This window comes from Dokdonella sp., assembly GCF_041395345.1.
Lineage (GTDB): Bacteria > Pseudomonadota > Gammaproteobacteria > Xanthomonadales > Rhodanobacteraceae > Dokdonella.
Map to the genome: position 1 here is coordinate 1 of NZ_JAWLAR010000020.1, position 57671 is coordinate 57671.

A 57671-nucleotide genomic window follows, 5' to 3' on the forward strand; every position below is an offset into this window, starting at 1 on the left:
ACGGAGACCCCCGCACCGAAAGGCGTCCACTCGATGCGTGAAGACTCGAAGTCGGGCTGCGCCCTGAACGCCTCCATAGCGGCCTGCTTGCCCTTGGCAAAACCCTTGCCTGGCACGGGCATGATCACCTCATCCGCGAACTGTGCGAACAGGTCGTCGGCCGAACGGCCGGCTGCAGCCCTTTCGGCGAATTCGCGATCCTGTGCGAGCAATTTGTCGGCAAATGTTGCCGGGCTCATGGAATGCGCCCAGCTGTTCATGCACAGGCAGGAAATCGCGATGGCGATGATCGGTGCAATGGCAATGGATCCCCGGCGCATGTCGGACTCCGCAGTGAAGACGATGATGGATCCTGCGTGCTTGCCTGTCCGGCTTGAAGTGTCGCAAGTCACTCCTTCAATCATTTCCGATCATCCGCCGCACAGCACTCCTATTCAAATCCATTGGCGAAAATGGTGTCATCAAACGGGAGTTCGATTGCTCCGAGGTCGACCGGGCCGTAGACGTTCGGTACCGCCGGCTGATCGAAGCTTCGCGGGGAGCCGTTGAAGTCCGTGGCGGGTGCCTGGGCCGACGCACAAATGTCGATGGCAGGCGATGTCGGTGATGGCGCCATTCCCCCATTCAGGTTCGGATTGCCTACGCGCGGCGGGATGGGGGTGGAAGGCCAGCTCATTGCATCATCGACCAGCAGGCAGCCGCCATGAGTGACGCTGCCGGTGCTGGAACTCCGATCGACGAAATCGGGCTCATAGACAATCGACCCGGTCAGGTTCAACGGCGAGGCAAAATGCGCAAGCACATAGCTGCTGGCCTGAGCCTTCGTGTTGCCGGAAACGGTGGACCATGCGATCCGGTTCTCGCTTGGAAAGAATTCCTCCAGATTTTCGAGAAGGACCAATCCTCGGGTCACGTTGTTTCGGGTGATGAGGGATCCTTCGATATCGATGCCGTAGTCCGCCGAGCGCAGCAGGCCATGCAGCAGCACATCGGCTTCGTTGTCGACAATCGCGGTTCGGCTCACGTTGAGACTCGGACTGCCCGGGCTTGCGTAGACCGACTCGATGACACTGCCAGGGCTCGTCGAGCCGTCCGTGAATGGGGCGACGTTGCCGATCACGGCCGAACATGCTTCGAAACCCACGTCGGGGAAGGCGCAGCGCTCGTGGCCGTCCAGTGGACGCATCGCCAAGTCCACGTCTCCTGCGATGTAAACGGCCGCGCCGCGCGACGCCGCCTCATTGCCGACAAAGACGCTCGTCAGCAGATTGACCGCGGTGCGACCGCCCGGGCTACTCCTGACCTCGATCCCGCCGCCGGTAATCGAGGCCCTGTTGCCGGCCAGCCAGAACGGCGCGCTTGCGTCGCCCTGTATCGTCAGCGGCGAGTTCCCGATGGCAAAGATCCCGCCGCCACGCTGCGCCTGATTCTCGAACAGGCCGGTCACGCTGCCCGGAACAACGATCGAATCCAGAACGCAACTCTTGTGCAGATAGACGCCGCCACCGGTCTCCATCGCCGTGTTTTGCGCGACCACGCCGCCATCGATGTACACCGACGCATAGTCGTAGCAGTAGATGCCGCCACCGCTCAGCTGCGCACTGTTGTTGGCAATGCGTGAATCGGAGAGGATCTGCAGCGTTGGTCGGTTGTTGGAGTTCCAGCCGGCGATCAATACGCCGCCGCCGTTGCCGGATTCGTTGTTTTCTATGAAAGTCTCATCATCCAGAACCACGAACACCTTGCCGAGAATGAGGAGACCGCCACCGCCAAGCGCCGAGCTGCCGCCAGCCGGGGTGCCTCCGCGCACCGTAATGCGCCTGAGCGTAACCAGGTGGATCGGTGAGTCGGGCGCAGCCCCGATTGCAAGCGCCGTCCCATTGACCCCTCCGCTCGCGTCGATGATCGAACGCTGACCGGCGCTCGGGGTCGAGTCACTGCAACTGGCATAGCCCCCGCGAATCGAGATATTGGCGGCGCTGGCATCGAGTTCAAGCCCATCCGGCACGGAAAAAGTCTGAGCGCGCAGGCGAATCTCGTGCGGGCCGGGTACGCCGGTCAGGCCATCTACCACGAAAGCCAAGTCGCTGTAGTCGCAGCCCGTGCTGCCGACCGTAAGTGTCAACGCATGGGCCGACATGCTCGAACACGCTGCCAGGCATGCAACGAGAAGGAAAAGTCGGGCTGAGAGTCTCTTGTTTCGCTTAGGCATGGGGATCACCGGTCGTTGGCGCCGTGCAACAGGCAGGGCTGAATTGACATACGCAATAAACCGACCAGTCTTGCCAGGAATTCTTTTCTGCGGCGGCAGACAAAGCTGGCTACGTGAATCCGTCGAAAAATCCCTCCAACTCGAGAGACACGAATCAATCGGCCAGCAGGTCGAGTGCGGCATCATTCCGAATCGTTGGATAGCGTCGTGTCGCCAAGCGCGATTCGATGCCCTCCTGGATCGGTGGGCTCGTGGATATCGAGTACGCAGACCCGATTGACCGCGTGCGCACCCGTCAGTGAATGCACATTCACGGCAGACGAGTTCAATGTCGGCACCACACTGTTGCCGACGCGCGGGTGGCCGACACGCGCCAGGATCGTCGAATCTGGCGAGGTAGCTGCGTTGACGACAGGCCAGAGCGGCGCGTCGCGTGTGCCGCGCAACATCAAAGGTGCGCAGCCCTTCCCGTATACGCCAGCGTCTTCGCGCGACTCGTTGTTGTGAATGTTTGGTATAGACTGGATTGCGAATCGCAGAGGATTCCTTCTTGACTGAAATTACCGAACTGCTGAGGGCGCAGGAAGGAAGTCAGACACCTGATCTCGGCCCTGTCTTCCAGCAGCTTTATTCCGATCTGAAGCGCATCGCGCTGGCGCGTGTCGGCCAGCTTGCGTCGACTAATTCGCTGGGGGCGACCGAACTGGTCAACGAGGCATTCATCAAGCTCGCCGGCGCAGAAAAGTTGTCGCTGGAAAATCGCCGTCATTTTTTCACGTGCGCGGCACTGGCCATGCGCCAGATCCTTGTCGACCAGGCGCGACTGGCGCAGGCTGACAAGCGCAATGCCGGCTTGCAGCAAGTAACACTGGGAGACGGTGAGGTGCAGGCCTCTGCAGCAGGCCTGAGCGACCTCGATCTGGCTCTGGACGACCTTGAACGGATCGATCCGGAATTGCGTCGGCTGGTCGAACTGCGCTATTTCGCAGGATTGTCACTGCCAGCCATCGCGGAGTTGCGAAGCGTGTCTGCGCGAACAGTGTCCCGTGACTGGGAGCGCGCTCGCGCCTTCCTCAAGGTTCGTCTGAGCGCCGATGGACTGTGATCGGCTGCAGCGTTGGCGGGAGGCCGACCGGCTATTCACGATGTGGCTGGAGATCGAGCCCGGGGACCGCGCAGACTGGCTGACTCGCCAGAGCATGGAAACCACAATCCTTATTGCGCTCAAGCGACTGATTGCCAACCACGAGGACATCGACGAGCCGATGGGCGCGCTTGCCGGACTCGCGGCAACGGCGCCAGTTGGAGCAGCTGCTCGTGACGGATTGCGAGGCCGTCGCGTGGGCGGTTGGGAGCTGATCGAGGAGATAGGCCGCGGTGGCATGTCGGTGGTCTATCGCGCGCGTCGCATCGATGCAGACTTCGAACAGGTCGCCGCGGTAAAACTTCTGAGTCTCGCTGCTCTCGGCACACTGGGTCGGGAGCGATTCGAGCGCGAACGACGCGTGCTAGCCCGTTTGCACCATCCGCACATCGCCGCGCTCATCGATGGCGGTCTGGGGGAGGACGGTACCCCCTATCTGGTCATGCCACTGGTACCCGGCTGCGATCTTGCTACGCATTGTCGCGAACGAGGACTGGGTTGGGAACAGCGCGTGGCCCTGATCGTGGAGATTTGTGCGGCTGTTGCCCACGCGCATCGAAACCTCCTCGTGCATCGCGACCTGAAGCCCGGGAACATTCTCGTTTCAGATGAAGGCGTTCCGACTTTGCTGGATTTCGGCATTGCCAAGTTGCTGAACGTCGAGGAAGAGGCGACGCACACGGGCTTGCGCGCGATGACGCCCGGGTACGCTGCTCCGGAACAGCTGGACGGTGGACCCATAACCACCGCGACCGACGTCTATGCGCTCGGCGTGATTCTGCGCGGATTGTGTGCCGATCTCCCCGCGTTGCCGAATGACTTGCGCAACATCGTCGCCATGGCCACGCGTGTCGAAGCCGATCGCCGCTATCCCGACGCGCGCGCCCTCGCCGATGACCTCAGCCGCCTTTTGTCGGGCAATGTCGTGACAGCGACGCCGGACAGTCTTGGCTACCGAATGCGATCATTCCTGCGCCGCCGCCGCGGCGCGGTTGCGGCGGCATCCGCCATTCTGCTTGTGCTCGTTTCCGGACTCGCGGCCACTCAATGGCAGGCGCGTCGGGCCGAAGCGCAGGCTCGCGAGGCGCTTCGGCAGAGTGCACGTGCCGAAGCGGCCCGCGAATTCCTGTTCGACCTGTTTGAGGCTGGCAATCTCGATCGTACCGAAGGCGAAGACCCCCGCGTTTCGACATTGGTCGAACGCGGCGCCCGGAACCTGTCCCGGCTTGATCAAAGGCCCGAGCTGCATGCGGAAATGGCTACTCTCCTTGCGCGTATCGACATCGCCATTGGCCGCCACGAGCGCGCCCGGCGACTGCTGGAGGAGGCGATCGCGAGCGCCGAACGGACCACCGACGAAAAGCTGCACGCGCAAGTGGAGCTGGCACAGGCGAACCTGGCCAACGCCACGGGCGATTCGACCAGGGCGGGGATGCTCTATGAGCGCGCGCTGAAAACGCGTGAACAGGCCGGTGCATCCGACCCGTCGTTTCGCGTCGCAGTGCTTTCAGGTTGGGCCTACGCAATGAAGAATCTCGGCAAGCAAGATGTCGCGCGCCAGCGAATCGAGCACGAGTTGTCCAATGTGGAAATGAACTACTCTGCCAATCAGCGTGGCGAATTGCTGCTGGGCCAGGCATTGGTCACGAGGGACATCCAGCGTCGACTGGACCTTGCTCAGGCGGCGGCCCGAGAGTTCGCCGAGCAGCCGACCACGGCCGCCAATGAGCTGGCCCTTGAAGTCGAGCTTGGCAACGACTTGTTCGCGCTGGGAAATCACGAGCAAGGCATCGCGCATACGCGTCGTTCCGTCGAAATCGCCGATCAGCTGTATCCCGGGTCTACGCGCTACCGCGCGCGCACCTACAACAATCTCGGTTCGATGCTGCGTGTGGATGATCAGCTTGGCACAGCAGAGGCCGCCCTTGCGGTCGCCGAGTCGATCTATCGCGAACTTGGGGACGAACGAAGTGCAGCGTTTGCGGCGCTGCTTCACAATCGCGGATTGCTTTTGCACGATACGGGAAATTCAGCGCGCGGACTGCCTCTGGTTGAGCAAGCGCTGGCCCTGGCCCTGGAACAGTTCGGCGAGAACGATCGTCGCAGTGGCCTTGCCCGGCGCAGCGTGGCTCTGTTACGGGCTGCCGCCACAGCCGATCCGCAGGCAAATGTGGAGTGGAATCGGGCACGCGAACATGCCTGGGATGCGTTCCGGCCTGCAGAGCAGATAGATACCTTGTTGATCGGTGCGGAGATAGCTCTCGAACTGAATCAACCGCAGGCGAGGGCACGCCTGCTCGAGGCTGATGCGCTGATCAGGAGTGGCCAATCGGAGCTGTCCAACCATCAGCGAATTCGCAGGGATTTGCTTTGGGGAACCCTGCAGTCGATGGATGGCCAAGAGAAGCTGGCAAAGGCGTCATTCGATGCGGCCTCCCGCATTGCCCATTCGGAGTCGGGCAATGCCCGCTCACGTACGTGGCAAGTCGAAATGGCCACTGGCGAACACTTTCAGCGCATGGGCGAACCTTCGTCGGCGAAGACGCACTATCGGGCAGCACTTGATTCACTCCTGGAGCTTGGCGCCGACCCGGCGGCCACCAGCGTGGTCGAGTTGAGCAACCGCCTCGCAGCGCTGGATACGACCAGTGAGCCCTAGCAGATGGGTCAATTTCTGCCCGCAGGAGCTGATCCTGCACCACCCGTCCGGTGTGCAGCGCGAAAACGGAGTCTGGCAAGGTCGGGATCGGCGAATCGCGACAGGCGTATCGCCAGGCCGCCGATGGATTTCCCGACTGCCTTCCAGCTTCAAGGAAATCATGTTGCAAGCCTGACGTGCCGTCCGTCGCGAATACAGCGGGACGCATGGATCATGCAAGGGCGGTCATCCACCGGACGGCCACACACATCGTCTCCGTGGACAAGACTGGCTTCCGCGGTGCTCAGTTCCTCGATCGACCCAACCTTCGGAACGTAGGTCAATTCATCCGATCAGGCTATTCATCAATACCACTCATCCACCCTGATGCCGAAAACGCTGCTGGCGCAGCCAGCGAAGCAGGACATAAAGAACTACCAGCGACAAGAGCGCAATGATGATCGACACCCATTCGGCACTGCTCAGGGTGAACAGGATCGCGATCATGGCCAGCGAACCGAGCGCAGGAATCAGCGCGCCTCCCGGCAGCAGCATCGGTGTGCCGCCACTGCGCAAGTCACGCTTCTGCGCAAACCAGGTCGCCAGGCAGACGCCAAGATAGAGCAGGCAGATCGCTCCGCCCGAAATCAGCGCCAGGGCTTCGAAATTTCCGACCAGGGCCAAGCCGCAGGCGATCACGCCGTGGCTGATGATGGCCAGCAGGGGGACGCGGTAGTGCGCCGTCACTCGACCGTAGGCCGACGGCAGGTAGCCGTCGCGACCGAGTGCATAGAGTAAGCGCGAAGAAGCCAGCAGATTTCCCATCAGAAACCCGGTCATCGAGACACCGGCGGTGATCAGCAACACCACAAGGCCGGGTGTCCAGATCGCCCCTGCGGTATCGGCAATCGGTGCAGTACTCGAACCGACCGAGACACCCAGCACACCCTGGGTCACGATCTGGATGCCCATGTACAGAAGGACAACCACCAGAATTGCGGCGATGGTCGCGCGCGGCACGCTGCGCGCGGGATCACGCAGTTCGCCCGAAGGGATCAGTGCGGTTTCCATGCCCGAGTAGGCAAACATGACCAGCACCATCGCCGCGCCAAGAGTGGTCCAGGATGGAATCGTGATCCAGCTCACCTGGGTCCAGTCGACGAACAGCAGGCCCAGGGTCGCGAGGAGGAACAGGGGTGTCAGCTTGAGCGTCGCAAGCACGGTAATCGCACGCGCGCCGAGCTTGACGCCGAACGCATTGAGCAGGACCAGCAGGGAGAACACCACGACCAGGAACAGACTGCGCCAGCCCGTCTCGTCGAACTGTGGCCAGGCGCGCGCAACCTGCGATACCAGCGCCGACGCCACGCCACCACTGGAGGAGACATTGCAGATCCACATCAGGGCGCCCGCGATGAATCCTGAAAACGGGCCGAATGTTGCGGTCACATAGGTATAGGGTCCGCCGGTGGTGGATACGCGGCTGCCGATTGCGGCAAAGCACAGGGCGACCGGAACGATCACGACGGCGCCGGCAAGAAAGGCGATCGGTGCCGAGCTGCCCATGCGCGTGGCGAGGATGGCCGGCAGCATGAAGATGCCTGCGCCGACGATGATGTTGATGATGGCGGCGCCGAGTGCGATTCCGCCAACCGCACGGATCAGCGCGGACTCGCCTTCCAGGCTTGCGTGATCGCGTGAGTGCGAAGCGTCTGAGGTCATGCGGGCCGGCTCTCGAAGGGGTTTCGGCAAGCGTGCCACAGATTCGCGTGGGCGGGATCGCATCGCCGCCGACGGAGCCCTGCCGAGACTGGTTTTTTCCGTGCCGAATCTCGCGCCGGCAATGCCAACGGGTTGGCAGTTTGCATGCGACCTGCTCAACGGTGGCCGCACAGTCGACTGTCTAGGCTGGTTGCGTGACCTGCGGGTCGCACCCCTGACAAAAGGAGAAAGACATGGTCAAGAAGATACCCGGTGTAGTTGTCGTGGCAGCGCTGTTTGGCAGCCACTTCCCCGTTTTTGCAACCGAAGCGACGTCCGACGGATTTCCTCCGGCACAGAATGTGAGCTACTACCACGCTCCAGGGCCCGACCTGGCGTCCGACGGAAGCGCCGCACCTTCAGGAGGCACCCAGTACCTGTTTCTCGCGGGCTCTGCATTCACGCCGCGGACCAGCAGTCAGACGGTCAGCTATCCGGGCGGCGGTTGCAGCTTCTCGGACAACGCGCTGACCACAAGTCTCGAACTGCCCGAAGGGGCCACGGTCCAGGGCGTGCGCCTCTACTACTACAACAACGGCTTGCCCAGCAGCGTCGGCTTGTTCCTGACTGCCTATACCGGCGCTGGCGGCACGAGTGACCTGCTCACCGGCAGTTCGTCGGAAGACACCGGCTATGCAAGCGAGTACTTCGCGGCGTCGACTCCCCTGTCCATCGACTATGCCGGGCAGTCGTATGTACTGACGGCAACGATGAATTCCGGCCAGCGCCTTTGCGGCATGCGCGTGTTCTATTCACCGTAAGGAGACGACCATGACCATCAACAAGGGAGTTACTCCACTGCGACGTATCGCTGCGCTGTCCGCCGCCTGGCTGGGATTGCTGATTGCCTCGTTTGCCCTTCCGGCTGTCGCCGCACCCGGCGATCACCCGGTCGATCCGCACTCAGCGCAGTCGGCCCAGGCCGACCAGCCCGCAGGCACCCTGTTCGGCTATCTGTGGATTGCCGGATCAACCTTTCATCCACTCGACAACGCGACCACCTACAGCTATCCGGGCAACGGTTGCATCTCCAAGACCGGCGGCACTGACAACCGGTTCGCACACAAGGTGGTGTTGCCCGAAGGCACCCTCGTGCGCTACCTGCGTCTCTACTACTTCGACGATTCGACCGGTACGGTAACCGCGTACTTCACCAGCTACGACGGGGCAGGCAATTTCGTCGAACATGCCAGCGTCGGCTCCAGCAACGGGGCAGGTGGCTACGGTACCAGCCTGTCACCGCTGTTCAGCTACGAAGTCGACCCGTTTGGCGCAGCCATCAACGTTGTCGCTAATCTCGGTGATCAGAACACCAGCACGCTCCGATTCTGCGGCGTTCGAATCGCCTATGATGCGCCGATCACGGATCGGATCTTTGCCGACGACTTCGACCCGATACCGCTGTAGCAGGAATCTTCAGGAGAACGAGATCGGGAAGTCGCCTGCTATGCGATTACAACTGCGGGCGCGGGCTCGATCTTTCCTGAACCTGAACCGAGTGGAAGCCCTGCATGACTTTCGAGGCTTGTCTGTTCGAGCGATCGGCCCTATTATTGAACTCGCAAGTATTGAATTAGACGGGTTCAGGCATGAGTGCTTACAGTTCGCGCCTCCGGATCGACCGGTCCGGCGGGCGCGTATTTTCGTCAACACGGTCATGGCAGACCGGCTTGCTGATCGCTGCCCTGGCATTTTCCAGCGGATGTGCGGTCGGACCGGACTTTCGCGCGCCGGTGCTGCCCGACAACGCGGGCTACCGGACCGACGACCTGCCGGAGTCGACAGTATCCGCCGAGGCACCCACCGGCGCGGCGCAACGTCTGGTCGAAGGCGCTCAGGTTCCGGCTCGATGGTGGGAGAGTTTTGCCAGCGCGGAGCTGAATCGCCGCGTCGAGCAGGCCTTCGCCAACAGCCCGGATATCGCCTCGGCCCAGGCGGCACTGCGCCAGGCCGTGGCGCAATCCGACGTCGCCAGGGGCGGTCTGTTTCCTTCGGTCGATGCGGCAGCAGGTGCCAACCGGCAGGAGAGTCCGTTCTCGACCGGGCCGGTCTCCGGTTCCGCCTCGCCTTACACGATCTACAACGCGTCGATTGATGTCGGCTACACGCTTGACCTGTTTGGCGGCGTGCGCCGCTCGGTCGAGGCGCAAGACGCGATCGCCGACCTTCAGCGCTACCAGTTGCAGGGCACTTATCTGAGTCTTGCTGCCAACGTCGTGACCACGAGCATTCGTGAAGCTTCGCTGCGCGGGCAAATCCTCGCCAACGAGGAGATCACCCGCGTCTATCAAGAACAGTACGAATTGACCGATCGCCAGTACGAGACCGGCGTGAAGTCCCAGGGTGATGTGCTGTTCGCTCGCAGCCAGGTGGCAGCGGCGCGTGCGCAGTTGCCGACCCTGAGCAAGCTGCTGGCGCAGACCCAGACCCAATTGGCCGTCTATCTCGGACAGTTTCCCTCCGAGGCCGAATTTGAAGCCCTGACCCTGGATGATCTGCAACTGCCGCTCGAGGTGCCGGTCAGCCTGCCGTCGGCCGTGGTGCGTGCACGACCTGACGTACTTGCAGCCGAAGCCAGCCTGCACCAGGCCACGGCAGCAGTCGGTATCGCCACCGCCAACCTGTTCCCGAATATCGTGCTGTCCGCATCGCTCGGGTCGCAGGCACTGGAACGCGGCGACCTGTTTGGTGGCAGCAGCGAAGCCTGGAGCCTTGGTCTGAACCTGCTCCAGCCGATCTTTCGCGGCGGCAGCCTGCGTGCGCAGAAGCGCGCGGCCGAAGCAGGACTGGACCAGGCGTCCGCCGACTATCGAAGCACCGTGCTGACCGCATTCCAGAACGTCGCCGACAGCCTGCGCGCGCTGGAGCTCGATGCCGAGAGCCTTGCCTCGCGCGCAGCTGCGCTCGAGGCCACTGCGGATAGCCTGGCCATCGCCCGTCGCCAATACGAAGACGGGTCGGTCGGCTACCTGCAAGTGCTGATCGAATCGCGGCTGTTCGAACAGGCACGCGTTCTCTTCATCGAGGCGCGTGCCAATCGCCTTGCCGACACGGCCGCGATGTATGCCGCACTCGGCGGCGCTTACAGCGAAGAACAAGTCGGCCAGTTCCCGATCGACACACCCGCGTCACCCTGAGGCATCGTTCATTGCCAGACATGCAACATCGAACAAAACCATTCCCGGCGTATCGGTTCGCTGCCTCCCAGGCAGCTTCCGATGCCCATTCATCGAACAATGAGGACTGCGCATGAAGACGCGCAACGAACGCAAGCCCAGCACGACCAAGCGCATGATCATCATGGTTGGAATCGTCGGCCTTCTGCTTGCCGCGCTGATCGGCTGGAACATTCTTGGCAAGATCATGGGCCAGAAAGCCGCAGCCAATATGCCGGTGCCGCCGCAGACGGTGACCTCCATGAAGGTGACGACCCAGTCCTGGCAGCCCGAGCAGAGCAGTGTCGGATCGCTGCGTGCCGTCCAGGGGGCGGACCTTGCCTTCGATGTCGGCGGCGTGGTGACCGCGGTGAAGGCAAGATCAGGCCAGCAGGTCGAGAAGGGCCAGACGCTGATCGAACTCAATGCCGATGACATCGTCGCCGAGCGACGCCAGCTCGAAGCCAACGCCGCCTTGCTCAAACTCAATCTGGACCGGGCCCGCAAGCAGCTTTCCTACAAGGGCATCAGCCAGGCCGAAGTCGACACCGCGGAAGCCAACTACAAGGCAGCCGTTGCCGGTGTCAGTCAGCAGCAGGCCTTGATCGACAAGCGCCAGTTGAGGGCGCCGTTCAGCGGCCGCATCGGCATCATCAGCCTGACGCCCGGCAGCTATGTAAGAGCGGGCGATCCGGTGGTCACCCTGCAGCGACTCGATCCCGTACTCGTCGACCTGAACGTGCCGCAGGACAAGCTCGGCGAGATCAAGACGGGTCAGGCAGTGGTGCTGTCGCTGGACTCGTTTCCCGATCACCCCTTTCTCGGCGAGGTCACCGCGATCAGCCCGAAACTTGATCCTGCCACGCGCAATGCCCAGGTCGAAGCCAGCGTACCCAACCCGGAGGAATTGCTTAAGCCCGGCATGTTCGCGAGAGTCGCCGTGCAGGTCGGCGAGCAGAAATCCTATCTGACCCTGCCGCAGTCGGCGATTACCTTCAATCCGTATGGCGAAACCGTTTTCCTGGTCAAGCCATCGACCGGCAAGGGCGCGGACGGCAAGTCCAACCTGCCGTCCGCGCAGTCGGTGTTCGTCACGACCGGAGCCAAGCGTGGCGATCAGATCAGCGTGCTCAGTGGCATCAAGGAAGGCGATGAAGTCGTTACCAGCGGGCAGCTGAAGATCAAGAACGGAACGCCATTGATCATCGACAACAGCAGCATGCCGCCCGACGACGCAGACCCGACTCCCCAAGAAAAGTGATCGAGCGGCACCGGCATTCGAACATGATCGTTTCAATGCCTGTCCTCAGTGCAGCTCGCGTCCGGTCCTCGCAAACATAGCGAACATCCATGAAATTCACTGACACCTTCATCAACAAACCGGTTTGGGCCATCGTCGTCAGCCTGATCATTCTTGTGCTCGGCCTGCGCTCGGTCATCGACATGAGCGTGCGCCAGTTTCCGAAGACCGAGAATGCCGTGGTTACCGTGACTACGGTCTACTACGGTGCCGATGCACAAACCGTCGCAGGCTTCATCACCCAGCCGCTGGAATCAGCGATTGCCCAGGCACAGGGCATCGACTATCTGTCGTCATCGAGCCAGAGCGGCGTGTCTTCGATCACAGCCACGCTCAAGCTCAACTACGACTCCAACCGTGCACTCACCGAAATCCAGACACAGATCAGTGCGGTGACCAATCAGTTGCCGCCGCAGGCCCAGCAGCCGGTGATCACGGTGCAGGTGGGCCAGACCACCTCGGCGATGTATATCGGCTTCTACAGCGAGACTCTTCCGACCAACAACATCACTGACTACGTGCTGCGCGTGGTCAAGCCGCAACTCGATTCGCTCGAAGGCGTGCAGGAAGCACAGCTGATCGGTGGCCGCCAGTTCGCCCTGCGAGCGTGGCTGGACCCGGTGCGCATGGCAGCCCAGGGCGTGACGGCCGCTGATGTGTCGCAGGCCCTGAATGCCAACAACTATCTTGCTGCCGTTGGCGCGACCAAGGGCAATTCGGTCACGGTGCCGTTGACCGCCGCCACCGATCTGCATTCGGTGGACGAGTTCCGCAAGCTTGCGGTGAGATCGCAGGATGGCGCAGTCGTGCGCCTGGAAGATGTCGCCAATGTCGTGCTGGGTGCCGAGGACTACAACTCCTTCGTCGCCATCAACGGCAAGCAGTCGGTGTTCATCGGAATCAACGCCGCGCCGGACGCCAACGTGCTGGATGTCGCCGAGCGTGTTCGCAATGTATTCCCGGAGATCGAGGCGCAGCTGCCGACCGGCCTGGAAGGAAAGATCGCCTACGACGCCACCGACTTCATCACCACCTCGATCGACGAAGTCATTACGACCCTGGTCGAAGCGCTGGTGATCGTGACTCTGGTGATCTTCCTGTTCATGGGCAGTATCCGCGCCGTGATGATCCCGGTCATCGCGATGCCCTTGTCGCTGATCGGCGCTTTCTTCGTGATGCTCGTGCTTGGCTACACGATCAACCTGATTACTCTGCTTGCGTTGGTGCTTTCCATTGGTCTGGTCGTTGACGACGCCATCATTGTGGTCGAGAACGTGGACCGCCATATCACCGAGGAAGGCAAGACACCGCTGCAGGCAGCCCTTGTCGCCGCGCGCGAGCTGACCGGTCCCATCTTCGCGATGACGATTGTACTGATAGCAGTGTACGTGCCGATCGGATTCCAGGGCGGCCTGACCGGTGCGCTGTTCACCGAGTTCGCCTTTACGCTCGCTGGCGCCGTCACGGTCTCGGCCATCATCGCTCTGTGCCTGAGCCCGATGATGTGTTCGCGCTTCCTCAGGCCGACCCATGAGGGCAGCCGCCTGGTCGCCTTCATCGATCGCCAGTTCGATCGCCTACACTCGAGCTACCAGCGTCGTCTGCACGGTACGCTCGATACCTGGATCGTGATGGTTGTCATGGGCGGGATGATCTTTGCCGGTACCGTGTTTCTGTTCATGAACTCGCAGTCCGAGCTGGCCCCGCAGGAAGACCAGGGAATCGTCATCGGCGTTGCCACGGCCGCTCCCAATACGGCGCCGGCCGAGATCAAGAAGGTGATGGCGCAGATGCAGGAGATCACCGCGAGCATCCCCGAGGTCAAGCAGACCTTCCAGTTCACCGGATTTGCCGGTCCGACTTCGGTGTTGACCGGTGCCAAGCTGGTGCCGTGGAGCGAGCGCTCGCGCGGCGCGCAAGAAATTCAGCAGGAGCTGCAACAGAAATGGGGCGCAATGGCGTCGACCAATGCCTTCGCATTCCAGTTTCCGTCATTGCCGGGTGCGCAGGGCCAGCCGGTCGAGGTCGTAATGTCGACTACCGAACCGTTCGAGAATCTTTACGAGGTATCGAAAAACGTCCTCGACAAGCTCAAGAGCAGCGGCAAGTTCTGGTTTGTCGATATGGACCTGAAGATCGACAAGCCGCAGGCCACGCTCGAAGTGGACCGCGACATGGTCACTGCGCTGGGCCTGACCCAGGCCGACGTAGGCTCCTCACTCGGTGCAGCGCTGGGCGGCGGCTACGTCAACTACTTCTCGATTGGCGGGCGCTCCTATCGCGTCATTCCGCAGGTGCTGCAAAAGGACCGGCTCAATCCCGACCAGGTGCTGGACTATTACATTCGCGCGGCCGATGGCTCGCTGGTCCAGGCATCGACCGTTGCCAGCATCAAGGACACGGTTGTGCCGCAGTCCCTGACCCGATTCCAACAGCTCAACTCGGTCACGTTCTCCGGTGTTCCCTCGGTCACCCAGGGTGAAGGTATCGAACTGGTCCGCAACACCATTCGCGAGATCGCGCCTTCGGGTTACCAGGTGGACTACAGCGGCCAGGCGCGCCAGTACATGGCCGAAACCGGTGGATTCGCACTGACCCTGCTGTTCGCCGTGATCATCGTCTACCTGGCCCTGGCCGCGCAGTTCAACAGCTTGCGTGATCCGATCGTGATCCTCGTGTCGGTGCCGATGGCCATGTTCGGAGCGATGATCTTCATCAATCTGCTGCCGGGTTTCGTCGGCATGGGCGCTCTCTCGCATCGCTGGGCGACTTCGCTCAACATCTACACTCAGGTCGGTCTGGTTACGCTGATGGGCCTGATCTCAAAGCATGGCATTCTCATTGTCGAATTCGCCAATGAGCTGCAGCGCGCCGGCAAGACCAAACGCGAGGCCATCGAGCAGGCCGCGGCAACGCGGTTGCGCCCGATCCTGATGACCACGGCCGCGATGGTGCTCGGCGTGATGCCTCTGGTGATTGCGACCGGCGCCGGGGCCGCTGGTCGATTCAACATGGGCCTGGTCATTACCACGGGCCTGACCATCGGCACACTGTTCACCCTGTTCGTGGTGCCGGCCTTCTATCTGTTGCTGGCTCAGGATCACCATGGCGAGTCGGTCAAGCGGCTGGAGGACGATGCACCCGCAGCGCAGCCTGCGGCCCACTGAATCGGGACACGGCCGCGCACGGCCGGTCCCTGCATGCACAATCGGATGCACGCGCCCCGGTAGAATGCGCAGATGAATCCGAACGTCCACGATTCGCCGCTGGGAAAGACGGCAGCCGGCAGTGCCGTCTACGACCCGGCTCTGCTGTTTCCGATTCCGCGTGCAGGCGGTCGCGAGGCGCTGGGCATCGGCAATGTGCTGCCCTTCGACGGCGTCGATTTCTGGAATGCCTATGAGCTGTCCTGGCTCGACGCACGCGGCAAGCCCTGCGTGGCGATCGGCGAGCTGCGCGTGCCCTGCACTACGCCGAACCTGATCGAATCGAAGTCGCTCAAGCTCTATTTCAACAGTTTCAACCAGCATCGTTGCGATTCGCCGGAGAAATTCCGCCAGACCCTTGCTCGCGACCTGTCGGCTGCCGCGGGCGCCGCCGTGGGTGTGCGACTGCAAGATCCGGATACAGTCGAGAGCGGAATGCTGCGCTCGCTGGGCGGTGAATGCATCGATGCGCTGGAGATCAGCGTCGATAACTACGGGCCGCCGAACGCCGGCTACCTGACGACCGGCGAAACACAAACCGAAGAGATCCTGGTGTCGCATCTGCTCAAGTCCAATTGTCCGGTGACGGGCCAGCCCGACTGGGCCAGCGTGCAGATTGCCTATGCCGGCGCGAAAATGGATCGCGAGGGCTTGCTGCGCTATCTGGTTTCCTTCCGCAACCACGACGACTTTCATGAACAGTGTGTCGAGCGGATGTTCGTTGATCTGCTGGAACGCTGCAGGCCGCAATGGCTGACGGTCCAGGCCCGCTACACGCGACGCGGCGGCATCGACATCAACCCCTGGCGCAGCAATCGAAAGAACGCCACGGCCGACAATCCGCGCCAGCCACGCCAGTAGGGCCATCCGGACGCGCAGTTGAACACGGCGTAACTACTGTTCACATCCGGCCGCCGGAAAAACGTTTTCTTAACGCGACTCCGGTGTACCTTGGGCGCCTGTTTCGCCCCGGAGATGACCCACGATGTCCAATGACCCCAAGAAGCCGGACTTTTCCAATGTGAAAAGCGGCAGCGAATCAACCGCCAAGCCGGCCCCGGAAAAACCCGATTTCGGCAATGTCAGCAGCGGCGTGGCCTCGACCGCGCCCGTCATTGAATCGGCCAGCACGGTGCAGACCTATACGGTCACACGCGGCGACACACTGTCCGGGATTGCCAAGAAGTTCTACGGCAAGGCCAGCCAGTGGCGCGTGATCTACGAAGCCAATACCGACCGCATCAGCAATCCCGACCTGATCCAGATTGGACAGGTGCTCAAGATTCCAGTTGCCAAACCCTGATCAAGGAGATCACACCATGAAAATCACACCCTTTGCGCCTGCACTTCTGGTCCTGGGCATCGCCGTTGGCTTGTCCGCCTGTGGCAAGAAGGAAGAAGCCCCCGCACCGGTTGTCGCGCCGGCGCCAGCCCCCGCTGTCGAAACCGCGCCGCCGCCGGCTCCGGTTGCTGAAGCGGTCACTTTTTCCAGGCTTTCACTTGGCAATGCCGTCGATGCAAACCAGGCGGTGACCGCTCCCGCCACGACCTTTGCGCCCACCGACACCGTCTACGCGGCCGTCGAGACCACGGGTGCGGCACCGAACGCCGCCATTGTGGCGCGCTGGACCTACAGTGACGGCCAGCTCGTTGATGAAACCAGCCAGTCGATCGCACCCGATGGTGCGGCCACGACGACCTTCCATATCGCCAAGCCGGACGGTTTTCCGGAAGGCAGCTACAAGGTCGACATCATGATCGACGGCGCTCCGGTTGCCAGCCAGAGCTTCGAAGTCAAGGCTCCCATGTAAGCTTGCGACGCCAGCAACAAGACCGAACGAGGCGCGGAAAGATCCGCGCCTCGTTTGCTTTGGATCAAGGCAACGCCGATCAAGTGGCGCCATCGGCACAATCCGGCGACAATAGCCGGCCCAGCGCGCAGTACTTGCACCTCCAGGCGGGTCCGCGGCGCTCCCCGATCATCTACGGAGACTTTCATGGCCGATACCAAACTCACGCCGCCCGCCGGTGGCGAGAAGATCACCATCGCCGACGGCATCCTCAACGTTCCAGCCCAACCGATCATTCCGTTCATCGAAGGTGACGGCACGGGCCCGGACATCTGGAACGCCTCGGTGCGCGTTTTCGACGCGGTCGTGGAAAAGGTCTACGGCGGCAAGCGCAAGATTCGCTGGATGGAAGTGCTTGCCGGCGAAAAAGCCTTCAACGAGACCGGCAACTGGCTGCCCGACGCGACCGTCGATGCCTGTCGCGAATACCTGGTCTCGATCAAGGGCCCGCTGACCACGCCGGTCGGTGGAGGAATCCGTTCGCTGAACGTCGCCCTGCGCCAGATGCTCGACCTGTACGCCTGCGTGCGCCCGGTGCGCTGGTTCAATGGCGTTCCGTCGCCGGTCAGGGATCCGTCCAAGGTCAACATGACGATCTACCGCGAGAACACCGAAGACATTTATGCCGGCATCGAATTCCAGCAGGGCTCGGACGACGCGAAGAAATTCGCTGCCCTGATCAAGGAGAACTTCCCGGACCGCTACAAGAAGATTCGCTTTCCCGAAACCTCGGGTTTTGGCATCAAGCCGGTTTCGAAGGAAGGCACCGAGCGTCTCGTGCGCGCGGCCATCAAGTACGCCATCGACAACGACAGCGAATCCGTGACCCTGGTGCACAAGGGCAACATCATGAAGTTCACCGAGGGCGGCTTCCGCGACTGGGGTTATGCACTCGCGCACAACGAGTTCGGCGCGGTCGAAATCGACGGCGGACCGTGGAGCAAGTTCAAGAACCCGAAGACCGGCAGGGAGATTATCGTCAAGGACGCCATCGCCGATGCCTTCCTGCAGCAGATCCTGTTGCGTCCGGCCGAATACGACGTGGTGGCGACGCTGAATCTCAACGGCGACTATCTCTCCGATGCGTTGGCGGCGCAGGTCGGCGGAATCGGCATTGCGCCCGGTGGCAACATCAACTACGTCACCGGTCATGCGGTGTTCGAAGCGACGCATGGCACCGCGCCGAAGTATGCCGGCATGGACAAGGTCAACCCGGGTTCGGTGATCCTCTCCGGCGAGATGATGCTGCGCTACATGGGCTGGAACGAAGCGGCGGACGCGATCATCGCCGCGATGGACAAGGCGATCAGTCAGAAGCAGGTCACCTACGACTTCGCCCGCCTGATGGATGGCGCTACCGAGGTCAAATGCTCGGAATTCGCCGATCGCATGATTGCGGCGATGTAGCTTGGTGACGGGGTTCGGGGTTCGGGATTCGGGATTCGGGAATAGGGAATAGGGAATAGGGAATAGGGAATAGGGAATAGGGATTCGGGATGAACAGCCATGCGGCTGTTCAAAGCCGGGAATGGGGAAACGTTGAATGGCCCGTCATTCCAGCCTGCGCCGGGATGACGAGCAGAGACAAATTCAGGCTTGCCCCGGGATTTGGTGGGGATGCGGCAGAATCGATTTGAGAGCTCGCATGGAGAATTCGGAGTGATCGAAAATCCGCGAACCGCTTCGAGGCTGCTCTTGCCAATCCCGAATCTCGACTCCCGACTCCCGGCCGTCCCAACGTGACGGCCACCATCCAGCAGCGCGCGGCGGCGTTGATCCTCGACGCCTTTCTCGACTACAACGCGCGCTTTTCCGATATCACGCGTCGTGCGAAGCGGCGCTTCGAGCGACGCGACTGGAAGTACGTGCGTGTCGACGCGGCGGCGCGTATCGATCTTTACGATGTCTGTGTTCGCGAAACCCTCGGCCGGCTTGAACTGCTGCTCGAAGAGCGCGTGCGTTCCCGCCAGGTATGGTCGGCGACGCGCGACGAGTTGCAGATCCTGATTGAGCCGCTGCTCGATCGCGAATTTCCGAAAACCTTCTACAACTCCTTGTCGCGCCGCTTCTTCCATACCAATGGCGTGGCCGCAGACATCGAGTTCCTGGCGCTCGACAGCGAGCCGACGGCGGGCATAGACGATGCGGCCGATCTGCACCGCTACTCGGTCAGCGACGGACTGACCGCAGTCTGCGAACGCATCCTGGCCGACTACCCGTTCGCCAACGGCTATGCCGACATCGGCAGTTGCATCCGTTCGATCTCGCGCACGCTGGGCAAGCGCATGCGTGAACGCGGCGTCGAGCGCCCGCATGCCATCGAGCTGATCAAGACGGCCTTCTTTCGCGAGCGCCGCGCCTATCTGGTCGGTCGTGCGTTGACTGGGCACGAACAAGTGCCCGTGGTGATCGCTTTGGTCAGTGACGCCGATGGCGTGCGTGCCGATGCGGTGATCACCGAAGTGGACCAGGTCTCGCTGCTTTTCAGCTTCACCCGCAGCTATTTCCATGTCGACCTGCCCACCGTGGCGGATATCGTGGTCTTTCTTGGCGGGCTGTTGCCACACAAGCCCATCGAGGAGCTCTACACCGTGCTGGGTCGCGCCAAGCAGGGCAAGACCGAGCGCTACCGCCATCTGTTCCGTCATCTTTCCATGCATGCGGATGAGCGCCTGGTTCGCGCCGACGGCGAACGTGGCATGGTCATGGCCGTGTTCACGCCGCGCGACTACCCGCTGGTATTCAAGGTGATTCGTGACCAGTTCGCCTATCCGAAAGACATCGCGCGGCGTCAGGTCGAGGAGAAGTACCGGCTCGTGTTTCGTTACGATCGCATCGGCCGGCTGGTCGATGCGCAGGAGTTCCGCCACCTGCGCTTTCCGCAGCGCCAGTTCGAGGAAAGCATGCTCGAGGAATTGCTGGGTCAGTGCGCCGAGACCGTGTCGCTCGATGGCGAGCATGTGCTGGTCCGGCATTGCTACGTCGAACGACGCCTGCGCCCGATGAACCTGTTCGTGCGGGAAGCGGAGCCGGAGGCTGCGCTGCAGGCCATGCTCGACTACGGGCAGTCCATCAAGGATATGGCTCGCAGCAATATCTTTCCGGGCGACCTGCTGCTGAAGAACTTCGGCATTACTCGCGGCGGGCGTGCCATCTTCTACGACTACGACGAGTTGTGCCTGCTGGATGCCTGCACGTTCCGGCATATTCCGGAAGCCCGGGAAGAAGACGAGACCCGCCCGCTGGAAGAGTGGCTCACCGTGCGCGAAGGCGATGTCTTCCCGGAGATGTTCCCGCGCTTTCTCGGCGTGCCGGCGCACCTGCGTCTGGCCCTGATCGAACGTCACGGTGAGATCTTCGACGCGGACTGGTGGCGTGGCGTGCAGGAAGGCCTGGCACGCGGCGACTACAGCGACATTCCGCCCTATCCGCAATCTTCCCGTCTCAAGGCAACACGACTGAAGTGAGCGGATCGTGGCGGCAGCTGCCGGGGGAAACCGGCAGGCCTGAAACGAAACGGGCCCGCAAGGCGGGCCCAATTCAGGTCATGCTGTTTCGCAACTAGAGCTTCTTGCGACCAAACACCAGCGACACGATGAACAGGACCAGGAACACCAGGAACAGGATCTTGGCGATACCGGCCGACGCGCCGGCGATTCCGCCAAATCCGAGGACGGCGGCGATCAGCGCGATGACGAGGAATACGATGGCGTAGTGCAGCATGACAAATCTCCTTGTTGTTTGGGGCGTCCATCGCGAACCGGGACCGGCTCGGCGATCGCGTGGAGTGGTGAACACACTAGTCCTCGTCAGCTGAATACCGTCCGAGAATCTCCCGACTGCTAGCTGAACCGATGGCTGGCATTCATCTTCAGGCAGGCTCCGGCCAAGTGGCCGTGCGGTCGCGACGCCTTCCAGCCGGCAGGTCCGGCAGGGCTTGCTGTTCATTCATTTGCGCGTTGATGTACGCTTGGCGGCCCCCTGCCGCCCTGTCGGCAACGTACTGGAGTCGAACATGAAACAGCTTCCCCTCACGCTCGCCCTGACCCTCGCTCTGGCCGCCTGCGGACCGGCCGCAGAACAGTCGGCCGCACCCGAAGCGGCCTCGGACCAGCCCGCCGAAGTCGTTGCACCGGCCGCTGCGCCTGTCGAATCCGCTCCGGCTGAAGCGATGCCCGCAGACCCGGTAGCCGTCGTCCTCGCGGGCGACTGGCGCTCGGATGAGAACAAGGCACGCGATGCCTATCGCCACCCCGCCGAAACCCTGGCCTTCTTTGGCGTCAAGCCAGGCCAGACCATCATCGAGATCACGCCGGGCGGTGGCTGGTACACCGAAATCCTGGCTCCCCTGCTCAAGGGCAATGGAACCTACGTCGCCGCCTTTCCGGTGGACTCCGCCTCGGACTATGCAAAGCGCAACAACGAGAAGTTCCGCGCCAAGCTGGCCGACGGGCCCGAGCAGTATGCCGCTGCCATGAGTGTCGAATACGATCCCAAGGCGCCGAATTTCGGCATGGACGGTTCCGCCGACGTGGTCCTGACCTTCCGCAACGTGCATAACTGGGGCGAGGGCGCACCGGCGATGTTCGCTGCCTTCAATGCCGTGCTCAAGCCGGGCGGTACGCTGGGCGTGGTCGAGCATCGCGCCGCCGAAGGTGCCGATGCCAAGGCACTCGAAGGGTCCGGCTACGTGCCGACCGAGAAGGTGATCCAGCTGGCCACCGACGCCGGATTCGAACTGGTCGAGCAGAGCGAGATCAACGCGAATCCGAAAGACACCAAGGATCACGAGAAGGGTGTCTGGACCTTGCCGCCTTCACTCGCACTCAAGGATGTTGATCGCGACAAGTATCTGGCGATTGGCGAGTCCGACCGCATGACGCTCAAGTTCGTGAAGCCGGAAGGCGACCAGATCTTCGAGCAGGGCACGGACAAGAACAAGCCCACCCCGGCCAGCAACTGAGCCTGGGCATGCAGCCGGTCACCGACGGTGGCCGGCTGCATCCATCCACGACACCTCTCCGGGACAGCAGGATTCATGCTGATCCTTCTCAACAAGCCCTACGGCGTACTTTGCCAGTTCACCGATCGCGAGGGCCGACCGACCCTGGCCGACTTCGTCAGCCAAAAAGGCGTCTATGCGGGCGGACGACTCGATCAGGATTCCGAGGGCCTGCTCTTGCTGACCGACGATGGCGCGCTGGCCCATCGCATCACCGATCCGCGCCACCGGCAGGCCAAGGCCTACCTGGTCCAGGTCGAGGGCGAAGCGGATGCGCGTGCTCTGGATGCCTTGCGTTCGGGTGTGACTCTGAAAGACGGCCCGACCTTGCCGGCGCAGGTGCGTGCACTCGAAGGCGAACCGGAATGGCTGTGGCCACGCGATCCACCGGTGCGATTCCGCAAGACCGTGCCGACTTCGTGGCTGGAGATGCGCATTCGCGAGGGGCGCAATCGTCAGGTGCGACGCATGACTGCCGCGGTCGGCCTGCCGACCCTGCGACTGGTGCGCACGCGAGTAGGCGATCACGAGCTCGGCGACCTGCCGCCCGGGCACACGCGAGTCGTGGCCCCCGACTGAGGATTCGACAGTGAACTTCAAGGATCATTTCTCGGCCCACGCCGCGATCTATCGGGAAGCGCGACCGCAGTATCCGGCGGCACTGTTCGAGTTTCTTGTCGCGCAGGTCGCCACGCCGCAGCTCGCCTGGGATGCCGGCTGCGGCAATGGCCAGGCCAGTGTCGATCTGAGCCGCTACTTCAACAGGGTCATCGGCACCGATCCCAGTGCCGAACAGATCGCCAACGCCACGCCGCGGCCCAATATCGAGTATCGCATCGAGCCCGCCGAACAGTCCTCGATCGCAGACGACAGCGTCGACCTGGTCTGTGTCGCACAGGCCCTGCACTGGTTCGATCTGCCGCGGTTTCACGAAGAAGCCCGGCGCGTGCTCAAGCCCGGTGGCGTGGTCGCGTTCTGGAGCTATGCCGATTGCCAGGTCGATACCGAAGTCGATGCCCAGAAAGATCGCGTCTACATCGACTTGACCGGGCCCTACTGGCCACCCGAGCGCGCCCTGGTCGAAAGCGGTTACGCCAGTCTGCCGTTTCCATTCGAGCGCATCGAAGCTCCGAACTTCTACTTGCGCATGCAGTGGAACGTGGATCGCTATCTGGCCTACCTGCGCTCATGGTCGGCGAGCCAGCGCTACATGCGCGCGCTTGAGCAGGACCCCGTTTCGCTGGTCGAGGCCGACTTGCGCCGTGCCTGGGGTAGCCCGGATCGCGTCCGCGAAGTGCATTGGGACTTCCATCTGCATTGCGGGCGAGCCTGAGCGGCGGATCAGACACCGCGACGGGTCGCCGAGCCTCCGACACCGTGTCGCCGTTTCCACGCGGGGAATCCGGCGATCGATGCAGCGCATGTCCGGCGCGCGCTCTGCTGACGTCCGATGTCGCTATCGGTTGGTGAGCTGCAATTCGATGCGCCGGTTCTGCGCAAACGCCTCGGGGGTATTCGCATTGTCGATGGGCTGGAACTGGCCAAACCCGTTCGCGGACAAGCGGTGCGCCGGGATGCCTTGCACGACCAGATACTTGACGATGGCCACCGCGCGCGCGGTCGAGAGTTCCCAGTTCGACGGGAACCGATCGGTATGGATCGGGCGCTTGTCGGTGTGCCCGTCGATGCGCAGCACCCAGTCGATGCTGGAGGGAATTTCCGCCGAGACTTCGCGTACCGTCGTGGCCAGCGATTCCAGGCGCGCCTGTGCGCTGCCATCAAGTTCGGCCGAACCGGACTCGAACAGGATGTCGGTGGGCAGGATGAAACGATCGCCCACGACCTGCACATCCGTGCGATTGCCGAGTGCTTCGCGCAGCTTGCCGAAAAACTCGGAGCGATAGCGCTCGAGTTCGCCGACCCGATTGGCCAGGGCGATGTTGAGCTGCTTGCCGAGGTCGGCGATCTTCGCGTCCTTTGCATCGAGATCCCGGTTGGCGATACCCAGCGCAGCTTCGAGTTTGCCCAGCTGCTCGCGGATCGCGGCCATCTGCCGATTCAGCAATTCGACCTGGGCCGTGGCCGCGTTGCCGAGTTCGGTCTGCTTGACCAGATCCTGATGGGTGCTGTCGAGCTGGGTGCTGAGTCGTGCCACCTCGGCTTCGAGTTGCGTCTTGAGCGCATCGAGCGCGGCAATATCGGCGCTGAGGCTGGCCACCTGCACATTCGCGGCGTCGAGCTCGCCGCCGAGCAGGTTGCGCTCGGCCTGGGTCGCGCCGAGCGAGGCGCTGAGCTCGGCCACGCGTGCATCCAGTGCGTTCTTTTGTTCTTCGCTGAGGGACAGCGTGCGTGCCAGTTCTGCAACCTGCGCGTTGAGCGAATCCAGCGCCTTGTTCTTGCCGGCCAGGGTGTCGGACAGCACGAACTGGCCGATCGCGAAAATCAGCAGCACGAACATCATGACCATGATCAGCGAGGTCAGCGCATCGACAAAGCCCGGCCAGATGTCGAAGGCGCGCCGGCGCCGGCGAATCAGTGCACTCATGCGCGCGGCTCACCACGACCGACGGCAGCGGCAATCGTGCGCGACAGCAGCCTGAATTCGCTGCGCAATTCATCGGACAGGCGCGAGTCGGATGCCGGATGACTGGCGATCTGGCGCAGCACGGTCTTCAGTTCTTCCTGCACCTGCTGGGCCCCCTGACGCTCGCGCGCATCGCGGCCGAGCAGGTCGTTGAGTCGACCGAGCTGGCTCGCGATCTCGGCAAACTGTTCGTTCATGCCGCGCCGCTCGCGGTCGTTCTCGACGATCGCGCGCTGCATGCGCTCGAGGCCGTCGGCAGTCTGTTCGAGCAGTGCCTGCACATAAGCCGGCACCGACGCATCGCCTTCCAGCGCGCTGCCCGAGGAAAGATGAGTCATGCCCGAGAGCCATTCTTCGAGATCATTGTAGAAGCGGTTCTGCGCGTGGCCGGCCTGCAGGTCGAGGAAGCCGATCACCAGCGAACTGGCCAGGCCGAACAGCGACGTCGAGAAGCTGGTCGACATGCCACCCAGCGGTTCCTTGAGGTTTTCCTTCAGCGCGCCGAACATGGTCAGTGCGTCATTGCCTACGTTCAGTGTGCTGATCGTTTCCGACACCGAGCGAATCGTCACGAGCAGCCCCCAGAACGTTCCAAGCAGACCGAGGAAAATCGCCAGGCCGATCAGATAGCGCGAGAGATCGCGCGATTCCTCGAGTCGTGACTGCACGCTGTCGAGGATGGTGCGCATCGAAGGTGCCGACAAGGCCGCCTTGCCGCGTTCGCGATTTCCAAGCATGCGCGCCATCGGCGCGAGCAGGCGTGGCTTGCCGATCGTGCCGCGTTCGGGGTTTGAACGCCGGAACGATTCAATCCAGCGTGATTCCTGGGCGAGCATCAGGACCTGTCGGATATTCACGATGATGCCTGCTGCGAGGACGCTCAGGATCACGCCGTTGAAAAACGGATTGGCGAGGAAGATCTCGACCAGTCGCGACCCGACCAGCGCACCCAGCACGGCCACCAGGGCGAGAAAGGCGGTCATCCAGAACAGGGCGCGGTTGAATCGGGACATGAGAACCTCGGTTTGAATGGGGGAAGGCTGTAGCGAAACGGGTTGTTCGGCCTGTCAACATTTGGAGCCAAAACTAGATGATTCTCCTCCGACAAGGTGCGGGCACATCGGCAGACGTCCCGGAAAATCCATCCTGCGATCGGGTCACTCCAGTACTCCAGGCCCGACATGTACTGTTGATCTGGCACTTGACGTGCCGAAGACAGTGCTTCTCCCGCCAGCGGGAGAATCTGCCAACAGGCTGATGAGGGTGGGCTTGCGTAGCACGGTGCAACAATTCGCCAATCAGAAGCACCACCCTCATCCCCCTTCGGGACCTTCTCCCGCCAGCGGGAGAAGGAAATGCTGCGTCAAACTCAATCCGTTCAAGAACGTGATCCCTGGTTCCGGAAACATTCGAGCTTCGGCGTGGACACGACTGACCGCACATGTCGCCCATTCTGATTGGATGCACGAAAACCCGCACACGTTGCGTAACCCTTGCACACTCCGACCCTTTTGCCCGCGCTTGGTTCATCGTCGTGGCTTGGCGCGGTGCGTGGCGACCGCAGTCCAGGGATCATCTGGCCAGGGATGTTTCGGATAGCGGCCTTTCAGTTCCTTCTTCACTTCAGGGTAGGTGCGCTCCCAGAAGCCGTGCAGATCCTGGGTCACCTGGATCGGTCGACCGGCTGGCGAGAGCAGGTGCAGGGTCAGCGCGACACGGCCCTTTGCGATGCGTGGCGTGTCTGACAGACCGAACAGTTCCTGCAGCTTGACCGCGAGGACAGGTCCCGCATCGGCAGCGTAGGCAATGCGGCGATCCATGCCGCTCGGCACGCTGATCGTCATGGGCGCGTGTTCATCGAGCAGGCGCCGGGTGGCGTAGTCGAGCTGTGCAGCGAGCGCATTGGACAGCTCTTCGGCACGCAGCGCGTCCAGTCGGCGCTTGTCCGCCAGCGCAGGCGCCAGCCAGTGTTCAAGCGTGGCCAGCAGCTGCGCATCGGAAAAATCAGGCAGGCCCGAGTCCGGCATCGCCTCGCGCAGGAATTCCACGCGCAGGCGCAATTCACGTGCCGGTTCGCTCCAGGGCAGCGCGTCGAGGCCGAGCTCGCGCACCGCGGCGAGCAGGGCCGGCAGCGCATCCCCGGGCCGCGCCGGCACGGCGCGCCGGCTCAACACGATGCCGGCAAAGCAGCGCTCCTCGAATGCTTCGATGGCGCGGCTGTCACGATTCCAGCGCAGACTGCGCTGATCGCGAAACGAGTGCGGAAACTCGCGTTCGAGCAGGGCCTCGTCGAACGGTGCAGCGGCGAGGATCAGGCTGTCGCGCTCCTCGTAGCGCAGGTCGATCACGACCAGCCACGGCTCGCCGTACAGGCTGCTCTCGTCGAGCAGGCGCGCACCGCGACCGTTGGCCAGTCGGTAGCGACGCGGATTGGCCGGATCCTGATGCGCGATGCGATCCGGAAATGCGTGCAGGAGCAGGTCACCGGCAGCGCTCAGGCCGCTGGCGGCCGGGTTGCCCGATCCAGCGCGTGCGCGCCGACGCCAGGCATCGGCCGACTGCGCGATCGCAGCGAGACTTGCGCGATCCGCACCGAGTTCGCGACTGGCCTGCGCATCGCGCTGGCGCCATGCCTGCAGCGCGCGCAGGCGAATCCGGAAATCGTCATCGCGAGAAGCCGTACCGCGCAAGGGATTGCGTGCCTCGATCAGGGCGACCAGATCGCAGGCGAGATCGCGCTCGCGCTCGTCGGCGCGCAGCACGGCGGCCGCCAGACGCGGATGCGCACCGAAGGCGAGCAACGCGCGGCCGAAGGCATTGATGCTCGAGTCGGCATCGAGTGCACCCAGTGCCACGAGCAGTTCGCTGGCCTGCGCCACGGCGCCCGTCGGCGGTACATCGAGCCAGTCGAGGGTGCTGCTGCCCCAGGCCTTCAGCTCAAGCACCAGTTGCGAGAGTTCCACCTGGGCAATCTCGGGCGTCCGCGATGGATCCAGGCGACGACTCTGCGGCCACAACCGGTACGCGACACCGGGGCCGAGGCGACCGGCGCGACCGGCACGCTGATCGGCGGAAGCCTGCGAAATGGTGACCGTCTGCAGGCGTGAGAAACCCGAGTTCGGATCAAAGCGCGGTTCGCGCGCAAGGCCCGTATCGATGACAACGCGGATGCCCGGCAGGGTCAGGCTCGATTCGGCCACATTGGTCGCCAGCACGATGCGGCGCGTCCCCGCGGGTGCCGAAGCCAGCGCGGCGTGCTGGTCGGCCAGGCTCAGTTCGCCATGCAGGGGGAGTACCTCGGCCGCGCAATCGGCGAGCACGGCGCGTGCCTGTTCGATTTCGCGTCGGCCGGGCAGGAACACCAGCAGGTCGCCTTCCTGGTCGGCCAGCGCCTGCATGGCGACGCGGCGCAGATGCGAGGTCCAGCCGCGTTCGGGCCAGGCTTCACCACTGCGCGCAGGCGGGTGTTCGATGCGTACCGGATAACTGCGTCCGGCGCTGCTCAGGCGTGGCGCATCGAACCAGCGCGCTATGCGTTCGCCATCGAGTGTGGCCGACATGATGACCAGACGCAGTTCCGGGCGCAGGTTGGCCTGCACATCGAGCGCAAGCGCCGCACCGAGATCACCGTGCAGATGGCGCTCGTGGAATTCATCGAACAGGATCGCGCCGACACCGGGCAGCTCGGGATCATCCTGCAGCATCCGGGTGAGGATGCCTTCGGTGATCACTTCGATGCGTGTGGCTGCCGATACCTTCGACTCGTGCCGGATGCGATAGCCGATCGTTTCACCGACGCGCTCGCTCCGTGCTGCGGCCATGAATTCGGCCGCAGCACGGGCCGCGATCCTGCGCGGTTCAAGCATCAGGATGCGCTGTTCATCCAGCCAGGCAGCGTCGAGCAGGGCGGGCGGTACCTGGGTGGTCTTGCCGGCGCCGGGCGGCGCCTCGAGCACGAGTCGCGGATGCGCGACCAGCGATTCAAGAAGCTCAGGCAGGATTTCTTCAATCGGGAAGTGGATGGGCGGCACGACAGTTCAGTACGGCGGAAGCACTCTCATCATCGCCGATCCGGGTCGGAAAAATGAAAACGGCGCGAACCAGTCGCGCCGTCTTCTCTACGCACATTGAAGGACAGGCTTACTCGCAGGGCAGCCCGTTGAGGGTGGCCAGGCGAATCCAGCTGCGCGAACCGCTGCCTTGCGGGACAAACGCGGGCAAGCCCGGATTGGACGCATAGGACAGATTCATGTGATTGCAATCCGGGAAACTGACGGTTGCCGTGCCCCAGATGGTCGGCGGATCGGCTGCGCCGGCATCGCCGCCCAGACCGCCGCCGGTCACATAGGCCATCGGTGTGGTCGCCACCTTGGCGCCGCGTACGATGTCGACCTGACCGGTCAGCCAGAATGGCAGGCCACTGGGATCATAGGCCGACCAGGTGAAGTTGAGCACGAAGGTGTTGGGTTCGCCCGGACGCTGGAAGACCTGCATCACGATACCCTCGCCACTGGCGGTCGGGTCGTAGTACGCGGTAGCCAGATAGCCCGAAATCGGCAGGTTCTGGAACGCGGCTGGATAGGTCAGGTTGCTCGGATTGTAGGCGGGGATATTGTCTATATAGAAGAGATTGTCGCTTGGAAAAAGGTTGTCGAACTGAACGCTGAACGGCAGGTTGTAGTCGAAGTAGTTTGCGCCAGCACCTGCATAGTTTTCGAGGACATACGTCGTGCTGTCGATAATCGGAGAGTCCGGCAGGACGTCGCTGACCACCGTATTGGGATCAAGCGCAAGTCGCGGGATTTCGTCGAAGCCGTTGGTACTCTGCTCGATAGCTATGACTGGAAACAACGGATAGATAACCCGGTCCCCCTCATACTGCCCCTGGCGCTGGATGCGCATCAGGGTGGCCGAGTTGAAGAAGATTGCGCTGCTGCAGGCGACGCGCCAGATGGTGATGGTTACACCCTCCAGCTCATAGGTTCCGTCGTTGGAGTTGTAGGCGGCGAGGTTGGCCGTGGTGCTGAAGAGCGGACCGCTCGGCACATCGGGCAGGGGATCAGCGAGGCAGGATGGGGGGTAGGCTCGAAGCGGATTCGGCGTCGGCAGCGAGGGTGTCGCGGAGTTGATCGCCTCAACCGCTTTCGGAGCGGCACCTTCCGCGCGCCTGGTCAACATCAACATGCGCTCCTGTTGCGCTGCACTGACGCGGGAGGCGCGGTCGGGGTCTTGAGCAACAGGAATGCGCGGATCGGCAAAAGCGGACATGGAGGCTGTTGCCACCATGACGGCCATAAGGAATCTGACAGGGGACTTCATTGCAGCACTCCAGCATGGATGGGGATGTTCAGGGCGAGTCTCGCAGTGACCCGGTGAATTGGCAATGAACCTCATTTTTACAAATCGCGATCTGGGCGGATCGGGAGCCAGTCCGCATAATGGCGTTTCACTCCATGCAGGCTTCCCATGCAGCTGATCGATATTGGCGCCAACCTGACCCACGAGTCGTTTCGACCGGATTTCGATCAGGTCCTCGAACGTGCCGAGGCGCAAGGCGTGACCCGGATGGTCGTCACCGGGGCCAGTGCAGCCGGCAGCCGCACGGCCCTGAGCCTGGCCCAGTCCCACCCGGGCCGGCTGTTCGCGACTGCGGGCGTGCACCCTCACCATGCAGTGGACTATGACGATGCCACCGACGCGCTGCTGCGTGAACTGAGTCTGTCCGACTGTGTCAGAGCGGTCGGCGAAACGGGCCTCGACTACCACCGCAACTACTCGCCACCGGCGGCCCAGGCCGAAGCCTTCCAGCGCCAGCTCGAGATCGCCGCAGGCTGCGGCAAGCCGCTGTTCCTGCATCAGCGCGACGCGCATGCCGACTTCATGGCCATGATGAAGGCTTTCGATGGCCGCCTCGGCAAGGTTGTCGTGCACTGCTTCACCGGCACCCGCGAGGAAATGGTCGATTACCTCGATGCCGGCTGGCACATCGGCATCACCGGCTGGCTCTGCGACGAACGCCGCGGTACCCACCTGCGCGAACTCGTGCGCGACATCCCGGCCGACCGCCTCATGATCGAAACCGACTCGCCCTACCTGCTGCCACGCACGGTCACGCCGAAACCCTCGCACCGCCGCAACGAACCCATGTATCTCAGGCACATCGTCGAGGAACTCGCTCGGGATCGTGGTGAAGAGGTTGAACTCACTGCCGCCAATGCGACGGCAACGAGCCGGGCGTTTTTCGGGATCTGAGTTTGTCGTGAGTGGGGGAGCGGCTAGCGGTAGACGGTAGGCGGGGAGCCATAAGCGGTCAGCGGGAGAAGGAAACAGGCGGATGGCGGAATCAACGTTGTGGCATTTGGCGTGTTGCCGACACGGCTCCGGGCTTTAGCCGCCAGAACAGCTCTTCCCGCTAACCGCTCCCCCGCTAACCAAAATTCAGCTTCGCAAGCCGATCCCGCGCTTCAGCAACCACAATCCCAGCGTGCCCAGCACGAGGACAAACCCGATCATCAGTGCGAAGGCGACGCCGACCGGGATATCGCTGGTGCCGAGCAGGCCGTAGCGGAAGGCGTTGACCATGTAGAACACCGGATTGGCGTGGGTCATGGTCTGGGCCCAGTCCGGCAGCATCTTGACCGAATAGAACACGCCGCCCAGATAGGTCAGCGGGGTCAGGATGAAGGTTGGCACGATGGCGACGTCATCGAACTTCTTCGCATAGATGGCGTTGACGAAACCGGCCAGCGAGAAGATCGTCGCTCCGAGCAATACGGTGGCGATCGTGATCAGCGGATGCGGAATGCGCACCCTGGTGAACAGCATCGCGATGCAGAGCACGATGATGCCGACCAGCAGGCCGCGCAGCACGGCGCCGACGACGTAGCCGCCGAGGATGACCCAGTTCGGCATCGGGCTGACCAGCATTTCCTCGATGTGGCGGCCGAACTTGGCGCCGAAGAAACTCGATGAAATATTCCCGTAGCTGTTCTGGATGATCGACATCATGACCAGGCCGGGCACGATGAAATCCATGTAGTCGTAGCCGCCCATGTCGCCGATGCGACTGCCGATCAGGCTGCCGAAAATCAGGAAGTAGAGCGTCATCGTGATCGCCGGCGGGACCAGGGTCTGGCCCCAGATGCGCAGGATGCGCATGACTTCGCGACGCGCGATCGTTAACAGTGCGGTCAGGTTCGGGTGTGCCGATGGCTTGCTCATGCCGCCGTCTCCTTGCCACCGGTGAGGCGGACGAACAACTCCTCGAGGCGATTGGTCCTGGTGCGCATCGAGCGCACGCGGATTCCGGCCGAATCGAGACTCGAAAAGACGCCGTTGAGATCGCGTGCGCGCGGCATTTCCAGATCCAGCGTGTGGCTGTCTTCGGCGCGGATGGTGACGCCGTCGATGCGCGGCAACTCGGCCGGCAGCTCGCCGTCGATATCGAGCAGGAATCCCTCGACATCGAGCTTGGCCAACAGGGTCTTCATCGGCCCGTTCTCGATGATGTTGCCACCATCGATGATGGCAAGGTTGCGGCAGAGGCTTTCCGCCTCTTCAAGGTAATGCGTGGTCAGAATGACCGTGGTGCCTGCCGCATTGACCTCCTTCAGGGTGCGCCACATGCCGCGCCGGATTTCGATGTCGACACCGGCCGTGGGTTCGTCGAGGATCAGCAGGCGTGGCCGCGTCATCATGGCGCGGGCGATCATCAGGCGCCGTTTCATGCCACCCGAAAGCGTGCGCGACATCGTGTGCGCCTTGTCCCAGAGCTGGGCGCGGCGCAGTTCCTCCTCGGCGCGGACTTTTGCGTCGGCGCGAGGAATGCCATAGAAGCCGGCGTAGTTGCAGAGGATGTCGAAAGGCTTTTCGAAGAAGTTGAAATTGACTTCCTGCGGGACCAGGCCGAGCAAACGCATGGCCGCCTCGCGGTCTTCTTCGATATCGACGCCGAACACCTTGACCGAGCCCGAGCTGGCATTGACCAGCGAGCTGACGACACCGATCAGGGTCGACTTGCCGGCACCGTTGGGACCGAGCAGGGCGAAAAAATCACCGGGCTGGACGCAAAGCGAAACGCCCTTGAGGGCTTCGACGCCGCCGGCGTAGATCTTGCGCAGCTCGTGGATTTCGAGCGCGGGGACTGTGCTCATGGACAATTTCAGGAATGATGGGGCGAAGAGGCCAACTCGGCCCTGATAGTATAGCGGGCTACTCCCCGTCCCCGTATTTGCCGTGGCCATCGTCCATTTTCCGCTTCGCCTCGTCTCCGCCTACATGCTCGCACCGGCCGTGCGCCACATGGCCTTCGAACGCGCCGATGGCCTGCCATTCGCCTTCATCCCGGGTCAGTTCATCCAGATCCATTTCAACTACGAAGACGGCAAGCCGACCAAGCGCAGCTATTCGGTGGGCACGGTTGCTCAGGGCGACGCCACGCCGATCAGCCTGATCGAGATTGCCGTGTCCTATGTCGACGGCGGCGCGGCAACGGCCCTGCTCGGCAATCTGGAAGTCGGCGGAACAGTTGATGCGAGTGGCCCCTTTGGACGCTTCTGCCTGATGGATGCCGATACCAATTCGCGCTACCTGCTGGTCGCCACTGGCACAGGCGTCACGCCCTATCGGGCCATGCTGCCGCTGATCGCCCGCCTTGTGCAGAGTCGTGGCTGTACCTTCGAACTGATCTACGGCGCGCGCAACGAAGCCGACCTGCTGTATGGCGAGGAGTTCGCGGCGTTCGCCGAAGCCACGCCGGGATTTCGTTTCCACCCGTGTTTCAGCCGCGAACCTCGTGCCGTACCGAGGCCGGGCGACGTCCACGGTCGCGTACAGGTGGCGCTCCAAACCCTGCAGCCCGACATCGAGAACGATATCGTTTACCTCTGCGGCAATCCCGACATGGTCGACCAGAGCTTCGCGATGCTGAAGGAGGCTGGCCTGCCGGTGCCGCATATCCGCCGCGAGAAATACATCTCCTCGCGTTGAACGGGCTTTCGGTGCTTGCCCAACGGCCTGGATTCCGTAGCATCACGGCTGAAGCCCGGTCCTGCAGAGTCCTTGTGCTCCAGGCGACAAATGTCAAGTGTCCTTGACACATCGCCTGGTGGCCGTTACTCTTGATGTCAAGCTTACTTGACACAGGTCGACACATGAACGCCCCACAACCTTCGCCGCGACGCCTGCACGGTTGCCTGATCGCGGCCCTGGCCTATCTCGCCACTACCGCGCTCTGTCTCTGGCTGCTCAGGCAGCCACTGGCCGAGGCGCCGACCCTATTGCGTGCCGGCGTGAGTCTGTTGCCCGTGATAGCCATTGGCTTCTCGATACGCGAGGTGCTGCGCCTGGTTCGGGCCAGCGACGAACTGCAGCGCCGAATCGATCTGGAGGCGCTGGCGGTTGCCGCGATCACGGTCGGGCTCGGATGTCTGAGTCTGTCTTTGCTGGTGGGAGCAAATGTATTGGCGATCGAAGGCAAGACCGTCCTGACCTGGATCCTGCCGGCCCTGTCGGTCACCTATCTGATCGCCCGGTTCTTCGCTCAGGCGCGTTATCGATGAACAACCGCGTCCGCGAACTCCGCGGCGCCAGCGGCTGGTCGCAAGCCGAACTGGCCGAGCGCCTGGCCGTGTCACGACAGACCATCAACGCAATAGAAACCGGCAAATACGATCCCAGCCTGCCGCTCGCCTTCGCCATCGCGCGCCTGTTTGGCGAAGCGATCGAAGCGATTTTCACCCCCGACCCCTGAGACGCCGCATCGATGAAGAAGAACCACCGGATTGCCGTTGCCGTCGCGCTTGTCGTCGCGGTAGTGGCCTATTCAAGGCTGCACAAGTCGACCGGGGCCGATACGACTGCCCCGTCATCGCGTGGCCAGTACCTGATTTCCGCGCATGCCGAATCCTTTCGCTTTGGCAGCCTCGAATTCAAGGCTTGCGCGTTGACCCAGGAACACTCGGCCGCGACCACCGAAGCGTATTGCGCGCCGTTCGAGGTCATGGAGAATCGAGCCGATCCGGCCAGCCGCAGGATCCAGCTTCGTCTCGCCCTTGTCGCGGCCAACGGCGCGGCCGATGACGACTTCATCGTGTTCCTTGCCGGTGGCCCGGGTCAGTCCGCCGTCGACAGCTGGCCGCGCATCGCACCGGCACTGGCGTTTGCGCGCAGGCACCGGCACGTACTCCTGCTCGACCAGCGTGGCACCGGCGAATCGAATCCACTGAACTGCGCGGCGCTTGCTGACGGAGACGCCATGCCGGAGTTCGATCCGCAGCGCATGGCAGAACAGACCCGCGCCTGTGCGGAAGAAGTCGGCATGCATGCCGACCCGCGCTACTACTCGACGTCCGATGCCGTGGCCGATCTCGAAGAGCTGCGCCAGGCGCTGGGCGCGCCGCGCTTCGATCTGGTCGGCGTCTCCTACGGAACCCGCCTCGCCCAGCATTACACCAGGCGCCACACCGAGGGCGTGCGCAGCATGGTCCTGGACAGTGTCGTGCCGAATGAGCTCGCGCTCGGCGGCGAGTTCGCAATCAACCTCGATAACGCACTCAAGGCCCAGTTCGCCAATTGTGCGGCTCATCCAGCTTGTGCAGCGGCCTTTCCGGACCCTTACACCGACCTGATGCGCCTGCGCGACCAGTTGCGCGAAGCGCCGCGCGACGTGCACTACGCCGATCCGATCAGCTTCGAAGCCAAAACCGCGCGACTCGATGCCTTCGGCCTGGCCGGGCTGATCCGTCTGTTTGCCTACTCACCGGAAACGGCCGCGCTGATTCCGCATACGGTTTCCGAAGCGCTTGCCGGCAATGACGCCGCACTGATGGGACAGATGGGCGTCATCGCGCAAGGCGTGGAAGAGCTCGCCGGCAGTGGCATGCAGCTTTCGGTGGTCTGCGCCGAGGACGCTGATCGCCTCGTTGCCGATGCCAGCGTTGCGGACACCTTGCTGGGCAACCAGATGGTCGAGATGATGCAGTCGCAATGCGCGATCTGGCCGCATGGCGAACGACCGCCGGATTTCAATGAGCCGGCGCGTGGCGACACGCCCGTGCTGGTGCTGGAAGGCGAGCTCGATCCGGTCACACCGCCACGCTACGGCGAGCAGGTTGTCGCCGGACTCGAAGCGGCACGACTCATCGTCGTCAAAGGCCAGGGTCACAACGTGATCGGGCGTGGCTGCCTGCCGAAACTGGTCAGCGAATTCATGGACACGCTGGATCCGGCAGCGCTCGATGTCGCCTGTGCCGACGAACTCGGCCAGATTCCCCATTTCATCGATTTCAACGGAGCCGCGCCATGATCGAACTGAAGGATCTGCACAAGGCGTTCGCTGCCGTGAAGGCGGTTGATGGCGTGTCGTTCATTGCACGCGATGGCGAAATCACCGGATTGCTCGGGCCGAACGGCGCAGGCAAGACCACAACCCTGCGCATGCTCTACACCCTGATGAAGCCGGACCGCGGCCAGGTGCTGGTCGACGGCATCGACGCCGCCACCGATCCGATCGCGGTACGTCGCCGGCTGGGCGTATTGCCGGATGCGCGCGGCCTGTACAAGCGTCTCAGTTCGCGCGAGAACATCGAATACTTTGGTCGCCTGCAAGGCATGGACGAAGCATTGATCAGAACGCGCTGCGATGCGCTGATCAAGGCGCTCGACATGGACGAGATCGCCGAACGCCGCACCGAAGGATTCTCCCAGGGCCAGCGCGTCAAGACGGCGATCGCACGCGCGCTGATCCACGATCCGAAGAACTGCATCCTCGACGAGCCGACCAATGGTCTCGACGTCATGGCAACCCGCGCGATGCGCGACTTCCTGCGTCGCCTGAGAGACGAAGGACGCTGCGTGCTGTTCTCCAGCCACATCATGCAGGAGGTCGCTGCGCTGTGTGATCGCATCGTCGTCATTGCGCAGGGTCGCGTCGTCGCCGACGCCTCGCCCGAGGCCCTGCGCGAACAGGCGGGTACGCCAAACCTCGAAGATGCGTTCGTCAAGGTGATCGGATCCGCAGAAGGACTCGCCGCATGAAGTCCATACTGACCGTGTTCTGGAAGGAAGTGCGCGAGAACATCCGCGATCGTCGCACCGTGCTGAACACCCTGGTCACCGGCCCGCTGATGGCGCCGCTGATCTTCGTCCTGCTGATCAACGGCATCGTTTCGCGCGAACTCGACAAGGCCGAGAAACCCTTGCCGGTGCCCGTGATCGGTGCCGAGCATGCGGCCAACCTGATCGATGCGCTCAAGCAGAGCGGCATCATCATCAAGGAGGCCATCGCCGAGCCCGAACGCGCCGTGCGCGAACAGGAAGTCGATCTCGTGCTGCGCATTCCGGAACGCTTCGGAGAGGCCTGGAGCAAGGGCGAACCGGCGGAAGTCGAACTGATCTACGACGAATCCCAGCGCGATGCGCAGGGTTCGGTGGGCCGGCTGCGCGCGATCCTGGAGGGCTACGGCCAACGCACCTCGACCATGCGCGTACTCGCACGTGGCCTGTCCCCCTCGATCATGCGACCGCTGGTCGTGGCCAATCGGGATCAGTCCACCGCGCAGGCGCGTGGCGGCATGATGTTCTCGATGCTTCCTTACTTCTTCATTCTCGGTGCCTTCATTGGCGGCATGGCCCTGGCCATCGACACCACCGCCGGCGAGCGCGAGCGCCAGTCGCTCGAACCGCTTTTCGCCAATCCGGTCGCGCGTTCGAAGATCCTGCTTGGCAAGCTCGGTGCGACCGGCATGTTCGCGCTGACCACCCTGTTGCTCAGCATCATTGCGTTCTCCTTCGCCGGTCAGTTCATGCCGACCGAGAAGCTCGGAATGACGCTTTCGATCGGCCCCCGCTTCGCCCTGCTGACCCTGCTCGTGATGTTCCCGCTGGTGTTCCTCATTTCCTCGCTGCAGACGCTCGCTGCCGCGTTCGCCAGGACCTTCCGCGAAGCGCAGACCTATCTTTCGCTGCTGATGTTCGTGCCTGCCGTGCCGACCCTGCTGATGTCGGTATTTCCGTTCAAGACCGAAACCTGGATGTACGCGGTGCCGCTGGTCGGCCAGCAGGTCACGATCACGCGCCTGATGCGCGGCGAATTCGTGGCCAGCTCCGAGATCGCGCTCTGTGTGGCCTGCACCTCGCTCGCCGCCGTGCTGGTCTACTTCATCACTGCGCGCATCTATGACGGCGAGCGCCTGGCCATCTCGACCTGACTACGCGTGACACGAGGAGCCTCTATCCGGGTAGGAGCCCCCTTCAGGGGCAATGCTTTTCAACAACCTGCGAACAAGATCCGGTGTTTGAGCCATTTCTGCCCGAAAGGGCAAGAAGACGAAAGGCATCGCCCCTGAAGGGAGCTCCTACAGACGAACGGGAACTCTCTCGCGCGCGCCACACGAGCCGCACGTTGGGCATCAACCCGTGGACACGCGTTAAGCTGTCGCACTTGAGCGGGCCTTCCGGGCCCGTTTTTCTCGCCTGCCCAGGGAGCTGCAATGACCGCCAGTACGCCGTTGATCGTCACTTTCGCCGTCTACCTGTTCGCGACGATCGCGATCGGTTTCTATGCCTGGTACTCCACGCGCACCTTCGACGACTACATCCTCGGTGGTCGCTCGCTGGGCAGTTATGTCACGGCGATGTCGGCAGGCGCCTCGGACATGAGCGGCTGGTTGCTGATGGGCCTGCCGGGCGCGCTGTATGTTGGTGGCGCATCGGAAGCCTGGATTGTCATCGGACTGATTCTCGGTGCCTGGGCCAACTGGCGCTATGTCGCCGGACCGTTGCGCGTCTACACCGAGCGCACCAACAACTCGCTCACCCTGCCCGACTACTTCACTCATCGTTTCGCCGACGACAAGCGCATCCTCCGCGTCTTTTCCGCCGTCATCATCCTGCTGTTCTTCGCGGTCTATTGCGCCTCGGGTATCGTCGCCGGTGCGCGCCTGTTCGAAAGCACGTTCGGCGTGCCCTACGCACAGGCGATCTGGTACGGCGCCGCCGCCACCATCCTGTATACCCTGATCGGCGGCTTCCTTGCGGTCAGCTGGACCGACACCGTGCAGGCCACCCTGATGCTGTTCGCGCTGATTCTCACGCCCATCATGGTGATCGTGGGCAACGGCGGCTTCGATTCGAGCCTGGCCGTGATCGAACAGGTCGACCCGAAACGCCTGGAGTGGGTCGGTACCGGCGGCGTCATCGCGATCATTTCGTCGATGGCCTGGGGACTCGGCTATGTCGGCCAGCCGCATATCCTGGCCCGCTTCATGGCCGCCGACAGCGTCAAGTCGATTCCCGCTGCGCGCCGTATCGGCATGGCCTGGATGATCATCTGCCTGACCGGATCCATCGCCGTCGGCTTTTTCGGTATCGCCTGGTTTGGCGCCAACCCGACCTTTGCAGGCGAAGTCAACGACAACTCCGAGCGCGTCTTCATCCTGCTTGCCCAGCAACTGTTCAACCCGTGGATAGCCGGCATCCTGCTGTCAGCCATTCTGGCCGCCGTCATGAGTACCTTGTCCTGCCAGTTGCTGGTCTGTTCGAGCGCCCTCACCGAGGATTTCTATCGCGGCTTCCTGCGCAAGAGTGCGGGCAGCAAGGAGCTGGTCTGGGTCGGTCGCACCACGGTTCTGATCGTGGCCCTGATCGCGATCGCCATCGCCTCGGATCCGGACAGCCGCGTGCTCGGCCTGGTCAGCTATGCCTGGGCCGGTTTCGGTGCCGCATTCGGTCCGGTCATCCTGCTTTCGCTGTACTGGAAGCGGGTCAATCGCAATGGCGCCCTGGCCGGCATGGTTGTCGGCACGTTGACGGTCGTGCTGTGGAAGCAATCCGGCAGTGCCCTGTATGAAATGATCCCCGGCTTCATCGCAGCGACGATTGCCATCGTCGCGGTCAGCCTGCTTACACGCGGACCTTCGGCGCAGGTGCAGGCCACGCACGAAGAAGTCATGAAGGAACTGCGCACGACCGGCTATTGACCTTGGTTCCCTCTCCCGCCGGGAGAGGGTGCCCCGAAGTGCGAAGGATGCGAGACCGATTCCGTCTCCCAACGGGAAAAGGTGGCCGCAGGCCGGATGAGGGTTCCTGCGAAGCCCGGACTTCAATCAGACGGGCAGCTTCCATCTTCTTTGACACCTTCTCCCAAGGGGAGAAGGACCAAACATCGGGGCCCTGCATGTGATGCGCCGTAGCGCGCTAAACCGAAGTTCAAAACAAGTCGCCCTGCGCCGAATCCCGACGCGGCGCCACGAACTTCGAGCGATTGAGCGACAACTCGCGCGAACGCTTCAGGCCATGCTTGCGACAGGCCAGCGCGAAGCGCTGCCGGATCAGGTCGGCATAGGGACCTTCGCCGCGCATCCGAGAGCCGAACCGCGCATCGTTGTCGCGTCCGCCGCGCATCTGCCGGATCAGGCTCATCACGTGTTCGGCGCGATCGGGCACGTGCAGGTCCAGCCACTCGCGGAACAGATCCTTCAATTCCAGCGGCAGGCGCAACACGGTGTAGCCGGCGATGTTCGCACCGAGCGCGGCCGCTTGTTCGAGCACGTGTTCCATGTGCATGTCGGTGACCGCCGGGATGATCGGTGCGACCAGCACGCCACAGGGCACGCCGGCCGCGTGCAGATTGGCAACGATCTGCATGCGTCGGTGCGGCGCGGTTGCGCGCGGCTCCAACGTGCTTGCCAGACGGTTGTCGAGAATGCCGATCGAGACAAACACCTGGACCAGGTTTTCACGCGCCATCGGCGCCAGCAGATCGAGATCGCGCTCGACCAGCGCATTCTTGGTCACGATGGTCAATGGATGCCGGCAGTCGTGCAGCACCTCGACGATCTCGCGCGTGATCCCATACTCCCGCTCGATCGGCTGGTAGGCATCGGTGTTCGCGCCCAGGGTGATCGGCTCGCAGACGTAGCCCGCCTTGGCCAGCTCGGCACGCAGGCGTTCGGCGGCATTGGTCTTGGCGTAGAGCTGCGTCTCGAAATCCAGCCCCGGCGAAAGATTCAGGTACGCGTGCGTCGGCCGCGCATAGCAATAGTTGCAGCCATGTTCGCAGCCACGATACGGGTTGATCGATTGCGTGAACGGAATGTCGGGGGAATCGTTGTGGCTGATGATCGAGCGCGCCCGCTCAATCGAAACGCGCGTCGGCGGTCGTGTCGCAGCTTCTTCCTCGCGATACCAGCCGTCATCCTCCAGTGTTTTCGACAACGCCTCGAAGCGCCCCTCGCGATTGCTGCCCGCGCCGCGTCCCTTGATCCGGATCGGTCGGTTGAGGTCGTCGGGATCGTGCCTGGCCATGGGCTGATTATGAGCGCATCCGTCGCAGCAGCCGAGACGTCGGACGAGGCCGGACCGGCGTTGTCGCGATGATCGCTGCGATGGGTTAGGCTCCCGACAAAATACTGCGGAGAATGCCCATGCGGTCTTGCACCTTGAACGTTGCCTTTCGCGCTGTTGCCGGCTTCACTGCAACGCTGGCAATGCTGCCGTCCTTGGGTTTGGCGGACAACCCCGTCAGCCGCGAGGAAGTGGGCAATCGCGTCAGCGAGAATATCCCGCCGATACCAGCCACGCTTACCGATCAGCTCAACCGCTATCAGAACACGCGGGGCGCGCCTGTTGCCGGCTGGCTGGATTCGGAGTGTCTGCTGATCAGTACCCGCTTTGCCGAGACCAACCAGGCCCATCGCGTATGCGAACCACTGGGCATGCGCGAACAGCTCACGTTCTACAGCGAGCCGGTGGGCAGCCTGACGCCCGCACCCGCTGCCTCCGCGCGCCAGGGTTTCGTCTTTTCGCGCGATGCCGGTGGCGACGAGTTCTCGCAACTCTACTGGTTCGATCTTGGTACACGCGACACCACGCTGCTGACCGATGGCAAACGCTCGCAAAACAGCGGCCCATTGTTTTCTGCAGACGGCAACCTGCTTGCGTACACGAGCACCTCTCGCACCGGCAAGGACTACGACATCTGGATTCGCGACATGCAGGCAGGTACCGCAAAGACCGTTGTGACCGAGGGCGGCGCCTGGGGGGCGATGGATTTCTCCGCCGATGGAAAGCGCCTGCTCGTCATTCACTATGTTTCTATCAACGAATCCTATCCGGGCGAGGTCGATCTCGAGACGGGCAAGCTCAGGATGTTTCCGGTTGACGGCGACAAGGCGGCGTTCGGCGATTTCCGCTTCGCCGGCAAGGACAATGCGGTGTATTTCGTCTCGGACGAACCGTTCAAGGGCAAGCCCAGCGAGTTCAAGACGCTGCGCTACCACGATCCGGCCAGCGGCGACTACAAGCAGTTGAGCGGCGACATTCCCTGGGATGTCGATGCGCTGGAAATCTCCGACGACGGTGCCCATCTCGCCTTTGTCAGCAACGAAGACGGCATCGACACCCTGCATGTCCTGAGCTTGCCGGAGCAGCGCGAGATCGCCCTGCCGACGCTGCCGGTGGGATTGATAGGCGGCTTGTCGTTCTCGCCGGACGGCAAGCGGCTGGCGCTGACCCTGAACTCGGCCACTTCGCCGAGTGACGCCTATGTCATCGACCTGGCCGAAGCCGGCATGACACGCTGGACACGCAGCGAAGTCGGCGGCCTCGACACCGCGAAATTCGCATCGCCCACGCTGATCCGCTTTCCGACCTTCGACAAGGTCAACGGAAAGGCTCGCACGATCCCGGCCTTCTACTACAAGCCGGCCAATGCCAGCGCCACCCGCAAAGTGCCCGTCGTCATCAACATCCACGGCGGGCCGGAAAGCCAGTCCACACCGTATTTCAGCTCGACCACCCAATACATGGTCGGGGAGCTCGGCGTTGCCGTGATCTACCCCAACGTGCGCGGCTCTTCCGGTTACGGCAAATCCTTTCTGCGCCTGGATAATGCCGAAAAGCGCGAGGATTCGGTAAAGGACATTGGCGCCCTGCTTGACTGGGTTGCCCTGCAGCCCGAACTTGACGCCAATCGTGTGGCGGTATTCGGCGGCAGCTATGGCGGCTACATGGTGCTGGCCACGATGACCAACTATCCCGAGCGCATCAAGGCGGGTATCGATGTCGTCGGCATTTCGCACTTCGGAACCTTCCTCAAGAATACGGAAGATTACCGCCGTGACTTGCGACGTGCCGAGTACGGCGACGAACGCGATCCGGACATGCAGAAGGTGTTCGAGCGCATCTCGCCACTGAACAACGCGCAGAAGATTCGCGCACCTCTGTTTGTCGCCCAGGGCAAGAACGATCCGCGCGTGCCGTTCACCGAAGCCGAGCAGATCGTCAAGGCCGTGCGCGACAATGGTGAGCCGGTCTGGTATCTCCTTTACAACGATGAGGGCCACGGCTTCAGGAAGAAGACCAACAGCGACTACTTCACCGCGGCGTCAATGTTGTTCCTGCAGCGCTATCTGCTGAACGAGACCAGGCCGTCGCCGTAGCAGACGCACTGGCACGAATGCGCGAGGGCACATCGCGCCTATGCCATGCTCGAGATCATTGCTACCCCAGGGTTGCGAAGCTCGGAGGGAGCTTCGCACCGGATCACGAACCGGAGACCATGCTCATGCGGATTACGTTGATTGCAATCGCCGCGCTATTCGGATTCTCCTCACTCGCGGCCCATGCACAATCGGAAGACTCGGCGAAAACGATGTCCGAGCCAGCCAAGGCCGTGCTGGTCACCGGCGCGAGCAGCGGCATCGGCAAGAAGATCACCGAGCATCTCGCTGGAAAGGGCTATTTCGTCTATGCAGGCGCTCGCAAGCAGGCCGACATCGACATGCTCAATGCGATCGAGAACGTGCAAGCGCTCCAGCTCGATGTGACCAAACAGGCTGACATCGATGCCGCAGTCAAGACGATCGAGGACGCCGGCCGCGGGCTGCATGGGCTCGTCAACAATGCCGGAGTCGCGACCCTGGGATTTCTGACCGAAACCAGTCCGAAAGAATTCGACCTCGTCATGAAGGTGAATGCCTACGGCCCCTACCTTGTCACGCGCGCGTTCGCGCCGATGATCATCGAACAGAAGGGGCGCATCACGACGATCGGTTCGATCTCGGGCATTCTCGCTTCGGAGAGGCTGGGTGCCTACGCCATGAGCAAGCATGCAGTGGAAGCGTTTACCGACTCACTGGCGAAGCAGATGCAGCCACTCGGCGTGGAAGTCAGCGTGATCGAGCCGGGCAACTACGATTCGGAGATAGGCAAGAATGCGGCACAGCGAACGGGAGTCGACTCTCCGATAGCGGATCGCAGCAAGTACAAGCAACCCGATGAAGTGGCCGCCGCGGCCGAGCTGGCCCTGTTTGGCGACAATCCCAAGCGCCGCTACATGGTGGTGCCAAACCAGCGCGAAGCCGAGATCACGATCCGGAAGCAGATCGAGCAGTTGGTCCAGCTCAATGAAGGCCAACCCTACACGTATGACCGTGATGCGCTGGTGAAAATGCTCGACGAGGCACTGGCGACATCACGGCCGCGCAGTCCGTAGAAAAGCGAAAGCGCGTGGCTGCCTGTGCAGCCACGTCGGACTATGCTGCGTTGGTTGTTTCCTTGCGAGGGAGCCGCTCTGCAGGTTGCTTCGCAATCGGGCGTCCAACCGTCAATGCCTTGCACAAGTCTGCGTCCATGTCGGCGAATTCCTGGCCCGGTTCGGAACCCGGCGCGTTGAAACGCCGCCGAACGATGTTGTCTGGCAAGTGCCGGTGGTGTCGGCACGCAAGCTGTAAAGCCCTCGGTCCAGGCGGCCGCCAAGGCGAGAATCGACCTGGGCTCAATCCCTGGGGAGGGCATCCTTTCAGCCCTTCACGAGCTGTGAGCCAGCGCCATGCTATGTCGGCGGCCCGCATCTCGAACAGTTCGCAACCCGTCCTGCGGGCAGACCATGTGCCATGAAAGAGAGCACGAGATGGAGATCCATCTGGGCATTCCAGTTGGCATCGAGAAACGCGCCGTTTTGCCAATGAGTCGGAGGGCGCCGCGGGTCCAGCTTCAAGCCGGTGCCATCAGCTCGCCGATTTCGCCATATCAATGCCTGGCGCCCAGATTTCACGACAATTTCAGGATTCCTGAAGGTAAATCCCCCGTCAGCCAGCCATGCTCGTCGTTCCTTTCGTTGCGCAGCGAGCAAACATGAGACGCATGATTACGAGCCTGTGCCTGGCTTCGCTGTCAGGGGCTGCGATGGCCGCGAATATCAACATCGGGCCGAACGGCTGTACGCTGGCGGACGCGATAACGGCAGCCAATGTGAACGCACCGATCGGCAATTGCGCGGCCGGTTCGGGCAGCGACGTCATCATCGCCCCCGATGGCTGGGTGGTCACCCTCACTTCGGACCTGCCTCCCATTGCCTCCGACATGACCATCCGTTCAGCCAGTGCCGCAGGCATCTTCTACATATTGGGGAATGATCAACGCAGGGTGCTCAAGATCGTCGGCAACAACACCGATGTGACCCTGCTGCGCGTGGAGATTGGCGGCGGAAAGACCGGCTTGCTGGACGGTGCCGGCGCGGGCATTCGTATCGAAAACGCGAACGTCCAGCTGGTTGATTCGGTTGTGATTTCAAACGAGTACACCCAGGGGCAGGGCAGCGGAATCTATGTAACCGGCGGCGACCTCACTCTGGAGCGCACCAGGGTGCAGGCGAACAAGAGCGGCTCCGCTGTCTCCGCCCAGAATGCTTCTGTTCATGTGGTCGATTCCCTGTTCCTCCAGAACTCACAAGGCGCGATCGGCGTGTCGAGCAGCACTCTGCTGGTCGAGCGCAGCCTGATTGACGAAATGGAATTTGGCATTGGCGGTAGCCAGTCGGTCGCGGAGATCATCAATACGACTTTTTCCTCGAGCATTCCCAACCCGGATTTTCCACCGACTGCATTCAGCTTCACCAATTCTTCATCCGTAACGCTCAACCACGTGACCAGCAGCTACAAGTTCAGACTCACGGACTCCATTCTCAGTGCAAGCAATTCGCTTCTCTTGAGCTGCGAATTGTTCAGCACCAACGTGATCCTCAACACGAACAATCTGTATGCCACCAACTACACGGCCAATCCTGCCAATTGCCTGGGTGATTTACCCGAGAATGTCTTCCTGCGACCGCTCGCCGATAACGGCGGACTGACCATGACACGCGCAATTGGCAGGCCGGATTCGGGAGCGATCAATGCCGGCAATCCAACTTATTGCGAGCCGGTCGATCAGCGTGGCCAGCTACGCGGAACGCTTTGTGATATCGGTGCCTATGAAGCGACCGGGTTTGCCGATGTATCGGTCGATGCCCGTATCGAGCCCGGCCCGGACTATGTCAGTGGTCAGCGCATCGTCGTCTTTGCCGAGCTGGAGAACGCTGGCCCCGGCCCCGCTACCAACGTGCGTTTCGATATGGATGCCACCCATGCCTTTGTCGCAAGCGTGAACTCGGCCTACTGCAATACGATTCCCTGTGTCATCACCAGCATTCAGCCAGGGCAGACGCTGACCATTCCGATCGAGATGACCCTGGGAAGCTATCTCAACAGTCCGTTCACGCTCGATCTGAACGCACACACGACGGTGGATTCGACCTACGAAGACGCCGACGAAGACGATCCGAGTGGCACCAACTTCTTCAGTATCTTGCACCCGATCTACCAGGGCTCCGACCTCTCCCTGGTGATGGACCTGATGACCGATGCGCCGTTCTTTGTCGGCCAGACGATCGAATACGAGGCGCACATCGCAAACCTCGGACCGCAAACAGCCAGTGGAGTCGAGCTGCGATTCACCCCGGACAGCCTGAACAACATTGCATTTTCCGGCTGTACGTCGGTGTCGGGACTGACCTGCGACGTGGCCAATATCGGCAGCGGTGGATCACGCACCGTTGCCATCCAGGCGGTTGTCGCTGACGATCAGTTCAATGCCATCGCCTCAGTGAACGCAAATCAGGTCGACATCAACCTCGGCAACAATATCGACAACCTCAACAATGGCGGCGGCGTTGAAAAGGCCGATATTGCCGTGGCATTGGCACTACTGGATGCCGGGCCGTACTACAGCTATCGCTACCTGCAGTTTGAAATTGCCATACAGGCCGGCGACGATCCGGCTTCGAACATCCAGCTCAACTACACGTTTCCCGGCGCCGAGCTGATCGATATTCAGGGCTGTGCGAGCTATCCCTGTGTGATCCCGCAACTGGCGGCGAACAGCCAGATCATTTTGCTCGCACAGTTCTTCGCCCCAATTGCCGTTCCAGGCACCGTCGACGCTCTCAATTTCCAGGTGTATGCAATACCCGGGCAACAGGATCCGAATCTCGCCGACAACGAGGCAGCGCTGATCAGGCCACTGGTTCCCAATGCAGATGTCGCCGCGCAACTGGTCCTGGTCAGTCCACCGCCCTACTACGCCGGTCAGGAAATCGAATATGCCCTGCGCATTCCAAACGGCGGCCCCAATGCCGCGACATCGGTCGACATCAGTGCGAATCCACAAAACCTGACCTTGCTGAGCGCATTCGGGGATCTGTGCCTGAACCTCGATTGCACCATTTCCCGGCTCAATGAGTTCGACGAGGAAAACATCACACTGATCTACCAGATCAATCAGGCCGGTGCTTTCAACCTGACCGCGACCGTGGATGCCAACGAGCTGGACGTCAACCTCGGCAACAACACCGATAGCACGGGCAATGGCGGCAACGCGGTGTCGCCACCCAGCAACGACGTGCTATTCGCTGACGGCTTCGAGTAGCGCACTCCACTACTGGCACCCTCGATCCTGCTGGTTGACCCGAGCGAAAAGAAAAAGGGACGGAGCTGTCGGCTCCGTCCCGCGTTTACTTCTGACACCAGGATTTCTGTTTTCCGACGTAGCCAGAATCCCTGGTCAGATCATTTGCATCACGCCATTGCCCGAGGACGCAGGGACTTGGCCCAACTTAATGCCTCGCTTCCATCTTCCACTTGCGGTCGCGCAAGGTGTCGTGGTGCGCCTGCACGGTTGGCAGATAGCTGCGCAGGGATTCCTTCACTTCCTTCGGCGCGGAGTCGCTCTTGATCACGTCATGGAAGGCCTCCATCAGCTGATCTTCGCTCTTCTCGAGTTCGCTGACGTAACTGTAGTCGCTCTTTTCCCGGCCCATGCTGGTGCGGACCTCTTCATAGACTTCACGAAGGGCGCCACGGAACGTGCCAGCCTTGGCCGGTTCGGCTCCTTCCGCACGAACCTCCTTCGACATCGAGCCAACCAGCCCGTTCTTGGAACTGGCCATGTGGTCGAACAGGCGGCGGAGCTCCGGGTTGTCGACGGATTTGGCGGCGTCCGTATAGAAATTCGCGCTGTCGCGCGTGGCCTCGATCAGTTCGTTGAGGGTGCCAATCTTTTCAAAACGGATTTCATTCCGGGTAGTCGTCATGGGATAGCTCCTTTGATTTGGCCACGGAGTCAAGCCGAATAGCCATCGGCGACGTGGCGAGTGAATGCTTTCCTGCCTATGCAGGACACTCACCCTACAGGACCAGCAGTGAACATCGCATGACCCCACTTGTTCCACAAAGTGTTTCACGCGCAATGTGTTCTTGCGAAGCGAGGAAGCCATGATCACCGGACGAGAACGGGCGCGACAGTGGACAGCTTGTCCATGCCATGCATTGCACATATCGGAATCGAGCAATGATCCGAGCGCGTTCACGCGTCTGGCGCGAAGCCCGAACCGACCTACTCTGGCAACAGCTCGCCCAAAAGACTGCCTTGGCCAAGAACCGCCAGGGTGCCCTGACCGACCAGGGTACATCCCGATGTCGCGGCATCGACATGCCAGGCGAGGTCGCCCCTGTCGAGACCGTAGGCCCTGAGCTTGTCGATGACGGAGGCATGCGAACTGAGTCGTCGAACCGCACGATCCGACCGGCACGCAGTGTTGTCGGTAATCGCCAGCTCGATGCGAACCGGCGCCGTGCGCCATGTCAGTTCGCCGGCGAAAGATGTCTCACCGGCCGCTTCTGAAAGCCGCGCAGTCAGCTGCTTGCGAATGCGCTCTTCGCGAGTGGCGTCAAGCTCTGCGCGCGGTGCCACTTGCGCTTCGAACAGGCGCTCGCTGCGCCAGTTCCTGGCACCACCATCCGCATCAACAGTCTGGCCGAACTCGATCCAGTTGTAGCTGGCCTCAACAACGCGCCGATTGGCATCTGCGCCCCCAAACAGACGTGCATAGAGATCCAGCAGGTCGACACGCCGGCCGACTCCGCAGGATTCGATGAGCAGTCGAGTCCGGGTGTCGAACATGCTGCGCGGCAGGGCCGGAAACTCTCCGCGTTGCAGCGCGCGTTCGAGATCCGGAAGATCGGCACGGGTGCCGTCGGCATAGAGTGGAACGGCCAGCCCCACCCAGGGTGAGCCGTGCGCAACGAGGATGATGCGCCCCCAGGGCGGGTCATCCGACTTGTGCGAGCGTACCAGCCATTCGCGTGCCTCCTGCAACGATCGAGCACCCACCACAAGCAAGTCGGTGTCCGAGCGCATGCGCTCCTTGTAATACGCCGTCGCAGGCGCGTAAAAGCTGCCTGCATCCGCCGTGTCCTCGCCGAGAATGAAGACGGCATCTCGTCTGGACGGTTCGGCTGCGGCGCCTGTCAGTGCTGCCAGCAGACCGAGTGCGAGCAGAATTCGTGTCATCCACGCAACAGGGATTGCAGCGTCGCTTCCGGATAATCGCTGAACCCTTCTGGCGCGATCAGCAACGCGACATCTCCGATGACAATGATGACGCGCGTGCCGAGTGCAACGGCTGCGGCCCATTCGGGTCTGGCTTCAAGTAGGCGGGCAAGGGCCGTGCTGTCGGCACGCAGGCGCAGCAAGGTCATGTCATCCCGATAGCTCAGATCGGTCCAGGTAGCATCGCGAAGTTCGAAAGTTCGCTTGCCGATGGTGTGAACGGCTGTAACGCTACCAGAGGGAACGAGACTTGCGCCGAGCGCAGCACCAATGGTGCGTGTCAGGCCAAATGCGCTACCTGTTCCCGCGCTCCTGTAACTTGGGGCTGGCGGTGGCGGCGGTGATGCTGCCACGAGCGGGGGTTCCTCCGGACTCTCAAGTGTCTTGGAAATGGCCGGCTGCTGGACTGATCTCGCAGCCTGATCGGCACGCACTACTTCGTCGACAGCGACGAAGGACGTGTATGGCGACAGAAGTCCGTAGGCCAGCGAAAGTTCAGTGATTTCGGCTGCGTTCGGCTCTCCTCCCGAGTATCCCCAACCGGGTGACGACTGTTCATCGAGCAAACGCTGCATGCGCGTACGTGCCCAGAGCAGACGAAGCGCGGAAAGCTGCGGTGAAATGGAATTTGCATCGGGACTGACCGCTGCCTGATAGGGACCGTTGCCGGAAACGCCACTGACCAGCATGGCGCCCTGCGCCGGGCCCCGATAGCGGCCGACCACGATGATCGGTCGCTCGGCGAGCAGGTCGGCGACCTGACTCGGCTCCAGGTCATAGGCTTCGAGGTCTTCGGGACGCAAGCTCACATTTGTCAGCAAGGGGCGATCGATGTAGCTGCGCAGACGCTCTGCAACCGCGTCACTCTCATTGAAATTTTCGAGAATGAATGGCTCGCCATTGCCAGCGCGTGCCAGCAGTTCGATCACGGGTCGATTGACGTTGCCACCAACACCGAAAGCGAACGTGTTGGCCCGCCCCAGTTGTGATCGAGCGACGGCAAATGCTTCGCCGCCAGCGGCGATCTGGCCATCCGTAATGACGATCACCGAGCGCGCCATGCCGGGTTCTTCCGGCAGGGCATAGGCGGTCTCCAGTGCAGCGACCAGATTGGTGCCACCGCCGGCATTCTCGCTGGATACGGCATTGAGCACCCGATCAAGGTTGTCCGGACTCGCCGTCAACGACCGCTTCGGCGAAAGCACGCGGGATCCGTGCTCGAACAGCACGATATTGAAGCGATCGGTCCACCGCAGGCTGGTGAACAGATCACGAATGAGTCTCTTCGAGACATCCAGCGGCTGTCCGTTCATCGAGCCGGAGACATCGATCACGAAAATGAACTCGCGCGCGGTGACTGCGTTCGCGGAGACCCGGGTCGGAGGCTGGGCCATCATCAGGAAGTAGCCTCCGTCGCCCGCCGGATACATCAGCATGCCGGTCTGGATGGCGTCGCCGGCCAGGGTGTAATGCAAGACATAGTCGGCGGCGCCGGCCCGTTGAAACTCCGCCTCCGACAGATTGATGTCTGCCTCCATCGTGTTCGGATAACTGACGTCGACCGCATGCGAAGGGCTGCTGACATCCTGCAACGGGATGGCGCTGCGGATTCGCGCATGTATGCTGAAGGCATAGTCGACGACTTCGCTGTCCGAGGATGTCTTCACGGGCAACGTCTCGCCGTAGCGACTGCCCATCGTGTTCGGAAACACGAACTCGTAGGTGCCGCGATCAGGTACCAGGAGTTCGGTGTACTTGAGTACTACTTCGATGCGGTCGCCCGGCAGCACATTGGCCACATTCATACGAAAGATGCTCGGGTCGAGCTGCTCAAGCAGGCTGGCGGTCTTGCCCTCGGCACGGGCTGCCTCGTAGGTTTCGCGCGCCTCCTCTTTCTCCGCGATCTTTGCCGTGATCAGGCGATCACCCACACGCATGGTCAGGCCGTAAACGGCGGCGCGAGGTGATCCTGGAAACACGTACAAGGCCTCGATCGGTACATTGCCCCGATTCTCGTAGACCTGCTTGACGGTGACATCGGCGATGACACCCGCGATCAGTACATCCACCTGGGTCGAGGCCAGTGGCAAGTGCTCGACCTTCTCGCCCACTACAGTGAGGTAAGGCGCCTGAGTATTCTGCGGTGCCGAAGCGGCCGCTTGCAGCACGAACAGCAACAGACCGAACACGATGAATGATCGGAGCAATCCTCGCATGGTGATATCCCCTGGGTGGAAAATGTTCTGTCTTGATCAATTAACAGAAATATGGAGTACCCACAAGACAAGACTGGACACGCAAGATGCAGGCAAGTCGCGATTTCGGCGAACTCGACTGAGCCTCAAGTGTCATGAAGAAGCCTACGCCCGACACTCGGTTGACAGCGGAGCAACGAAGAGATCTGTTGGTTCGCCCCGAACTCGGGTATTGCGGCGTTGCCGTATTTCGCTCAGGCAACCGCGCCACTCACGAAACAAGGGACAGGCGTCCTGGCGACCTGGGGCACCTTGTGGGAAGAGCCGAAAGCGCCCGAATGCACTGCAGCCACTGTCGGGCGCAGACGGGTACAGGATCTTCCTATACCCTGACCGTTCGAGCGGAATGCCCCGCAAGACCACAACTGAACCGGGAGTATCAATTGGCCGTCTATCGAATCACGCGTTTTGCCGCATCCGACATGGGCAAGGTGGGAGAATTTACCGAGGCCATGCGCAGCGAGCTGGAAAGCCTCGGCGCCGACTTCATCGACCTGATCTCGTATGGCAACGGCAAGGGCGTCGTCATTGCGAAATATCTGGATCAGGCGGCATCCGACGCTGCATCGGCCACTGCCAGCAAGGTATTCGCCGAGATGATGGAAGCAGGGATCGTCGAAAAAGACTCGGTGCACCCGCACATGGGCGAGGTGTTCAATTCGTTCTAGGCTACATCGCGCCTGGACATGGGAGAGTCGGTGCAGATCGAGTATTGCGGCCAGTTGGAGTCGCGACGAGGAAATCCGGGGAGATGACAGATATGCTTGCTCGAGATCGGCGGGCACCTTGGCATGTGCGTCGCCACCGCTTTTCGGAACGCGTAGGCGTGATTGGTCAACCCAGGTTGCGGACTGGCTAGCTCAGCCGTTGTATGGGCAGGATTCCTGCCGAGTATTCGTGCTAGCTACCGTCGGCCATTCCCAGCATTGGCGACTTCAGACGCAAGCCATTGTTGGAGTAGACACCTCCATTGGCAGCCAGTGCGTCGGGAGCGAAGCCGGGATTGTCATCCGCATTTTCCCACGGATTCGAATGCCGGGGACCCGGGATATAGGGAGTCCATTGGCCATACTCCGCCTCCTTTTTGCGACGGAGGTTGAAACTGATCGGTACTCGGGCAATGAAGGCGTCGCTAAGCGCCTGCTCGCCACGCGTGGGAATGGTGAACTTCCAGCGCTTTACCGCCTTGAGCGACGCCTGGGCCAGCACGTTGCGCCAACGTTCCATCTCTTTTTCGTTGTCGGCAACCGCTTGCAGATTGACCTGTTCGGCCATGGCCTCTTCGACGTTGCCATTGCGATCGATCCTGACCAGCAGGAAGACCTTTCCGCTGACGCCTGCGCGCACCGCGCTGAACGGATACTCCGGTGGCTTCACGCTCCTATAGCGCACTTCTGTGTCCGGCTCGGGTTCCTTCGCGCTGAAGTACGAGGCCGCGATCCTCAGTGAGAAGGTGTCACCTTCGATAGGCTTGGCCACGACCAGAATACTCATGTTGTTGAGGATCGTGGCGTTGGCGGGCACGCCTGTTGGCAGCGACCCGACCTCGAACGACCAGGACTTGATGTTGCGCTCGACGAAATCGCGAACGGCCAGATCGATCTTCTCCGGGTGGTCCAGTTCGAAGCGGCGCAACGTGCCTTCCTGTGTCACCTCCACCGACCCGGTCAACAACATGCTGGCTTCGGCCTGCTTGCGCAGTTCGCTGACGCTGCCGGCCGAGGCAGCGAAGGCGACCGATACAAGCCCCAACGCCAGACAAAAGCGCATCGCCAATCTTCCAGCATTCATTGCTCTCTCCTTGATTCCATTTGATGGGTTCTGATGCTGAAAATGCACCCATTCCGTCTTTGCCACGTTTAAATTATAAGCAAATAATTGGATTGTCGGCTATGAAGACAAACTGGGGCCACGGTCAGCTTGTCGAGAATCGCGCCGAAGATCACTACACCGGTCAAGTGCTCCACGCAGTAAGCGTGTTCGGAGTTCGCATGGGGCCTGTCGATCACCGTGGCTTCTGAATGGCCGAACTACCTGAAGCTCTTCCGTCAGAAACTGCGTAGCGCTCCGAGAACGCACTGTTCTGGATTGCCCATCTACCACGCAATCCCGTAGTCATCGCCCTGCTCACTGGCGCCACCCCACATCGTTCCATTCTTCTGATCCATCCAGATCGCGGTGATCGGGCTGTAGGTGCGGTCGACGACTTCGACCTCGTAGCCCATGCGGCCGAGTTCGTCGCGATCCCATTCGGAGACTCTCGGGGTCAGCTGGAGTCGACCAGGTTGAGATTGATGCGCTCCAAAGGAACTCTGCATCTGGTAGCTGAGGATGTTGTGCGCCTCGGCGGCCTGCTGCACGTTCATGTTGAACTCGACCATGTTGAGAAAGAACTGCAGCAGGTTCTGATCCTGGGTATCACCGCCTTGCACCGAGAAAGCCATCAGCGGCTTGCCGTCCTTGAGTGCGAGGCTCGGGGTCAGGGTTGCGCGCGGGCGCTGCCCCGGCTGAACCACGTTGAATGGATTGAGCGCTTCGTCAAGCACGAAACTCTGCATGCGCTGGCTCAGGCCGATGCCGGTGCCTTCCGGGATGAAGGCCGGAATCCAGCCGCCGCTCGGGGTGACCGAGATCACCCAGCCTTCGGCATCAGCGGCCTGGATCGATGTCGTCCCGGCGAGAAAACCTTCATCCTTGCTCATCAGGCTTGATTGCTGAAACCCCTCGGCACCTTCGGCGATCGCCTTGGGCGGGATGGGCGTCCACTTCTTGAGCAAGTCGAGATACGGATTCTTGCCATTCTGGAACGGATACGGATCACCCGGCTTCACGTCCGGGTCATTACGTTCATTGTTGATCAGGGCGCGGCGCTGGTCGGCATACTCCTTCGACAACAGCCCGGCGATCGGCTCGACCGGCGCCACGTAGGGATCGCCGTAATAAAAGTCGCGATCGGCGAAGGCGAGGTTCATGACCTGATACAGGGTGTGGATGTAGCGCGTGCTGTTGTAGCCCATGCTCTTGAGATCGAGCTTTTCGAGCATGTTCAGTGCCTGCAGCATCACCGGTCCCTGCACCCAGGTGGTCAGCTTGTAGACTTCGATGCCCTTGTAGCCGGTGCTGACCGGTTCCTCGATGTGGACCTGCCAGCGGTCAAGGTCCTCGAGCGTCATCAGGCCGCCGAACTTGGCCGAGCCGGCAACGATCTGTTTGGCAATGTCGCCGCGATAGAAGCGATCGTAGGCGGCCTGGATGGCCTGCTTGCGCGTCTTGCCGGCGGACAGCGCTTCGGCTTCGGCATCGACCAGCTTCTGCAGCGTGGCCAGCAGCTCGGGTTGGCGGAATATTTCGCCGGCTTCGGGCGCAGCGCGCTTGCTCGCATCCTTGCTGTCGAGATGCGGCAGGAACACCTTCGTCGATCCCGGCCACTGTGCGAGCACGTCGCGGCGCTTCTCCATGTTGTCGGCCTGCGACTGCTCGATGGGATAGCCCTTGGCCATTTCCATTGCCGGGGCCAGCACTTCGGCCAGGCTCAACTTGCCGTATTCGGCCAGCATCACCATCAGGCCGCCCGGCGTGCCCGGCGTCACTGCGGCAAGCGGTCCGTATTCGGGCGGATAGACCATGCCCCTGTCGCGAAAGAACTTCGCAGTCGCACCCGTCGGCGCAACGCCCAATGCATTGATGCCTTTCACCTCGCCGGTGTGCGGGTTGTAGATCAGGGCCTGGGTCTCGCCACCCCAACCGAGCGTGTCCCACATGGTTGAAGTCGCCGCCAGCATCGCGCAGGCCGCATCGATTGCATTGCCACCGCGGGCAAAGGTCAGTGCGCCTGCGGTCGCAGCGAGCGGCTTGCCGGTGATCGCCATCCAGTGTTCGCCATGCAACACTGGTTTGACGGTGCGCTGGGCCAGCACCGACGTGCTCGACAGGGCTATCAGCGTGATCAGCCAAATACCGCCACGCGCAGGCGTTTGGATCGAACGAAACCGGACCATGTGCCGCTCCTGCTGTTGACCATCAAAGGTTAGCAGACGGCGGAAATTGAGGTTGGATCAGGCAGCGACCGGGCATAGCTTGCCGACAGGCAGGGAATCCGACCTCGGCGAACGGGTAGTCGTGACACAGACTTGTGGAGCCCGCGTGTTCCGGTGCAAGCAGAGCGCGGTTGCCCGCGCCATCCGGCTCACACAGGAACTTCGACTGCTTCGACCTCACCCTCTGACTCGATTCGCCTGCGCTGGGTGGTTTGCATTGCATGGATCTCATTGACGAGGACCAGCAAGGCCAGGGCCAGGGGAATATCGAGAAAATCCGAGATCTGCGAGACCAGATTCAGGCCGATCAACTCCGGAATCTCTTCGGCACGCCGCGCAAGCCGGAAGATGACCTGGCCCAGGATGTTGGAAGTGATCCAGAGACCCCACCAGAGTGGCAGGATTCGGCTGGCTGGCTGGGTTGCCCACCTGGAGGGATTCTTGCTCGCCTTCCAGATCTCCTTCATGGCCCGATAGGGTTTGAACAGATTCAGAATGGGGATGAAGTAGTAGCCCACCGCCCATCCAGGCGTGAAATCCATGCCCTTCGCGCCGAGTTGCCTGGCATTGTAGTTGGCCCGATGGATCCATTTGAGAATCACGACGGCCGAGACAATCAGCAGGATCAGATAGACGACCCCGACCACCAGTTGGCGTCGATCGCCGGCTGCGCTCTCGGCCAAGGCGATTTCCACGGCCTCGAAGGTTCCGTTCTGCAGGCTCAAGAGCAGCTGGTACTCGAGGTAACCCGAGATCAGCGAGGCAATGGCGACGACAATCTGCGCATAGAGCAGGATCCGGACCCAGCGCGTCAGATTTTCCGAATCCCTGAAGTGGGCCACCGTCTTCCTCCTTGAATGGACACTGTCACGAACGTTGCGAATGCGGGTCCGGCTTTCGGCAGAAGGACCCAATGAATGCGGGGGCAGGACGCTACTCGCGCTGGGTGAATCCAGCTGGCAGTTGCAGCGGTGCGCTGCGGTACATGTCGACGAACAGGTAAGTCTCACCGATCCGTCCATCGACTCGCAGCCGGTAGATGTCGAGCAGCCCACCCTGCAATTCGTTGTCGATGTCGAACGGGCAGCAGGCCCCAAGGCGCTCGTAATCCAACGGCTCGCCATTGGGACCGCGTAGTGAATTCAGGTAAAGAAGGTGCGGCATCGTTTCATCGAACGGCCCGACCTTTACCGGATTGTGCTCGGTTAGTCCGAAGTCCGGCGCGGTGGCAACCGGCATCTGGAGTCTGAGGTACGGCTCATCAGAATCGCTTCTGCCATTCGGAATTCCGCGACCGTCTCGTGTTTGTGCCGAGACGATGGCGGGCAGTGATGCCGGTACACCGGACTGTATCGATAATGGCCGTGTTTCGCCCTTGTGCGCCTGCTGGCAAGCGGCCAGTGGAAGGACGAGAAACAGGAGAATCACGCCCCAAAGATGTCCATGACGTCCAGTCTTCACGCTGCCTCCAAGCTGCCAATCCGCTGTCGTGACGGGAATTCGGGGTTGAGCCTATCACGGGAGAATATTGCAGTGCTGCAGGAAATACATTGAGGAGATCTGCATCGCGCACGCAGTCCGATGACTTGAGCATGGACGGTGCCGTTCCAGCTCAATGCGGTGAACAGGCAGGCAGTGCTAGCATCGAGCCCTTGAAGTGACTCCAAGCCGCATGCCACGCGTAGTGAGCCGTTGAATCTTCCTTCGTCTTCTACCCAACCTCGCGATCAGTTCCTCGCGACGGCTCGATCAGCTTGGTAGCGCGGCAGCTTTGAATGTGGCAGCAGGTTGGTTGACGCGCGTGCAACATGCAAGGATG

Annotated in this window: 48 protein-coding genes; 29 read left to right on the top strand and 19 right to left on the bottom strand. The window is 61.9% G+C overall.

Translation table 11 applies throughout. The features are described from left to right. The 3 genes from R3F00_RS15840 to R3F00_RS15850 all read right to left on the bottom strand — a co-directional run. Positions 1-320, bottom strand: a 320-nt coding sequence (locus tag R3F00_RS15840) for a hypothetical protein (RefSeq protein WP_371282776.1), incomplete at its 3' end; no start/stop codon positions are given. Positions 321-430: 110 nt separating this feature from the next. After that, on the bottom strand, positions 431-2140 hold the full coding sequence (locus R3F00_RS15845) for a choice-of-anchor Q domain-containing protein (protein ID WP_371282777.1): 1710 nt from the start codon (positions 2138-2140) through the stop codon (positions 431-433). Between the two features lie 254 nt (positions 2141-2394). Continuing rightward, positions 2395-2661 carry a hypothetical protein gene (locus R3F00_RS15850; protein ID WP_371282778.1) on the bottom strand — a complete coding sequence of 89 codons (267 nt, stop codon included), beginning with the start codon at positions 2659-2661 and terminating at the stop codon, positions 2395-2397. 101 nt (positions 2662-2762) lie between these two features. On the opposite strand from R3F00_RS15850, the gene R3F00_RS15855 reads away from it, so the two are divergent. Genes R3F00_RS15855 through R3F00_RS15865 form a run of 3 tightly spaced genes read left to right on the top strand, consistent with a single transcriptional unit; the run spans position 2763 to position 6190 of the window. Further along, on the top strand, positions 2763-3317 hold the full coding sequence (locus R3F00_RS15855; RefSeq protein ID WP_371282779.1) for an ECF-type sigma factor: 555 nt from the start codon (positions 2763-2765) through the stop codon (positions 3315-3317). Positions 3318-3357: 40 nt separating this feature from the next. Further along, on the top strand, positions 3358-6015 hold the full coding sequence (locus R3F00_RS15860; RefSeq protein WP_371282780.1) for a protein kinase: 2658 nt from the start codon (positions 3358-3360) through the stop codon (positions 6013-6015). Then, entirely contained in the window at positions 6005-6190 is a 186-nt protein-coding gene (locus R3F00_RS15865) for a hypothetical protein (protein WP_371282781.1), read from the top strand. Before R3F00_RS15860 ends, R3F00_RS15865 begins: the two co-directional genes overlap by 11 nt. Before the next feature lie 179 nt (positions 6191-6369). Here R3F00_RS15865 and R3F00_RS15870 read toward each other — a convergent pair whose 3' ends face one another. Then, the gene (locus R3F00_RS15870; protein WP_371282782.1) at positions 6370-7716 is read right to left on the bottom strand and encodes an APC family permease; all 1347 of its coding nucleotides are present in this window, start codon (positions 7714-7716) and stop codon (positions 6370-6372) included. A gap of 233 nt (positions 7717-7949) precedes the next feature. Here R3F00_RS15870 and R3F00_RS15875 point away from each other — a divergent pair, with 233 nt between their 5' ends. The 10 genes from R3F00_RS15875 (at position 7950) to aceK (ending at position 20733) form a co-directional block, all read left to right on the top strand. Further along, entirely contained in the window at positions 7950-8516 is a 567-nt protein-coding gene (locus tag R3F00_RS15875) for a hypothetical protein (RefSeq protein ID WP_371282783.1), read from the top strand. 10 nt (positions 8517-8526) lie between these two features. Further along, positions 8527-9162 carry a hypothetical protein gene (locus R3F00_RS15880; RefSeq protein WP_371282784.1) on the top strand — a complete coding sequence of 212 codons (636 nt, stop codon included), beginning with the start codon at positions 8527-8529 and terminating at the stop codon, positions 9160-9162. A gap of 182 nt (positions 9163-9344) precedes the next feature. Then, positions 9345-10892, top strand: coding sequence for an efflux transporter outer membrane subunit (locus R3F00_RS15885; protein WP_371282785.1), 1548 nt, complete (start codon positions 9345-9347; stop codon positions 10890-10892). A 112-nt stretch (positions 10893-11004) separates the two neighbouring features. Continuing rightward, on the top strand, positions 11005-12171 hold the full coding sequence (locus tag R3F00_RS15890) for an efflux RND transporter periplasmic adaptor subunit (protein ID WP_371282787.1): 1167 nt from the start codon (positions 11005-11007) through the stop codon (positions 12169-12171). Positions 12172-12260: 89 nt separating this feature from the next. Then, positions 12261-15377, top strand: a complete 3117-nt coding sequence (locus tag R3F00_RS15895; protein WP_371282788.1) for an efflux RND transporter permease subunit — start codon at positions 12261-12263, stop codon at positions 15375-15377. Between the two features lie 72 nt (positions 15378-15449). Further along, the gene (queF, locus tag R3F00_RS15900) at positions 15450-16277 is read left to right on the top strand and encodes an NADPH-dependent 7-cyano-7-deazaguanine reductase QueF (protein WP_371282789.1); all 828 of its coding nucleotides are present in this window, start codon (positions 15450-15452) and stop codon (positions 16275-16277) included. A 124-nt stretch (positions 16278-16401) separates the two neighbouring features. Continuing rightward, complete coding sequence (locus R3F00_RS15905) at positions 16402-16719, top strand: LysM peptidoglycan-binding domain-containing protein (protein WP_371282790.1); 318 nt, start codon at positions 16402-16404, stop codon at positions 16717-16719. Positions 16720-16735: 16 nt separating this feature from the next. Continuing rightward, positions 16736-17227, top strand: a complete 492-nt coding sequence (locus tag R3F00_RS15910; RefSeq protein WP_371282791.1) for a hypothetical protein — start codon at positions 16736-16738, stop codon at positions 17225-17227. 186 nt (positions 17228-17413) lie between these two features. Beyond that, entirely contained in the window at positions 17414-18673 is a 1260-nt protein-coding gene (gene icd / locus R3F00_RS15915) for an NADP-dependent isocitrate dehydrogenase (RefSeq protein ID WP_371282792.1), read from the top strand. A 332-nt stretch (positions 18674-19005) separates the two neighbouring features. Further along, a complete protein-coding gene (gene aceK / locus R3F00_RS15920) occupies positions 19006-20733 on the top strand; it encodes a bifunctional isocitrate dehydrogenase kinase/phosphatase (RefSeq protein ID WP_371282793.1) in 1728 nt (575 codons plus the stop codon). 94 nt (positions 20734-20827) lie between these two features. Here aceK and R3F00_RS15925 read toward each other — a convergent pair whose 3' ends face one another. After that, a complete protein-coding gene (locus R3F00_RS15925) occupies positions 20828-20989 on the bottom strand; it encodes a DUF1328 domain-containing protein (protein ID WP_371279951.1) in 162 nt (53 codons plus the stop codon). Between the two features lie 292 nt (positions 20990-21281). On the opposite strand from R3F00_RS15925, the gene R3F00_RS15930 reads away from it, so the two are divergent. The 3 genes from R3F00_RS15930 to R3F00_RS15940 all read left to right on the top strand — a co-directional run bounded on the left by R3F00_RS15930 (position 21282) and on the right by R3F00_RS15940 (position 23601). Further along, the gene (locus R3F00_RS15930) at positions 21282-22229 is read left to right on the top strand and encodes a class I SAM-dependent methyltransferase (RefSeq protein WP_371279953.1); all 948 of its coding nucleotides are present in this window, start codon (positions 21282-21284) and stop codon (positions 22227-22229) included. A gap of 75 nt (positions 22230-22304) precedes the next feature. Further along, positions 22305-22847: a pseudouridine synthase gene (locus R3F00_RS15935; protein WP_371279954.1), complete on the top strand. Its 543-nt coding sequence runs from the start codon at positions 22305-22307 to the stop codon at positions 22845-22847. 10 nt (positions 22848-22857) lie between these two features. Continuing rightward, entirely contained in the window at positions 22858-23601 is a 744-nt protein-coding gene (locus tag R3F00_RS15940; protein ID WP_371279955.1) for a class I SAM-dependent methyltransferase, read from the top strand. A 123-nt stretch (positions 23602-23724) separates the two neighbouring features. Here R3F00_RS15940 and R3F00_RS15945 read toward each other — a convergent pair whose 3' ends face one another. From R3F00_RS15945 to R3F00_RS15960, 4 genes are all read right to left on the bottom strand, one after another. Then, on the bottom strand, positions 23725-24813 hold the full coding sequence (locus R3F00_RS15945) for a peptidoglycan -binding protein (protein ID WP_371279956.1): 1089 nt from the start codon (positions 24811-24813) through the stop codon (positions 23725-23727). Beyond that, positions 24810-25865, bottom strand: a complete 1056-nt coding sequence (locus R3F00_RS15950; protein ID WP_371279957.1) for a MotA/TolQ/ExbB proton channel family protein — start codon at positions 25863-25865, stop codon at positions 24810-24812. Before R3F00_RS15950 ends, R3F00_RS15945 begins: the two co-directional genes overlap by 4 nt. A gap of 513 nt (positions 25866-26378) precedes the next feature. Next, positions 26379-28883, bottom strand: a complete 2505-nt coding sequence (gene hrpB / locus R3F00_RS15955) for an ATP-dependent helicase HrpB (RefSeq protein WP_371279958.1) — start codon at positions 28881-28883, stop codon at positions 26379-26381. Positions 28884-28992: 109 nt separating this feature from the next. Beyond that, entirely contained in the window at positions 28993-30171 is a 1179-nt protein-coding gene (locus R3F00_RS15960; protein WP_371279959.1) for a hypothetical protein, read from the bottom strand. A gap of 147 nt (positions 30172-30318) precedes the next feature. Between R3F00_RS15960 and R3F00_RS15965 the strand changes: the two genes are divergently transcribed. Then, positions 30319-31104, top strand: coding sequence for a TatD family hydrolase (locus tag R3F00_RS15965; RefSeq protein ID WP_371279960.1), 786 nt, complete (start codon positions 30319-30321; stop codon positions 31102-31104). A 186-nt stretch (positions 31105-31290) separates the two neighbouring features. Here R3F00_RS15965 and R3F00_RS15970 read toward each other — a convergent pair whose 3' ends face one another. Together R3F00_RS15970 and R3F00_RS15975 are read right to left on the bottom strand one after the other, a co-directional pair. Then, positions 31291-32073: an ABC transporter permease gene (locus tag R3F00_RS15970; protein ID WP_371279961.1), complete on the bottom strand. Its 783-nt coding sequence runs from the start codon at positions 32071-32073 to the stop codon at positions 31291-31293. After that, positions 32070-33005, bottom strand: a complete 936-nt coding sequence (locus R3F00_RS15975; protein ID WP_371282794.1) for an ABC transporter ATP-binding protein — start codon at positions 33003-33005, stop codon at positions 32070-32072. The genes R3F00_RS15970 and R3F00_RS15975 overlap by 4 nt, the downstream gene beginning before the upstream one ends. Before the next feature lie 124 nt (positions 33006-33129). On the opposite strand from R3F00_RS15975, the gene R3F00_RS15980 reads away from it, so the two are divergent. From R3F00_RS15980 to putP, 7 genes are all read left to right on the top strand, one after another. Beyond that, positions 33130-33840: an FAD-binding oxidoreductase gene (locus tag R3F00_RS15980; protein ID WP_371280031.1), complete on the top strand. Its 711-nt coding sequence runs from the start codon at positions 33130-33132 to the stop codon at positions 33838-33840. Positions 33841-34004: 164 nt separating this feature from the next. Next, positions 34005-34412 (top strand): hypothetical protein, encoded by a 408-nt coding sequence (locus R3F00_RS15985; RefSeq protein ID WP_371279963.1) that lies wholly within the window; start codon positions 34005-34007, stop codon positions 34410-34412. Further along, positions 34409-34603 (top strand): helix-turn-helix transcriptional regulator, encoded by a 195-nt coding sequence (locus R3F00_RS15990; RefSeq protein ID WP_371279964.1) that lies wholly within the window; start codon positions 34409-34411, stop codon positions 34601-34603. Before R3F00_RS15985 ends, R3F00_RS15990 begins: the two co-directional genes overlap by 4 nt. A 12-nt stretch (positions 34604-34615) precedes the next feature. Then, positions 34616-36157, top strand: coding sequence for an alpha/beta hydrolase (locus tag R3F00_RS15995; protein ID WP_371279965.1), 1542 nt, complete (start codon positions 34616-34618; stop codon positions 36155-36157). Then, positions 36154-36888, top strand: coding sequence for an ATP-binding cassette domain-containing protein (locus R3F00_RS16000; protein WP_371279966.1), 735 nt, complete (start codon positions 36154-36156; stop codon positions 36886-36888). The genes R3F00_RS15995 and R3F00_RS16000 overlap by 4 nt, the downstream gene beginning before the upstream one ends. After that, on the top strand, positions 36885-38060 hold the full coding sequence (locus tag R3F00_RS16005) for an ABC transporter permease (RefSeq protein ID WP_371279967.1): 1176 nt from the start codon (positions 36885-36887) through the stop codon (positions 38058-38060). Before R3F00_RS16000 ends, R3F00_RS16005 begins: the two co-directional genes overlap by 4 nt. A gap of 282 nt (positions 38061-38342) precedes the next feature. Continuing rightward, positions 38343-39830, top strand: a complete 1488-nt coding sequence (putP, locus tag R3F00_RS16010; RefSeq protein ID WP_371279968.1) for a sodium/proline symporter PutP — start codon at positions 38343-38345, stop codon at positions 39828-39830. Between the two features lie 229 nt (positions 39831-40059). On the opposite strand, the gene R3F00_RS16015 is transcribed toward putP, so the two are convergent. Beyond that, entirely contained in the window at positions 40060-41157 is a 1098-nt protein-coding gene (locus R3F00_RS16015) for a PA0069 family radical SAM protein (RefSeq protein ID WP_371279969.1), read from the bottom strand. Between the two features lie 119 nt (positions 41158-41276). Here R3F00_RS16015 and R3F00_RS16020 point away from each other — a divergent pair, with 119 nt between their 5' ends. The 3 genes from R3F00_RS16020 (at position 41277) to R3F00_RS16030 (ending at position 47598) form a co-directional block, all read left to right on the top strand. Next, complete coding sequence (locus R3F00_RS16020; protein WP_371279970.1) at positions 41277-43292, top strand: S9 family peptidase; 2016 nt, start codon at positions 41277-41279, stop codon at positions 43290-43292. A 212-nt stretch (positions 43293-43504) separates the two neighbouring features. Then, positions 43505-44347 (top strand): SDR family NAD(P)-dependent oxidoreductase, encoded by an 843-nt coding sequence (locus R3F00_RS16025; RefSeq protein WP_371279971.1) that lies wholly within the window; start codon positions 43505-43507, stop codon positions 44345-44347. 650 nt (positions 44348-44997) lie between these two features. After that, on the top strand, positions 44998-47598 hold the full coding sequence (locus tag R3F00_RS16030; RefSeq protein WP_371279972.1) for a choice-of-anchor Q domain-containing protein: 2601 nt from the start codon (positions 44998-45000) through the stop codon (positions 47596-47598). 187 nt (positions 47599-47785) lie between these two features. Here the strand turns inward: R3F00_RS16030 and R3F00_RS16035 are convergent, their stop codons facing one another. From R3F00_RS16035 to R3F00_RS16045, 3 genes are all read right to left on the bottom strand, one after another. After that, complete coding sequence (locus R3F00_RS16035; RefSeq protein ID WP_371279973.1) at positions 47786-48262, bottom strand: PA2169 family four-helix-bundle protein; 477 nt, start codon at positions 48260-48262, stop codon at positions 47786-47788. Between the two features lie 302 nt (positions 48263-48564). Beyond that, positions 48565-49521 (bottom strand): hypothetical protein, encoded by a 957-nt coding sequence (locus R3F00_RS16040; RefSeq protein ID WP_371279974.1) that lies wholly within the window; start codon positions 49519-49521, stop codon positions 48565-48567. Further along, the gene (locus R3F00_RS16045; protein WP_371279975.1) at positions 49518-51776 is read right to left on the bottom strand and encodes a VIT domain-containing protein; all 2259 of its coding nucleotides are present in this window, start codon (positions 51774-51776) and stop codon (positions 49518-49520) included. The genes R3F00_RS16040 and R3F00_RS16045 overlap by 4 nt, the downstream gene beginning before the upstream one ends. A 422-nt stretch (positions 51777-52198) precedes the next feature. On the opposite strand from R3F00_RS16045, the gene R3F00_RS16050 reads away from it, so the two are divergent. Continuing rightward, the gene (locus R3F00_RS16050) at positions 52199-52483 is read left to right on the top strand and encodes a hypothetical protein (RefSeq protein ID WP_371279976.1); all 285 of its coding nucleotides are present in this window, start codon (positions 52199-52201) and stop codon (positions 52481-52483) included. Positions 52484-52715: 232 nt separating this feature from the next. On the opposite strand, the gene R3F00_RS16055 is transcribed toward R3F00_RS16050, so the two are convergent. Continuing rightward, positions 52716-53606: an energy transducer TonB gene (locus tag R3F00_RS16055; RefSeq protein ID WP_371279977.1), complete on the bottom strand. Its 891-nt coding sequence runs from the start codon at positions 53604-53606 to the stop codon at positions 52716-52718. 101 nt (positions 53607-53707) lie between these two features. Here R3F00_RS16055 and R3F00_RS16060 point away from each other — a divergent pair, with 101 nt between their 5' ends. Next, positions 53708-53836, top strand: coding sequence for a hypothetical protein (locus R3F00_RS16060; RefSeq protein WP_371279978.1), 129 nt, complete (start codon positions 53708-53710; stop codon positions 53834-53836). A 75-nt stretch (positions 53837-53911) separates the two neighbouring features. Here the strand turns inward: R3F00_RS16060 and R3F00_RS16065 are convergent, their stop codons facing one another. The 3 genes from R3F00_RS16065 to R3F00_RS16075 all read right to left on the bottom strand — a co-directional run bounded on the left by R3F00_RS16065 (position 53912) and on the right by R3F00_RS16075 (position 57313). Further along, positions 53912-55813 (bottom strand): gamma-glutamyltransferase family protein, encoded by a 1902-nt coding sequence (locus tag R3F00_RS16065; protein WP_371279979.1) that lies wholly within the window; start codon positions 55811-55813, stop codon positions 53912-53914. A 188-nt stretch (positions 55814-56001) separates the two neighbouring features. After that, entirely contained in the window at positions 56002-56694 is a 693-nt protein-coding gene (locus R3F00_RS16070; protein WP_371279980.1) for a DUF4328 domain-containing protein, read from the bottom strand. A gap of 91 nt (positions 56695-56785) precedes the next feature. Then, positions 56786-57313 (bottom strand): hypothetical protein, encoded by a 528-nt coding sequence (locus tag R3F00_RS16075; RefSeq protein ID WP_371279981.1) that lies wholly within the window; start codon positions 57311-57313, stop codon positions 56786-56788. Positions 57314-57671: the final 358 nt, after the last annotated feature.

Excerpts from the sequence above, each read along its gene's own strand:
- R3F00_RS15870 (WP_371282782.1), bottom strand. The coding sequence starts at position 7,716 with ATGACCTCAGACGCTTCGCACTCACGCGATCACGCAAGCCTGGAAGGC.
- R3F00_RS15925 (WP_371279951.1), bottom strand. The coding sequence starts at position 20,989 with ATGCTGCACTACGCCATCGTATTCCTCGTCATCGCGCTGATCGCCGCC.
- R3F00_RS15845 (WP_371282777.1), bottom strand. The coding sequence starts at position 2,140 with ATGTCGGCCCATGCGTTGACACTTACGGTCGGCAGCACGGGCTGCGAC.
- R3F00_RS16005 (WP_371279967.1), top strand. The coding sequence starts at position 36,885 with ATGAAGTCCATACTGACCGTGTTCTGGAAGGAAGTGCGCGAGAACATC.
- icd (WP_371282792.1), top strand. The coding sequence starts at position 17,414 with ATGGCCGATACCAAACTCACGCCGCCCGCCGGTGGCGAGAAGATCACC.
- R3F00_RS15980 (WP_371280031.1), top strand. The coding sequence starts at position 33,130 with ATGCTCGCACCGGCCGTGCGCCACATGGCCTTCGAACGCGCCGATGGC.
- R3F00_RS15960 (WP_371279959.1), bottom strand. The coding sequence starts at position 30,171 with ATGAAGTCCCCTGTCAGATTCCTTATGGCCGTCATGGTGGCAACAGCC.
- R3F00_RS16065 (WP_371279979.1), bottom strand. The coding sequence starts at position 55,813 with ATGGTCCGGTTTCGTTCGATCCAAACGCCTGCGCGTGGCGGTATTTGG.
- R3F00_RS15945 (WP_371279956.1), bottom strand. The coding sequence starts at position 24,813 with ATGAGTGCACTGATTCGCCGGCGCCGGCGCGCCTTCGACATCTGGCCG.
- R3F00_RS15975 (WP_371282794.1), bottom strand. The coding sequence starts at position 33,005 with ATGAGCACAGTCCCCGCGCTCGAAATCCACGAGCTGCGCAAGATCTAC.
- R3F00_RS16045 (WP_371279975.1), bottom strand. The coding sequence starts at position 51,776 with ATGCGAGGATTGCTCCGATCATTCATCGTGTTCGGTCTGTTGCTGTTC.
- R3F00_RS16020 (WP_371279970.1), top strand. The coding sequence starts at position 41,277 with ATGCGGTCTTGCACCTTGAACGTTGCCTTTCGCGCTGTTGCCGGCTTC.
- R3F00_RS16040 (WP_371279974.1), bottom strand. The coding sequence starts at position 49,521 with ATGACACGAATTCTGCTCGCACTCGGTCTGCTGGCAGCACTGACAGGC.
- R3F00_RS15935 (WP_371279954.1), top strand. The coding sequence starts at position 22,305 with ATGCTGATCCTTCTCAACAAGCCCTACGGCGTACTTTGCCAGTTCACC.
- R3F00_RS15910 (WP_371282791.1), top strand. The coding sequence starts at position 16,736 with ATGAAAATCACACCCTTTGCGCCTGCACTTCTGGTCCTGGGCATCGCC.
- R3F00_RS15990 (WP_371279964.1), top strand. The coding sequence starts at position 34,409 with ATGAACAACCGCGTCCGCGAACTCCGCGGCGCCAGCGGCTGGTCGCAA.
- queF (WP_371282789.1), top strand. The coding sequence starts at position 15,450 with ATGAATCCGAACGTCCACGATTCGCCGCTGGGAAAGACGGCAGCCGGC.
- R3F00_RS15995 (WP_371279965.1), top strand. The coding sequence starts at position 34,616 with ATGAAGAAGAACCACCGGATTGCCGTTGCCGTCGCGCTTGTCGTCGCG.
- R3F00_RS15880 (WP_371282784.1), top strand. The coding sequence starts at position 8,527 with ATGACCATCAACAAGGGAGTTACTCCACTGCGACGTATCGCTGCGCTG.
- R3F00_RS15860 (WP_371282780.1), top strand. The coding sequence starts at position 3,358 with ATGTGGCTGGAGATCGAGCCCGGGGACCGCGCAGACTGGCTGACTCGC.
- R3F00_RS16000 (WP_371279966.1), top strand. The coding sequence starts at position 36,154 with ATGATCGAACTGAAGGATCTGCACAAGGCGTTCGCTGCCGTGAAGGCG.
- R3F00_RS16030 (WP_371279972.1), top strand. The coding sequence starts at position 44,998 with ATGATTACGAGCCTGTGCCTGGCTTCGCTGTCAGGGGCTGCGATGGCC.
- R3F00_RS15890 (WP_371282787.1), top strand. The coding sequence starts at position 11,005 with ATGAAGACGCGCAACGAACGCAAGCCCAGCACGACCAAGCGCATGATC.
- R3F00_RS15985 (WP_371279963.1), top strand. The coding sequence starts at position 34,005 with ATGAACGCCCCACAACCTTCGCCGCGACGCCTGCACGGTTGCCTGATC.
- R3F00_RS16025 (WP_371279971.1), top strand. The coding sequence starts at position 43,505 with ATGTCCGAGCCAGCCAAGGCCGTGCTGGTCACCGGCGCGAGCAGCGGC.
- R3F00_RS15875 (WP_371282783.1), top strand. The coding sequence starts at position 7,950 with ATGGTCAAGAAGATACCCGGTGTAGTTGTCGTGGCAGCGCTGTTTGGC.
- R3F00_RS16035 (WP_371279973.1), bottom strand. The coding sequence starts at position 48,262 with ATGACGACTACCCGGAATGAAATCCGTTTTGAAAAGATTGGCACCCTC.
- R3F00_RS16015 (WP_371279969.1), bottom strand. The coding sequence starts at position 41,157 with ATGGCCAGGCACGATCCCGACGACCTCAACCGACCGATCCGGATCAAG.
- R3F00_RS15895 (WP_371282788.1), top strand. The coding sequence starts at position 12,261 with ATGAAATTCACTGACACCTTCATCAACAAACCGGTTTGGGCCATCGTC.
- putP (WP_371279968.1), top strand. The coding sequence starts at position 38,343 with ATGACCGCCAGTACGCCGTTGATCGTCACTTTCGCCGTCTACCTGTTC.
- R3F00_RS15930 (WP_371279953.1), top strand. The coding sequence starts at position 21,282 with ATGAAACAGCTTCCCCTCACGCTCGCCCTGACCCTCGCTCTGGCCGCC.
- R3F00_RS15965 (WP_371279960.1), top strand. The coding sequence starts at position 30,319 with ATGCAGCTGATCGATATTGGCGCCAACCTGACCCACGAGTCGTTTCGA.
- R3F00_RS16055 (WP_371279977.1), bottom strand. The coding sequence starts at position 53,606 with ATGAATGCTGGAAGATTGGCGATGCGCTTTTGTCTGGCGTTGGGGCTT.
- R3F00_RS15885 (WP_371282785.1), top strand. The coding sequence starts at position 9,345 with ATGAGTGCTTACAGTTCGCGCCTCCGGATCGACCGGTCCGGCGGGCGC.
- R3F00_RS16060 (WP_371279978.1), top strand. The coding sequence starts at position 53,708 with ATGAAGACAAACTGGGGCCACGGTCAGCTTGTCGAGAATCGCGCCGAA.
- R3F00_RS15905 (WP_371282790.1), top strand. The coding sequence starts at position 16,402 with ATGTCCAATGACCCCAAGAAGCCGGACTTTTCCAATGTGAAAAGCGGC.
- R3F00_RS15850 (WP_371282778.1), bottom strand. The coding sequence starts at position 2,661 with ATGTTGCGCGGCACACGCGACGCGCCGCTCTGGCCTGTCGTCAACGCA.
- R3F00_RS15970 (WP_371279961.1), bottom strand. The coding sequence starts at position 32,073 with ATGAGCAAGCCATCGGCACACCCGAACCTGACCGCACTGTTAACGATC.
- R3F00_RS15950 (WP_371279957.1), bottom strand. The coding sequence starts at position 25,865 with ATGTCCCGATTCAACCGCGCCCTGTTCTGGATGACCGCCTTTCTCGCC.